49 protein-coding genes, 5 tRNA genes and 3 rRNA genes (2 of these 57 running past the window's edge) are annotated in these 57,671 nt (G+C 54.3%); 22 read left to right on the top strand and 35 right to left on the bottom strand.

The features are described from left to right. From rnr to nnr, 13 genes are all read right to left on the bottom strand, one after another. Positions 1-240 carry the 5' portion of a ribonuclease R gene (gene rnr, locus ACN9MQ_RS01915; protein WP_041162388.1) on the bottom strand. The gene continues 2,202 nt to the left of window position 1, outside the view, so the window shows 240 of its 2,442 coding nt (coding positions 1-240); its start codon is at positions 238-240; its stop codon lies beyond the left edge, outside the window. Positions 241-278: 38 nt separating this feature from the next. After that, positions 279-704: a nitric oxide-sensing transcriptional repressor NsrR gene (gene nsrR / locus ACN9MQ_RS01910; RefSeq protein WP_014168317.1), complete on the bottom strand. Its 426-nt coding sequence runs from the start codon at positions 702-704 to the stop codon at positions 279-281. A 192-nt stretch (positions 705-896) separates the two neighbouring features. Then, the gene (locus ACN9MQ_RS01905; protein WP_025206256.1) at positions 897-2,195 is read right to left on the bottom strand and encodes an adenylosuccinate synthase; all 1,299 of its coding nucleotides are present in this window, start codon (positions 2,193-2,195) and stop codon (positions 897-899) included. Positions 2,196-2,299: 104 nt separating this feature from the next. After that, positions 2,300-2,497 carry a DUF2065 domain-containing protein gene (locus tag ACN9MQ_RS01900; RefSeq protein WP_014168315.1) on the bottom strand — a complete coding sequence of 66 codons (198 nt, stop codon included), beginning with the start codon at positions 2,495-2,497 and terminating at the stop codon, positions 2,300-2,302. Between the two features lie 71 nt (positions 2,498-2,568). Further along, the gene (gene hflC, locus ACN9MQ_RS01895; RefSeq protein ID WP_014168314.1) at positions 2,569-3,573 is read right to left on the bottom strand and encodes a protease modulator HflC; all 1,005 of its coding nucleotides are present in this window, start codon (positions 3,571-3,573) and stop codon (positions 2,569-2,571) included. A gap of 2 nt (positions 3,574-3,575) precedes the next feature. Then, entirely contained in the window at positions 3,576-4,838 is a 1,263-nt protein-coding gene (gene hflK, locus ACN9MQ_RS01890; protein ID WP_014168313.1) for an FtsH protease activity modulator HflK, read from the bottom strand. Positions 4,839-4,894: 56 nt separating this feature from the next. Then, positions 4,895-6,175 (bottom strand): ribosome rescue GTPase HflX, encoded by a 1,281-nt coding sequence (gene hflX, locus ACN9MQ_RS01885; protein WP_426021257.1) that lies wholly within the window; start codon positions 6,173-6,175, stop codon positions 4,895-4,897. 74 nt (positions 6,176-6,249) lie between these two features. After that, a complete protein-coding gene (gene hfq / locus ACN9MQ_RS01880) occupies positions 6,250-6,561 on the bottom strand; it encodes an RNA chaperone Hfq (protein WP_014168311.1) in 312 nt (103 codons plus the stop codon). 85 nt (positions 6,562-6,646) lie between these two features. Beyond that, entirely contained in the window at positions 6,647-7,597 is a 951-nt protein-coding gene (gene miaA, locus ACN9MQ_RS01875) for a tRNA (adenosine(37)-N6)-dimethylallyltransferase MiaA (protein WP_014168310.1), read from the bottom strand. Continuing rightward, positions 7,590-9,434 carry a DNA mismatch repair endonuclease MutL gene (gene mutL, locus ACN9MQ_RS01870; RefSeq protein ID WP_416436122.1) on the bottom strand — a complete coding sequence of 615 codons (1,845 nt, stop codon included), beginning with the start codon at positions 9,432-9,434 and terminating at the stop codon, positions 7,590-7,592. The genes miaA and mutL overlap by 8 nt, the downstream gene beginning before the upstream one ends. A gap of 9 nt (positions 9,435-9,443) precedes the next feature. Continuing rightward, positions 9,444-10,781 (bottom strand): N-acetylmuramoyl-L-alanine amidase AmiB, encoded by a 1,338-nt coding sequence (amiB, locus tag ACN9MQ_RS01865; RefSeq protein WP_014168308.1) that lies wholly within the window; start codon positions 10,779-10,781, stop codon positions 9,444-9,446. Between the two features lie 16 nt (positions 10,782-10,797). Beyond that, entirely contained in the window at positions 10,798-11,259 is a 462-nt protein-coding gene (gene tsaE / locus ACN9MQ_RS01860) for a tRNA (adenosine(37)-N6)-threonylcarbamoyltransferase complex ATPase subunit type 1 TsaE (protein ID WP_020882947.1), read from the bottom strand. Continuing rightward, entirely contained in the window at positions 11,252-12,775 is a 1,524-nt protein-coding gene (gene nnr / locus ACN9MQ_RS01855; protein WP_025206258.1) for a bifunctional ADP-dependent NAD(P)H-hydrate dehydratase/NAD(P)H-hydrate epimerase, read from the bottom strand. Before nnr ends, tsaE begins: the two co-directional genes overlap by 8 nt. On the opposite strand from nnr, the gene queG reads away from it, so the two are divergent. Continuing rightward, positions 12,774-13,913 carry a tRNA epoxyqueuosine(34) reductase QueG gene (gene queG, locus ACN9MQ_RS01850; RefSeq protein ID WP_426021258.1) on the top strand — a complete coding sequence of 380 codons (1,140 nt, stop codon included), beginning with the start codon at positions 12,774-12,776 and terminating at the stop codon, positions 13,911-13,913. The two genes, nnr and queG, sit on opposite strands and share 2 nt — an antisense overlap. 269 nt (positions 13,914-14,182) lie before the next feature. Here the strand turns inward: queG and ACN9MQ_RS01845 are convergent. The 4 genes from ACN9MQ_RS01845 to orn form a co-directional block, all read right to left on the bottom strand. Then, positions 14,183-14,258, bottom strand: a tRNA-Gly gene (locus tag ACN9MQ_RS01845). Positions 14,259-14,294: 36 nt separating this feature from the next. Beyond that, a tRNA-Gly gene (locus ACN9MQ_RS01840) sits at positions 14,295-14,370 on the bottom strand. A gap of 36 nt (positions 14,371-14,406) precedes the next feature. Beyond that, a tRNA-Gly gene (locus tag ACN9MQ_RS01835) sits at positions 14,407-14,482 on the bottom strand. A gap of 215 nt (positions 14,483-14,697) precedes the next feature. Further along, the gene (orn, locus tag ACN9MQ_RS01830) at positions 14,698-15,243 is read right to left on the bottom strand and encodes an oligoribonuclease (RefSeq protein WP_025206260.1); all 546 of its coding nucleotides are present in this window, start codon (positions 15,241-15,243) and stop codon (positions 14,698-14,700) included. A 107-nt stretch (positions 15,244-15,350) separates the two neighbouring features. Between orn and rsgA the strand changes: the two genes are divergently transcribed. From rsgA to mscM, 3 genes are all read left to right on the top strand, one after another. Further along, positions 15,351-16,403, top strand: coding sequence for a small ribosomal subunit biogenesis GTPase RsgA (rsgA, locus tag ACN9MQ_RS01825; protein ID WP_020882951.1), 1,053 nt, complete (start codon positions 15,351-15,353; stop codon positions 16,401-16,403). A 97-nt stretch (positions 16,404-16,500) separates the two neighbouring features. Beyond that, positions 16,501-17,469 (top strand): archaetidylserine decarboxylase, encoded by a 969-nt coding sequence (gene asd / locus ACN9MQ_RS01820; protein WP_426021259.1) that lies wholly within the window; start codon positions 16,501-16,503, stop codon positions 17,467-17,469. A 19-nt stretch (positions 17,470-17,488) separates the two neighbouring features. Next, a complete protein-coding gene (gene mscM, locus ACN9MQ_RS01815; RefSeq protein ID WP_426262675.1) occupies positions 17,489-20,812 on the top strand; it encodes a miniconductance mechanosensitive channel MscM in 3,324 nt (1,107 codons plus the stop codon). A 39-nt stretch (positions 20,813-20,851) separates the two neighbouring features. On the opposite strand, the gene yjeM is transcribed toward mscM, so the two are convergent. After that, on the bottom strand, positions 20,852-22,351 hold the full coding sequence (gene yjeM, locus ACN9MQ_RS01810) for a glutamate/gamma-aminobutyrate family transporter YjeM (protein ID WP_148576602.1): 1,500 nt from the start codon (positions 22,349-22,351) through the stop codon (positions 20,852-20,854). Between the two features lie 200 nt (positions 22,352-22,551). Continuing rightward, positions 22,552-23,529 (bottom strand): elongation factor P--(R)-beta-lysine ligase, encoded by a 978-nt coding sequence (gene epmA, locus ACN9MQ_RS01805; protein WP_020882955.1) that lies wholly within the window; start codon positions 23,527-23,529, stop codon positions 22,552-22,554. A 310-nt stretch (positions 23,530-23,839) separates the two neighbouring features. Here epmA and frdA point away from each other — a divergent pair, with 310 nt between their 5' ends. From frdA to frdD, 4 genes are read left to right on the top strand one after another with little or no spacing between them, the layout of a single operon-like run. Then, positions 23,840-25,630 (top strand): fumarate reductase (quinol) flavoprotein subunit, encoded by a 1,791-nt coding sequence (gene frdA, locus ACN9MQ_RS01800; protein ID WP_148576603.1) that lies wholly within the window; start codon positions 23,840-23,842, stop codon positions 25,628-25,630. After that, the gene (gene frdB / locus ACN9MQ_RS01795; RefSeq protein WP_020882957.1) at positions 25,623-26,357 is read left to right on the top strand and encodes a fumarate reductase iron-sulfur protein; all 735 of its coding nucleotides are present in this window, start codon (positions 25,623-25,625) and stop codon (positions 26,355-26,357) included. Before frdA ends, frdB begins: the two co-directional genes overlap by 8 nt. Before the next feature lie 10 nt (positions 26,358-26,367). After that, on the top strand, positions 26,368-26,763 hold the full coding sequence (gene frdC / locus ACN9MQ_RS01790) for a fumarate reductase subunit FrdC (RefSeq protein WP_014168296.1): 396 nt from the start codon (positions 26,368-26,370) through the stop codon (positions 26,761-26,763). A 10-nt stretch (positions 26,764-26,773) separates the two neighbouring features. Then, positions 26,774-27,133, top strand: coding sequence for a fumarate reductase subunit FrdD (gene frdD, locus ACN9MQ_RS01785; protein ID WP_020882959.1), 360 nt, complete (start codon positions 26,774-26,776; stop codon positions 27,131-27,133). Positions 27,134-27,162: 29 nt separating this feature from the next. Here frdD and ampR read toward each other — a convergent pair whose 3' ends face one another. Further along, positions 27,163-28,038, bottom strand: a complete 876-nt coding sequence (gene ampR / locus ACN9MQ_RS01780) for a LysR family transcriptional regulator AmpR (protein ID WP_040018449.1) — start codon at positions 28,036-28,038, stop codon at positions 27,163-27,165. A 132-nt stretch (positions 28,039-28,170) separates the two neighbouring features. Between ampR and blaACT the strand changes: the two genes are divergently transcribed. Both blaACT and ACN9MQ_RS01770 read left to right on the top strand, forming a co-directional pair. Continuing rightward, positions 28,171-29,316: an ACT family cephalosporin-hydrolyzing class C beta-lactamase gene (gene blaACT, locus ACN9MQ_RS01775; protein WP_410377576.1), complete on the top strand. Its 1,146-nt coding sequence runs from the start codon at positions 28,171-28,173 to the stop codon at positions 29,314-29,316. A gap of 98 nt (positions 29,317-29,414) precedes the next feature. Beyond that, positions 29,415-29,945 carry a lipocalin family protein gene (locus tag ACN9MQ_RS01770; RefSeq protein WP_309164092.1) on the top strand — a complete coding sequence of 177 codons (531 nt, stop codon included), beginning with the start codon at positions 29,415-29,417 and terminating at the stop codon, positions 29,943-29,945. Here ACN9MQ_RS01770 and sugE read toward each other — a convergent pair. Then, positions 29,942-30,259 carry a quaternary ammonium compound efflux SMR transporter SugE gene (sugE, locus tag ACN9MQ_RS01765; RefSeq protein WP_014168291.1) on the bottom strand — a complete coding sequence of 106 codons (318 nt, stop codon included), beginning with the start codon at positions 30,257-30,259 and terminating at the stop codon, positions 29,942-29,944. The two genes, ACN9MQ_RS01770 and sugE, sit on opposite strands and share 4 nt — an antisense overlap. 262 nt (positions 30,260-30,521) lie before the next feature. On the opposite strand from sugE, the gene ACN9MQ_RS01760 reads away from it, so the two are divergent. After that, a complete protein-coding gene (locus ACN9MQ_RS01760) occupies positions 30,522-31,121 on the top strand; it encodes a LuxR C-terminal-related transcriptional regulator (RefSeq protein ID WP_014168290.1) in 600 nt (199 codons plus the stop codon). A gap of 38 nt (positions 31,122-31,159) precedes the next feature. Here ACN9MQ_RS01760 and ecnB read toward each other — a convergent pair whose 3' ends face one another. The 3 genes from ecnB to efp form a co-directional block, all read right to left on the bottom strand. After that, positions 31,160-31,306, bottom strand: a complete 147-nt coding sequence (gene ecnB, locus ACN9MQ_RS01755; RefSeq protein WP_014168289.1) for a lipoprotein toxin entericidin B — start codon at positions 31,304-31,306, stop codon at positions 31,160-31,162. A 108-nt stretch (positions 31,307-31,414) separates the two neighbouring features. Further along, positions 31,415-31,546, bottom strand: coding sequence for an entericidin A/B family lipoprotein (locus ACN9MQ_RS01750; RefSeq protein WP_025206267.1), 132 nt, complete (start codon positions 31,544-31,546; stop codon positions 31,415-31,417). 58 nt (positions 31,547-31,604) lie between these two features. Then, entirely contained in the window at positions 31,605-32,171 is a 567-nt protein-coding gene (efp, locus tag ACN9MQ_RS01745; RefSeq protein WP_014882207.1) for an elongation factor P, read from the bottom strand. Between the two features lie 40 nt (positions 32,172-32,211). Between efp and epmB the strand changes: the two genes are divergently transcribed. Further along, a complete protein-coding gene (gene epmB, locus ACN9MQ_RS01740) occupies positions 32,212-33,240 on the top strand; it encodes an EF-P beta-lysylation protein EpmB (RefSeq protein WP_108647601.1) in 1,029 nt (342 codons plus the stop codon). A 63-nt stretch (positions 33,241-33,303) separates the two neighbouring features. Here epmB and ACN9MQ_RS01735 read toward each other — a convergent pair whose 3' ends face one another. From ACN9MQ_RS01735 to ACN9MQ_RS01725, 3 genes are all read right to left on the bottom strand, one after another. Then, positions 33,304-33,657 (bottom strand): DUF4156 domain-containing protein, encoded by a 354-nt coding sequence (locus tag ACN9MQ_RS01735; protein ID WP_020882965.1) that lies wholly within the window; start codon positions 33,655-33,657, stop codon positions 33,304-33,306. A gap of 137 nt (positions 33,658-33,794) precedes the next feature. Then, positions 33,795-35,438, bottom strand: coding sequence for a chaperonin GroEL (groL, locus tag ACN9MQ_RS01730; protein ID WP_032679409.1), 1,644 nt, complete (start codon positions 35,436-35,438; stop codon positions 33,795-33,797). Positions 35,439-35,470: 32 nt separating this feature from the next. After that, entirely contained in the window at positions 35,471-35,764 is a 294-nt protein-coding gene (locus ACN9MQ_RS01725) for a co-chaperone GroES (protein ID WP_003855929.1), read from the bottom strand. 178 nt (positions 35,765-35,942) lie between these two features. Here ACN9MQ_RS01725 and yjeH point away from each other — a divergent pair, with 178 nt between their 5' ends. Further along, positions 35,943-37,181 carry an L-methionine/branched-chain amino acid transporter gene (yjeH, locus tag ACN9MQ_RS01720; RefSeq protein ID WP_279256580.1) on the top strand — a complete coding sequence of 413 codons (1,239 nt, stop codon included), beginning with the start codon at positions 35,943-35,945 and terminating at the stop codon, positions 37,179-37,181. Between the two features lie 42 nt (positions 37,182-37,223). Here the strand turns inward: yjeH and ACN9MQ_RS01715 are convergent, their stop codons facing one another. Next, positions 37,224-37,688, bottom strand: coding sequence for an FxsA family protein (locus ACN9MQ_RS01715; RefSeq protein WP_047743126.1), 465 nt, complete (start codon positions 37,686-37,688; stop codon positions 37,224-37,226). A gap of 335 nt (positions 37,689-38,023) precedes the next feature. On the opposite strand from ACN9MQ_RS01715, the gene aspA reads away from it, so the two are divergent. The 6 genes from aspA (at position 38,024) to ACN9MQ_RS01685 (ending at position 43,821) form a co-directional block, all read left to right on the top strand. Further along, a complete protein-coding gene (aspA, locus tag ACN9MQ_RS01710) occupies positions 38,024-39,460 on the top strand; it encodes an aspartate ammonia-lyase (RefSeq protein ID WP_020882968.1) in 1,437 nt (478 codons plus the stop codon). Positions 39,461-39,576: 116 nt separating this feature from the next. After that, positions 39,577-40,878 carry an anaerobic C4-dicarboxylate transporter gene (locus ACN9MQ_RS01705; RefSeq protein WP_006178930.1) on the top strand — a complete coding sequence of 434 codons (1,302 nt, stop codon included), beginning with the start codon at positions 39,577-39,579 and terminating at the stop codon, positions 40,876-40,878. A gap of 113 nt (positions 40,879-40,991) precedes the next feature. Continuing rightward, positions 40,992-41,315, top strand: a complete 324-nt coding sequence (gene cutA, locus ACN9MQ_RS01700) for a divalent cation tolerance protein CutA (RefSeq protein WP_014168278.1) — start codon at positions 40,992-40,994, stop codon at positions 41,313-41,315. Continuing rightward, entirely contained in the window at positions 41,291-42,994 is a 1,704-nt protein-coding gene (locus ACN9MQ_RS01695) for a protein-disulfide reductase DsbD (RefSeq protein ID WP_251884441.1), read from the top strand. Before cutA ends, ACN9MQ_RS01695 begins: the two co-directional genes overlap by 25 nt. A 49-nt stretch (positions 42,995-43,043) precedes the next feature. After that, positions 43,044-43,619 carry a transcriptional regulator gene (locus ACN9MQ_RS01690; protein ID WP_020882970.1) on the top strand — a complete coding sequence of 192 codons (576 nt, stop codon included), beginning with the start codon at positions 43,044-43,046 and terminating at the stop codon, positions 43,617-43,619. 126 nt (positions 43,620-43,745) lie between these two features. Next, positions 43,746-43,821 (top strand) — tRNA-Phe (locus ACN9MQ_RS01685). Between the two features lie 315 nt (positions 43,822-44,136). On the opposite strand, the gene rrf is transcribed toward ACN9MQ_RS01685, so the two are convergent. The 4 genes from rrf to ACN9MQ_RS01665 all read right to left on the bottom strand — a co-directional run bounded on the left by rrf (position 44,137) and on the right by ACN9MQ_RS01665 (position 49,115). After that, positions 44,137-44,252 (bottom strand): 5S ribosomal RNA (rrf, locus tag ACN9MQ_RS01680). Positions 44,253-44,315: 63 nt separating this feature from the next. Continuing rightward, a 23S ribosomal RNA gene (locus ACN9MQ_RS01675) occupies positions 44,316-47,222 on the bottom strand. A 192-nt stretch (positions 47,223-47,414) separates the two neighbouring features. Continuing rightward, positions 47,415-47,490, bottom strand: a tRNA-Glu gene (locus ACN9MQ_RS01670). Between the two features lie 85 nt (positions 47,491-47,575). After that, positions 47,576-49,115, bottom strand: a 16S ribosomal RNA gene (locus tag ACN9MQ_RS01665). Together the 16S, 23S and 5S rRNA genes with 1 tRNA gene alongside form the textbook arrangement of a ribosomal RNA operon. Before the next feature lie 494 nt (positions 49,116-49,609). Here ACN9MQ_RS01665 and ACN9MQ_RS01660 point away from each other — a divergent pair. Further along, complete coding sequence (locus ACN9MQ_RS01660) at positions 49,610-50,563, top strand: nickel/cobalt transporter (protein WP_426021612.1); 954 nt, start codon at positions 49,610-49,612, stop codon at positions 50,561-50,563. 32 nt (positions 50,564-50,595) lie between these two features. On the opposite strand, the gene proP is transcribed toward ACN9MQ_RS01660, so the two are convergent. Beyond that, a complete protein-coding gene (proP, locus tag ACN9MQ_RS01655) occupies positions 50,596-52,098 on the bottom strand; it encodes a glycine betaine/L-proline transporter ProP (RefSeq protein ID WP_020882807.1) in 1,503 nt (500 codons plus the stop codon). 649 nt (positions 52,099-52,747) lie between these two features. On the opposite strand from proP, the gene kdgT reads away from it, so the two are divergent. Beyond that, positions 52,748-53,740 (top strand): 2-keto-3-deoxygluconate transporter, encoded by a 993-nt coding sequence (gene kdgT / locus ACN9MQ_RS01650; RefSeq protein WP_426021611.1) that lies wholly within the window; start codon positions 52,748-52,750, stop codon positions 53,738-53,740. Between the two features lie 32 nt (positions 53,741-53,772). Here the strand turns inward: kdgT and ACN9MQ_RS01645 are convergent, their stop codons facing one another. After that, entirely contained in the window at positions 53,773-54,651 is an 879-nt protein-coding gene (locus ACN9MQ_RS01645) for a diguanylate cyclase regulator RdcB family protein (RefSeq protein WP_014168272.1), read from the bottom strand. Next, complete coding sequence (crfC, locus tag ACN9MQ_RS01640; RefSeq protein ID WP_279258786.1) at positions 54,648-57,002, bottom strand: clamp-binding protein CrfC; 2,355 nt, start codon at positions 57,000-57,002, stop codon at positions 54,648-54,650. Before crfC ends, ACN9MQ_RS01645 begins: the two co-directional genes overlap by 4 nt. A 596-nt stretch (positions 57,003-57,598) precedes the next feature. Here crfC and ACN9MQ_RS01635 point away from each other — a divergent pair. Further along, positions 57,599-57,671, top strand: the 5' portion of a protein-coding gene (locus ACN9MQ_RS01635; RefSeq protein ID WP_020882810.1) for a zinc ribbon domain-containing protein YjdM. 263 nt of this gene lie beyond the right edge of the window; the window shows 73 of its 336 coding nt (coding positions 1-73); its start codon is at positions 57,599-57,601; its stop codon lies beyond the right edge, outside the window.

The following is a 57,671-nucleotide window of genomic DNA, read 5'->3' as shown; positions in this document are numbered from 1 at the left end:
TTCGGGAAGCGCATAGCACTGACGGCGGGTAAAGACCAGTTGCCCGTCGCGCTCCATCGCGCGCAGGCGGCGGCGAAGGGCTTCAATTTGCTCTTCACCTTCAATGTTTAATTCAACGGCAAGTTCTTCACGATTGGCGGGTTTTTCGCGTTTTGTTAAGTGTTCAATGATGAACTCGCGGCTGGGGATAGGATTCGCGTATTTTTCGGCTTCGCGTTCCTGGAAAGGATCATGTGACATATCGGTTCCTCCGTTGTCAGCTCCGGTGGAAATTTTCTTCATTCCACCAGCAATAATTTATAAAGTGGTTGATTCTCTTCAACCAAATCGGCCAGCGTGTAGTTATCCAGTTCCTTGAGAAAACTTTGCACGGCCAGAGAAAGTGCCTGTTTAAGGCGACAAGCGGGCGTAATGTGGCAGAACGCGCTGCTGCAGTTCACCAGAGACAACGGCTCCAGTTCACGTACCACATCCCCAACACGAATACTCTGCGCCGGTTTACCGAGACGGATCCCACCATTCTTCCCGCGGACGGCAGCAACGTATCCGGCACGACTAAGTTGATTGATTATTTTGACCATATGATTACGGGACACACCGTATACCTCTGTAACCTCAGAGATACTGGTCATTTTCCCATCGGGTAACGACGCCATGTAAATCAGCGCGCGTAAGCCGTAATCGGTGAAACTTGTTAACTGCACATCAACCTCAGGAAAAAGGGAAAACGCGGATAAACCGCACAGATATTCATTAATGATGATAAACCAGCCAGATAGTAAGCGGCTAATTTATTTGACAGACGGGGCGAAAAAGCGGAGATCGAGGAGCGTTCGCCGGATGGCGCGACGCGTATCCAGCCTGCGGGTTGTCCCGCAGGCCAGCAGTCACGAAGATTATGCGTCGAACGGGTCGCGCAGGATCATCGTTTCAGTACGATCAGGGCCGGTAGAGATAATGTCGATCGGCACTTCGGTCAGTTCTTCAATACGCTTGATGTAATTCAGTGCTGCCTGCGGCAGACCGCTACGCTCTTTCACACCGAACGTCGTTTCAGACCAGCCTGGCATGGTTTCGTAGATTGGCTCGATGCCTTTCCAGTCATCCGCAGCCAGCGGAGTGGTGGTCACTTCGCGACCATCAGGCATACGGTAGCCTACGCAGAGTTTCACCTCTTTCAGACCGTCCAGCACGTCCAGTTTGGTCAGGCAGAAGCCAGACAGGGAGTTAATCTGTACTGCGCGACGCACGGCTACCACGTCCAGCCAGCCGGTACGACGACGACGACCGGTGGTCGCGCCAAACTCGTTACCCTGCTTGCACAGGAACTCGCCGGTTTCATCAAACAGCTCAGTCGGGAATGGACCCGCACCCACGCGAGTGGAGTAAGCTTTGATGATGCCCAGAACGTAATCCACATAACGTGGACCCAGACCAGAACCGGTCGCAACGCCACCTGCGGTGGTGTTAGAGGAGGTAACGTACGGATAGGTACCGTGGTCGATGTCCAGCAGTGTACCCTGCGCACCTTCGAACATGACGAAATCGCCACGCTTGCGCGCCTGGTCCAGCAGATCGGACACATCAACAACCATACCGGTCAGAATGTCAGCAATCGCCATGACGTCATCCAGCACTTTCTGGTAGTCAACAGCGTCAGCTTTATAGAAGTTCACCAGCTGGAAGTTGTGATATTCCATCACTTCTTTCAGTTTTTCAGCGAACGTCTCTTTATCAAACAGATCGCCCACGCGCAGACCGCGACGAGCAACTTTGTCTTCATAAGCCGGGCCGATACCACGACCGGTCGTGCCGATCGCTTTCGCGCCACGCGCTTTTTCACGCGCTACGTCCAGCGCCACGTGATAATCAAGGATCAGCGGGCAGGCTTCGGAGAGCAGCAGACGCTCGCGAACGGGGATACCACGGTCTTCCAGACCTTTCATCTCTTTCATCAGAGCAGCCGGAGACAGCACAACGCCGTTACCGATGATGCTGGTGACGTTTTCGCGAAGAATGCCTGATGGAATAAGATGGAGGACGGTTTTTTCACCGTTGATTACGAGAGTATGGCCTGCGTTGTGACCGCCCTGGTAGCGTACAACATATTTAGCCCGTTCAGTCAGAAGATCAACAATCTTCCCTTTACCTTCGTCACCCCATTGGGTGCCCAGTACGACGACGTTGTTACCCATTTTTTTCAAAATCACCGTTTGCTTAAAAATGGATTCTACCATCGCTTTTTCAGATATACAGCACTTTTTGACCTCAAAATACGCCAAACCAGATTACTTTTTGATCAGCCAATCGTTTTCCTCAACATGTAGTAGATAACGATGCCGGCAACCACAAGTCCGCCCCCAAATCGACGCAAAATATTATCCGGCAACTGGCTCAGAGAGGCTATCATCCGACGCCATGCACGCGGATAAAGCATCGGTCCAAGGCCTTCCAGCACCAGAACCAGAGCCAGCGCAAGCCAAATCGTTGAATTCATTTTTCATCCTTATAAAAGAAAACCACCGCTCCGTTGAGAGCGGTGGTTTGAATACTCAAACTGGCCTGAGTTTATCGCGTTGCGTTAGCCGGCGTCTTCATGTAACGGAAGAAATCGCTGTCCGGGCTGAGCACCATCACATCCTGGTTGCTCTGGAAGCTGTTCTCGTAAGCACGCAGGCTACGGATAAAGGCGTAGAAGTCGGGATCCTGGCTGAAGGCATCGGCAAACAGTTTTGCCGCTTCGGCATCCCCTTCACCGCGCAGAATACGGCCCTGACGCTCAGATTCTGCCAGCGTCTTGGTCACTTCGTAATCCGCTGCCGCACGCAGTTTCTCCGCCTCTTCCTGACCTTGTGAACGATGACGACGGGCTACCGCTTCACGCTCGGCGCGCATACGGTTGTAAATCGCCTCGGACACTTCCGCTGGCAGGTTGATCTGCTTGATACGGACATCGACCACTTCGATACCCAGAGCAGCCATACTGTTCGGGTTGATCACCGGCACTTTGCCGTTGGTTTCAGCCTGAACGCGTTCTGCCGCTTTGGCAATGGCATCATCCGCTGCCGGGGTGGTGACTTCGTCTTCGGTTCCTGCAGAACCAGAGTTCAGCGCATCACGCACTTCCAGCGTCAGACGACCACGGGAGTCGGTGACGATGTCTTTCACATCCAGACGACCAATCTCAGAGCGCAGACGGTCAGAGAACTTACGTTTCAACAGCACTTCCGCCTGAGAAACGTCGCCACCGCCCGTTGCCAGGTAGTAGCGGCTGAAATCACTGATACGCCATTTGATGTAGGAATCAACGATCAGGTCTTTCTTCTCTTTGGTCACGAAACGGTCGGCCTGGTTATCCATGGTCTGGATACGGGCGTCGAGCGTTTTCACCGATTCAATCAGTGGCATTTTAAAGTGCAGGCCCGGCTCAAACACCAGCGGCTTGTTCTCGCTGTCGCGCAGAACTTTACCAAAACGCAGAGTAATTCCACGCTCGCCCTCTTTCACCACAAAGATAGAGGTATAAAGCACGACCAATACGATGATGATGATCGCAATAACTGACTTACGCATCCTTATTCCCCCTGACGCTGGTAGTCGTTACGCTGCGCGTTAGCACGGCGTTGGTCCATAATGTCACCATCGTTCGAAGAAGGCGTGGTTGTGGCGCTTGAGCTACCGGATGCCGCAGGTGGCAGACGCAGCAGGTTGTTGGCACCGCTGGTATCCGCCTTTGCCGCCGGCGCCGAACCGCCTTTCAGCATCTGATCCAACGGCAGCACCATCAGGTTTCCACCTTTGCTGTCGTTAACCAGTACCTTACGCGTATGGCTCAGCACTTTTTCCATGGTCTCAATATAAAGACGTTCACGGGTAATCTCCGGAGCCGCTTTATATTCTGGCAAAATCTTCGCGAAACGCGCCACTTCACCCTGAGCTTCCAGGACGGTCTGAGTTTTATACGCACGCGCTTCTTCAAGAATACGCTGCGCCTGACCGTTAGCACGTGGCTGAACTTCGTTGGTGTACGCTTCCGCTTCACGGATGTACTGTTGTTCGTTTTCACGGGCAGCAATCGCGTCATCAAACGCGGCCTTCACCTCTTCCGGCGGACGAGCAGCCTGGAAGTTGACGTCCAGCAGGGTGATACCCATGTTGTACGGGCGAATGGTCTCCTCCAGCTCACGCTGGGTATCGCTACGAATAACGGTACGACCTTCGGTCAGAATGCGGTCCATGGTGTATTTACCGATCACACCGCGCAGCGCACTGTCTGTGGCCTGGCGCAGACTGTCATCTGCACTGGTCACGCTAAACAGGTAGTGCTGCGGATCGGTGACGCGGTACTGGACGTTCATCTCAACGCGCACAACGTTCTCGTCGGAGGTCAGCATCACGCCGGAGGCCGCCAGTTCACGCACAGACTCCACGTTCACCGCGGTCACGTCGTCAATGAAAGTCGGTTTCCAGTTCAGACCTGGCTCAACCAGATGGCTGAACTTACCGAAACGGGTGACCACACCGCGTTCCGCTTCTTTAATGGTGTAGAACCCGCTGGCAGCCCAGATGATCACCACGGCAGCGGCAACAATGCCCACCACGCGGCCCCCTAACTGCGGGCGCGGCCCCTGAGTGGAACCTCCACCAGAGCCAGAACCTTTACCTCCGCCAAGGCCACCAAGCTTCTTGCTTAGCTTGCGGAAGATATCATCCAGATCCGGCGGCCCCTGCTCGCGACCACCTTTGTTGCCATTTCCCCCAGAGTTGCCGCCTTGATTATTGCTGCTTCCCCACGGGTCGCGGTCTTGTCCGTTATTACCGGGCTGATTCCACGCCATGTATATGCTCCATATTTGTTATGCAAGGGCGAATTATTCAGGCATCCCCTTTCTGATCAGACGATATAGTCGACCAGCGCAGGTTCTTGTTTACAGAGGCGACGCCAGTCAACGATCGGCAAACGCACCTGCATCCCCACGCTGCCGTCATCCTCCATCCACTCTTTTTCTATCGCCTGAAGCTGATAAAACCGGCTGCGCAGCCTGCCTTCCTGTGGCGGCAATCGCAGCGTGTGCTGGGCTACCTCACCGGAAAGACGTTCTGTCAAAGCCTGGAAAAGCAGTGGCACACCAATACCGGTCTGAGCGGAAAGCCAGACCCGAATCGGTTTGTTCTCTTCATCTCGGTCGATACGCGGCTCAAAATCCTCCAGCATATCGATCTTGTTCATCACCAACAGCGTTGGGATGTCGTCGGCGTCGATCTCGTCGAGCACCACGTTTACCGCGTCGATGTTCTCCTGCAAGCGAACGTCTGCAGCATCAATGACGTGCAGCAGCAGGGTCGCCTGACGCGTCTCCTGCAGGGTGGCTTTAAACGCAGCCACCAGGTCATGCGGCAGGTGACGGATAAACCCTACGGTATCCGCCAGCACCGTTTCACCGACGTCGGCGACGTCAATACGACGCAATGTGGGGTCCAGGGTCGCAAACAGCTGGTCTGCGGCATAAACCTGGGCCTCAGTAATCTGGTTAAACAGGGTGGATTTACCGGCGTTGGTATACCCCACCAGCGACACCGTCGGGATGTCAGCTTTTGATCGCGCCCGACGTCCTTGCTCACGCTGTTTTTCAACGCGTTCCAGACGTGAAAGGATCTGGGTAATACGGCCACGCAACAGACGGCGGTCGGTTTCAAGCTGGGTCTCACCCGGACCGCGCAAACCAATCCCGCCCTTTTGTCTTTCAAGGTGGGTCCAGCCACGCACAAGCCGCGTTGCCAGATGGCGCAACTGCGCCAGCTCAACCTGCAGCTTACCTTCGTGAGTACGCGCACGTTGAGCGAAAATATCTAAAATCAAACCCGTGCGATCGATAACACGGCATTCGCAAAGACGTTCCAGGTTACGTTCCTGAGCCGGAGACAGCGCATGATCAAACAACACGACTGACGCGCCGGTTGCTTTTACGGCATCCGCAATTTCAACTGCTTTACCTTCACCAACAAAATACTTTGGGTGCGGCGCTTTACGGCTACCGGTAATCACCTGCATTGCTTCGACACCGGCGGAAGAGACCAGAGATTCAAACTCCTGGAGGTCTTCCATATCTTTGTCTTGCGTAAAATAGAGGTGTACCAGCACCGCCTGCTCACCGGCATCATAACGGTCAAACAAGCGTAAATTCCTCAAAAAAGATCAGCGGGGAACGCAGGATCCCTGGCTCCCCGTGTGGATAACAGCCTGAAACCTTATTCGGTATCTTCGCTGTCCTGCGCAGGAGAAGAAGAACCCTGCGCGCTGCTGCCATGATGGTAGTTACTACCCGTGCCGCCGCCAGTGTTATTGCTGTGATGGGATACCGGACGAGACGGAACAACTGTAGAAATAGCGTGCTTATAGACCATCTGACTGACCGTGTTTTTCAACAGGATCACGAACTGATCGAAAGATTCAATCTGACCTTGCAGCTTAATACCATTCACCAAATAAATAGAAACTGGAACACGTTCCCGACGCAATGCGTTCAGGAACGGATCTTGTAAAGATTGCCCCTTAGCCATTCTATCTTTTCCTTATATGCTTGTTTTGTACTTAGAACCTTGCGATTCTGAAAAATTGCGCACGATACGACTCAATTGTACACATTCAGTGAGCGATATCACCAACAACCTCAATCACTTCGTTTAACGCCTGTTGCGGTTTTTCACTGTCTAACCAGTGAACACCGTCCCAACCGCGCAACCAGGTGATCTGGCGCTTCGCTAACTGTCTCGTGGCGCAAACACCTCGATAAACCATTTCATCATATGAAATCTCGCCTTCAAGATATGACCACATCTGGCGGTATCCCACACAACGAACGGAAGGCATATCCGTATGCAAATCTCCACGGGCAAATAGCGCCCGCACTTCTGCTTCAAAATCTGAAGCTAACATCTGATGAAAACGCTGCTCAATTCGTTGATGGAGCAGTTCACGGCTCGCCGGGGCGATGGCGAACTGATGCACCTGATACGGCAGAGCGTCTCCTGACGTTTGCGTCAGTTCCGTTAAAGTTTTACCCGAAATGAAAAAAACTTCCAGTGCCCGGGAAAGCCTTTGCGGATCATTTGGATGGATCCGTGCTGCGGCAACCGGGTCAATCTCGGCCAGTTGCTTATGCAAAACGTCCCATCCCTGCTCTGCCGCCTGCTGCTCAATTTTTGCTCTTACTTCCGGATCCGCTGATGGCAGAGGTGAAAGCCCCTCCAGCAACGCCTTGAAATAAAGCATGGTTCCGCCAACCAACAGCGGTATACGTCCCGCCGCCGTTATCTCGGCCATCTCGGCTAACGCATCGCGGCGGAAATCCGCTGCGGAGTATGCCTGAGCCGGGTCGAGAATATCCAGCAAACGATGCGGTGCCGCACGCAGTTCGTCTGCGTCAGGCTTCGCCGTGCCGATGTCCATCCCTCGGTAGATAAGGGCAGAATCGACACTAATCAACTCTACAGGCAAAACTTTACGCAACTCAATGGCCAGTGCCGTTTTGCCGGAGGCCGTAGGGCCCATTAAAAAAATCGCCTTTGGCAGGCTCGCCTTGCTTACGTCAATCATGTTTCAGGGCATTCATCGCCGTTTGTAAATCAACAGGTTGTAATAACCCACCTGGCGGTGTCTTCACCAGATGCGGACAAAGGCGTTCAACCTCCGCCAGCACGCTAATGGCCTGCGCCATACTCCACGGCGTATGTTCGCTTGCCAGATGGCGGGCGATCCACTGCGCGGTGTTGGCGGCATCAAACGACGTTTGCTGCGCCAGGTAGCCTATCAGTTCAGGAATCAAGTTTTGTAAATTTTGTTGGCGTAAGGGTAAAGGCACTGCGCGAATGGTCACATGTTGTGGTTCGAGCACCATTTCAATGCCCATCTGCGCCAACAGGGCCTCTGCGCGACGCAGTACCCCTGTTTCTTCAGGGGATATTTTTAGCCGAACGGGGATCAGCAGCGGTTGTGCACAGGCCGCGTTTTCACCCGGAGTAAGTTGCACTTGTTTAAGCCAGCGTTCCGCCACCGGCAATGCCAGAAGCATCACGTGGCCTTCGCGCTCCAGCAGCGCCATATCCGGTGCAATAATCGTCAGAACCCGGCCAAAACTCTGGCTGTGGCCATCCAGCGAAGGCGCTGGCACCCCGACAGGCGCTTTGCGCTCCACCGCGGGAGTTTCCAGCAATTTGCGGTACAACGCTCCCTGCTGTTTTTGATAGCCAGGCTGGGCATTCGGATAGTTCGCTCCCGTTGGGCGCGGTGTGCTACCCGCAGCAGAGAAACGCGGGGCATCCGGCTCACGCGCCACGGCAGGTTCAGCAAAATGGTTCCGGCCCGCTGCAACACGGTTTTCCGGAAACGCGCGCGGGGCGGGTTCTTCTTTTTCCAGCGGCAGCGTCGGTTCAGCCTGCTGTTGCAATACGCTCAACACGCCCTGATAGATAAAATCATGCACCAGACGTGACTGGTGGAACCGTACTTCATGCTTGGCAGGATGGACGTTAACGTCCACCTGGTGAGGATCGATTTCTAGATAGAGCACAAACGCGGGTTGCTGATCTGCGCCCAGTTTATCTTCACAGGCCTGACGAATGGCGTGGTTGATGAGGCGGTCACGCATCATGCGGCCGTTCACGTAGCAATACTGGATCTCAGCGAAGGCGGCGCTGCTCGCGTTGGGGTCAGCCACCCAGCCGCGCATGGCCAGATCGCCATGCTGCCACTCAATGGCCAGCGCGTGCTCTAGGAACGGTACGCCGCAGATAGCGCCCAAGCGGCGCTCTTTTTGCCCACCTTCCGCCACAGCGCGGTACTGGCGCATGACTTTGCCGTTATGGCTAAGGTTAATGGTCACGTCAAACCGCGCCAGGGCAATGCGACGAATGATCTCATCGATATGCCCAAACTCGGTTTTTTCGGTACGCATAAACTTGCGTCGGGCGGGGGTGTTATAAAACAGATCCAGCACTTCCAGCGTCGTACCGACCGGATGCGCCGCTGGTTTAATCGTCACGTCCATATCACGCCCTTCGGCGTACGCCTGCCAGGCTTCCTGCTGTTCAGCGGTACGGGAGGTGAGCGTGAGACGGGAAACGGAGCTGATACTGGCCAGCGCTTCCCCGCGAAAACCGAGGCTGATGATCGCTTCCAGGTCATCAAGAGAGGCAATTTTACTGGTGGCATGACGCGCCAGCGCTAACGCCAGCTCGTCTTTTTTAATTCCACAGCCGTTGTCACGAATGCGAATCAGCTTTGCGCCGCCGCGTTCGATATCAATATCAATGCGGGTGGCCCCCGCATCAAGGCTGTTTTCTACCAGCTCCTTCACCACCGATGCAGGGCGCTCCACCACCTCACCGGCGGCGATTTGGTTCGCGAGCTGCGGCGGTAGAACCTGAATCGGCATGAATTCTCCTTAGTTGGTCGCGGTCATCTCACCTGGCTGCGCTGCGCTGGCCGTCTGGGCGGCACCGCCCTGTGGCGCGGACTGCAGCGGATGCGCATCAAAGTATTTACGCAGACCGTTATAGATCGCTTCGGCAATTTGCTGCTGATAGCTGTCGCTGCCCAGCAGGCGTTCTTCAGCGTTATTACTGATAAAGCCTGTTTCCACCAGAATCGATGGAATATCCGGCGATCGCAGAACGCCCAGGCTCGCATGCTCCGGACGGCGCTTGTGCAATGACCCGATGCCCTGCAGCTGGTTCAATACATTTGTGGCGACATCATACCCGACGCGTTGGGAATGACCGAATTGTAAATCCAGCACCGCCTGGCTGAGATACGGATCGGCCTGGCTGTTTGCCAGCACATCACCCGCGCCACCTAACAGTTCGGACTGTTTCTCATGCTCTTCAAGCCAGTTTGCCATTTCACTGTTCGCCCGACGGTTTGACAGCACCCACACTGAGGCTCCCGTGGCGTTACGGTTTGGCGCGGCATCCGCATGAATGGACACCAGGAAATTGGCATTTTGCTTACGTGCCACATCCGAGCGGCCCATCACCGAGATAAAGTAATCGCCGTCGCGCGTCAGCACGCCTTTAAACATAGGGTCGTCATTTAGCAGCGTCCGCAGCTTACGGGCAACCGCGATGGTGACATTTTTCTCCCGCGTACCGCCCGGGCCAATTGCGCCGGGATCCTGACCGCCGTGCCCCGCATCAATGGCGATAATCACTTTATCACCGCTGACCGCGCGACGTGCGCTGGCCGCCGGCCGCGTCACGGTATTGCTGCTGGTAACGCTGGTAATGCGGTCGCTGTCCGTTTTAAACGGATTACGTGCCGGTTCGGATGGGCGCGGGGTATATACCGGCTCTTCCACGCGTTTCGCCACCACCGGTGGAGGCGGAGGCGGCGGAGGGGCGTCAGCGTTGATGGTAAAGACCACCGTATAATTCGCACCGTTTTGCTGCTTAACCGCTCTGGTTTTACCCTTTTCGGTTAGGTCGACCACCAGACGCAATGACTGGCTATCTTTTGGCGAGCCGGAACGAATGCTTTTAACCAGATTATTGCCGCTGAACTGGAGCGGTAACCCCTGGATAACCCCGGTTTGTTTGATATCCAGCGCCACGCTGTGGCTGTCTGGCTGTGAAAAAGCATATTCCGGATCGCCCATAAAGCTGAACGTGATCCTGGCCTGGCTTTCGCCGTTCGACACCTGAATATCCGAGAGGCTTGCCGCCCCGGCTTGCGCGCACAGCAGCACCGTGGCAGCCAATAACCAACCTTTAACGCGACTAATCATCCCGTCATCCCTACGCTTAACCGGCCAGACGCGCCAGTAAGGAACTACCTGATGAGGAAACAGCACTGATGCGTGCCTCACGCCCTTGTGCCTGGTAATCTAAGTGAATTTCGACATCCGGGTCAGGCAACACACCCGCACCTTGTTGCGGCCACTCCACCAGGCAGATGGCATCATTGGCAAAATAATCACGGATCCCCATAAATTCCAGCTCCTCGGGATCCGCAAGGCGGTATAAATCAAAGTGGTACACCATGAGATTTTCAAGGGTGTACGGTTCTACCAGCGTGTAGGTTGGGCTTTTCACATTGCCTTTATGGCCTAACGCCTGCAGAAAACCCCGGCTGAAGGTGGTTTTACCCGCACCTAAATCACCATACAGATAAATGACGGTTGCCCCCTGACAGGCCTGTGCCACGCGTTTGCCAAGATCTAAAGTGGCTTGTTCATCAGGTAAAGAAATCGCTCGATTAGTCATTTTCTACGTCAATCACATCCGGGTTAACAACACGCCGTAGCGTGCAAAAAAGATCGGTGGCCAGCATTCCGCGTGTACCGTAACGTGCCGCCAGCTTATCCGCCGCGACACCATGGGCCACACAGCCAGCGCAGGCTGCATCATAAAGGGGAAGTTTCTGTCCAAGCAATGCGCCAATGATGCCGGAAAGCACATCGCCCATTCCGCCGCTCGCCATGCCCGCATTTCCGGCATCGACAATGCCCAGTGCCTCGTCGCTGGCGACAACGGTTCCTGCCCCTTTCAGAACGGCAACACCTCCGTAACGTTTTACCAGACGCCGGGCAGAAAGTAAGCGATCGCTTTCAATTTCTGCCACGCTGCAGTTAAGCAGGCGCGCGGCTTCGCCGGGGTGCGGCGTCAGAATGCGATTGTGACGCTTATCAGGATTGATTGCCAGAAGGTTCAGCGCGTCGGCATCCCACAGCATCGGTTTACGAAAATTCTCGACCTTCTGCAGGGCCTGTTTCCCCCAGGCCTGCTGCCCAAGCCCCGGGCCAATGACCACGACATCCGCCCATTCGAGACTCTCTTCAAGCGACTGCGGCGTCAATTCATGCACCATCAGCTCCGGGCGGGCCGTAATAATTGGCGCACTATTTTCGATGCGCGTCAGTACCCGCACTAAGCCGGCACCGCAACGCAATGCCGCTTCCCCCGTCATGCGGATAGCCCCCGCCGTGCCGTGGTCACCTCCAATGATCACCAGCCTGCCGTGATCGCCTTTATGGGACGTCGGGCGGCGCGGCGGTAGCCACTGTGCCAGCAGCGAAGCATCAACGCGCGAAACGTGAGTTTCCTGCCCGGCAAGCCAGCTCTCCAGCCCCAGTGCGTTATGGTGCAACGTTCCCGTGACATCCCGTGCTTTACCGGTAAGCAGCCCCGGTTTCAGGGCGATAAAGGCAACGGTGTGCGCGGCCTGAATCACCGCGCCCGGCGTCGTGCCGGTTTGCGCCATCAGGCCAGAAGGTATATCCAGGGCCACCACCGGCGCGCTGTGGGCATTGGCACGTGCAATCAGGGTGGCAACCGGGTCGCGCGGCGCACTGCGTAGTCCGGTGCCCAGCAGGCCATCAATAATCACATCAATCTCTTCCGGCCAGACGATATCGGTGGCATGTATAACACCGCCCGCGTTCAGCCAGGCTTCCCGCGCCGCACTGGCCTCTTCTGGCAGCGGTTTATCGCTCTCCAGCGCCAGCAACGTCACGTGGATCCCGGCGGCAACCGCCAGCCGGGCAACGACATAACCGTCACCGCCGTTATTGCCGTGTCCGCATAAAATCAGCCAGTGCGACGATTCAGGGTAAGCCGTGCGGGCAACGTTAAACGCCGCTTCGCCCGCGCGTTGCATCAGTTCATACAGGGTAATGCCGAGGCTGTCTGCGGCCTCTTTTTCGGCGTGCCGGAGGTCATCCGCATGCCAGATGGAATGTGGTATACTTTCGGGGTTTTTCTTCACAGTATGGTCCGTCATGTCACAGCCCCTCGATCTCAATGAATTAGCGCAAAAAATTAAACAGTGGGGTGCTGAGCTTGGCTTCCAGAAGGTGGGTATCACCGATACCGACCTCTCCGCCAGCGAGCCGAAACTGCAGGCATGGCTGGATAAACAATACCATGGCGAAATGGAGTGGATGGCGCGTCATGGCATGATGCGTGCCCGCCCACACGAGCTGTTGCCCGGTACATTACGCGTCATCAGCGTACGCATGAACTACCTGCCCGCCAACGCGGCGTTTGCTCGCACGTTAAAAAATCCCGCTCTCGGTTACGTCAGCCGGTACGCCCTGGGCCGTGATTACCATAAGCTTCTGCGTAACCGTTTAAAAAAACTTGGGGAAACTATTCAGCAGCACTGTGTGTCGCTGAATTTTAGACCGTTTGTAGACTCTGCGCCTGTTCTTGAGCGCCCGATAGCAGAAAAAGCCGGGCTTGGCTGGACAGGTAAGCACTCACTTATCCTTAGCCGCGACGCCGGATCGTTCTTTTTCCTCGGTGAACTGCTCATAGATTTGCCGCTGCCGGTAGATGGTCCGGTAGAGGAAGGTTGCGGGCGCTGCGTGGCCTGCATGACCATTTGCCCGACGGGTGCCATCGTTGAGCCTTATACGGTGGATGCGCGCCGCTGCATCTCCTATCTCACCATTGAACTCGAAGGGGCGATACCGGAAGAATTCCGTCCGCTTATCGGGAACCGTATCTACGGCTGCGATGACTGCCAGCTGATCTGCCCCTGGAATCGTTACTCGCAGCTTACGGATGAAGACGATTTCAGTCCTCGTAAAGCGCTTCATGCGCCTCAGCTTATCGAGCTCTTCGCCTGGAGTGAGGCCTGGTTCCTGAAAGTCACCGAAGGATCCGCCATTCGGCGTATTGGGCATCTGCGCTGGTTACGAAATGTCGCCGTTGCGCTGGGTAATGCATCCTGGGATGAAGCCACTATTCAGGCGCTCGAAAGTCGCAGAGGTGAGCACCCACTTCTTGATGAACACATAGAATGGGCGATTGCGCAGCAAATCGAGAAGCGCAATGCCTGCGTTGTCGAGGTGCAGCTGCCGAAGAAACAACGGCTGGTGAGAGTGATTGAAAAAGGGCTTGTACGGGATGCTTGATATATTCACAGCCTGTGAATAAAAATAAAAACTCAAGCGCCATCGGGGCTGGCAATGAGGTCAAGTGATCTAAATAACATTTTGAAATGAAATTTACTTCATTAAATTCAGTATGTTACGAAGATATTATTCACCCTGCTAATTTTCTTCTGGTCTGTAACTGAGTAGGGCTTCTGTGGATAACTCTGTTCACAAGAGTATTTCAGATGCAATAGAAAATGTCCCCAACGAAGCATTCCGCTGTGGATAATCTGGAGATGATAAGAATTTGGAGCGGGAAACGAGACTCGAACTCGCGACCCCGACCTTGGCAAGGTCGTGCTCTACCAACTGAGCTATTCCCGCTTGGGTGGTCCGTGCTGTGGAAGCACTTTCAAATTTTGGAGCGGGAAACGAGACTCGAACTCGCGACCCCGACCTTGGCAAGGTCGTGCTCTACCAACTGAGCTATTCCCGCTTGGGTGGTCTGTGCTTTAGAAGCACCTTCAAATTTTGGAGCGGGAAACGAGACTCGAACTCGCGACCCCGACCTTGGCAAGGTCGTGCTCTACCAACTGAGCTATTCCCGCAAATTTGCACTGCTTTTGTTGCTGTCGTAACGTGTATTTCTCTGTCGTTACGGGAGGCGCATTATACGAGAAATCCGTTTAGCTGCAACCCCCCTAAAAGCGTTTTTTGTGAAATTCAGTTCAAGTGATGGAATATTCATCGCTTTGCACGTTTTTACACCATTCATGCGTTCTGTAGGCCGGGTAACGCGCAACGCCCCCGGCAACCGCCTGAATTACAGCTTAATAAAGTTCTCGCGATAATACGCCAGTTCGGCCACGGACTCACGGATATCGTCCATGGCCTGATGCGTTCCCTGCTTTTTAAAGCCATCCAGGATTTCCGGTTTCCAGCGACGCGCCAGCTCTTTCAGGGTGCTCACATCCAGATAGCGGTAATGGAAGTAAGACTCCAGCTCCGGCATGTACTTAAACAGAAAACGGCGATCCTGACCGATGCTGTTACCGCAGATAGGTGATTTGCCCGCCGGAACCCACTGTTTCAGAAACGCAAGCGTTGCCAGCTCCGCCTCGCGATCGCCCATGGTGCTAGCCTTAACGCGCTCCACCAGCCCGCTCCCCGTGTGGGTGCGCACGTTCCACTCATCCATTAACGCAAGCTGGTCGTCGGACTGATGAACCGCGATAGTCGGCCCTTCCGCCAGAATATTCAGGTTGGCATCGGTCACCAGGGTTGCAATCTCAATAATGCGATCGCGCTCGGGATCCAGCCCGGTCATTTCAAGATCGATCCAAATCAGGTTGTTTTCATCCGCGCTCATGTTATTTTCCACCCTTCTCGCATAACCGGCTGTAGCAGGTTAACTAGTATTAATTAGAGTGTATCATAGAGGTTTTGCCCCTTACGGGCGACCAGGAGTCAGCGCGATTGAGTAAAAATAAACTCTCCAAAGGGCAGCAGCGCCGTGTGAATGCCAATCACCAGCGCCGTCTTAAAACCACTTCGGAGAAGGTCGATTACGACGACAACCTGTTTGGCGAACCGATGGAAGGCATCGTCATCAGCCGTTTCGGTATGCACGCCGACGTGGAATCCGCCAACGGTGAGATTCACCGCTGCAACATCCGCCGGACGATTCGTTCTCTGGTGACCGGCGATCGCGTGGTCTGGCGCCCGGGTAAAGAAGCGGCGGAAGGCGTCACGGTAAAAGGCATCGTTGAGGCGGTCCACGCGCGTACGTCGGTACTGACCCGTCCCGATTTCTACGACGGGGTTAAACCTATCGCAGCTAACATTAACCAGATCGTTATCGTCTCGGCGATTTTGCCCGAACTTTCGCTCAATATTATCGACCGATACCTTGTCGCCTGTGAAACGCTGCAGGTTGAACCGATCATCGTACTTAACAAAATCGATCTGCTCGATGAAGACGGTATGAACTTCGTCAACGAGCAGATGGATATCTACCGTAACATCGGGTATCGCGTTCTGATGGTTTCCAGCTATACCAAAGATGGTCTGAAACCGCTTGAAGAGGCGCTTACCGATCGCATCAGCATCTTTGCGGGACAGTCCGGTGTGGGCAAATCGAGCCTGCTGAACAACCTTCTCGGCCTCCAGCAAGAGATCGTGACCAACGATGTGTCTGATGTTTCTGGCCTGGGCCAGCACACCACAACCGCGTCACGCCTGTATCACTTCCCGCACGGCGGCGATGTCATTGACTCCCCGGGCGTGCGTGAATTCGGTTTGTGGCACCTTGAGCCGGAACAAATCTTCAACGGATTTGTCGAATTCCATGATTATTTAGGTGCTTGCAAATACCGCGACTGTAAACATGACAATGACCCGGGCTGCGCTATCCGTGAAGCGGTCGAGAAAGGCGAAATAGCGGAGACCCGCTTTGAAAACTACCACCGCATTCTCGAGAGCATGGATCAGGTAAAAACGCGTAAAAACTTTTCTGATTCTGATAACTGACAACTAAGCTAAGCATCGCTAAAATCGTCCCCTTTTTTCAGGTTCCGGCGCTTTGCGGCCGGATCAGGAACGACAAAACAATGGCCTGGAGGCTACCTTGTTAAACTCATTTAAACTTTCGCTTCAATACATTCTGCCGAAACTGTGGCTCACTCGCCTGGCGGGCTGGGGCGCGAGCAAACGAGCGGGCTGGCTGACCAAACTGGTCATCGACCTTTTCGTAAAATATTACAAGGTCGACATGAAAGAGGCGCAGAAGCCGGATACCGCCAGCTACCGCACCTTCAACGAGTTTTTCGTCCGCCCACTGCGCGACGACGTGCGCCCGCTGAATACGGACCCTAACGTGCTGGTGATGCCTGCAGATGGCGTGATTAGCCAACTGGGTCACATCGAAGACGACAAAATCCTGCAGGCGAAAGGCCATAACTACAGCCTGGAAGCGTTGCTGGCAGGTAACTACCTGATGGCGGAGCTGTTCCGTAACGGGACCTTCGCGACCACCTATCTCTCACCGCGCGACTATCACCGCGTGCACATGCCGTGCAACGGTATCCTGCGTGAAATGATCTACGTTCCGGGCGATCTGTTCTCCGTGAACCACCTCACGGCGCAGAACGTACCTAACCTGTTCGCCCGTAACGAACGCGTCATCTGCCTGTTTGATACTGAATTCGGCCCTATGGCGCAGATTCTGGTGGGCGCGACCATTGTCGGCAGCATTGAAACCGTCTGGGCTGGCACCATCACCCCACCACGTGAAGGCGTGATCAAGCGCTGGACCTGGCCTGCCGGTGAAGAAGAAGGCTCTGTCGCCCTGCTGAAAGGTCAGGAGATGGGTCGCTTCAAGCTGGGCTCAACCGTTATCAACCTGTTTGCACCGGGTAAAGTTAAGCTGGCCGAACAGCTTGAAAGCCTGTCGGTCACCAAACTGGGTCAGCCGCTGGCCGTCTCTACCGAAACCTTCGTAACGCCGGTGGCAGAACCTGCACCGTTGTCCCAAGAAGAGATCGACGCCGAGCACGACGCCAGCCCGCTGGTTGACGACAAAAAAGACGAAGGCTAATAACAGAAGGATCGCTGACGTGCGCCCGATTATCGTTCTACTGATGGCCTGGTGCCTCAGCATGGGGGCGTACGCAGCGACAGCCCCCGACGCAAAACAGATAACCCAGGAACTGGAGCAGGCAAAAGCGGCAAAACCCGCTCAGCCAGAGACCGTTGAGTCGCTCCAGTCCGCCCTGAACGCGCTTGCGGAGCGAAAAGGCTCCCTTGAGCGTGCGCAGCAATATCAGCAGGTTATCGACAACTTCCCGAAACTCTCGCAAACGCTGCGCTCGCAGCTCAGTAATCTGCGTGATGAACCGCGCGATATACCGGCGGACATGTCTTCTGATGCACTGAATCAGGAGATCCTCCAGGTCAGCAGCCAGCTTCTGGAAAAGAGCCGTCTGGCTCAGCAGGAGCAGGAGCGGGCGCGTGAAATTGCCGACTCGCTCAGCCAGCTTCCCCAGCAGCAAACCGATGCCCGCCGCCAGCTTAATGAAGTTGAGCGTCGCGTTGGCACGCAAAGCGGCAACACGCCGCAAGCGCAGGCGCAAAATCTGGGGCTGCAGGCCGAATCTGCTCGCCTCAAAGCCCTTGTTGATGAACTGGAGCTGGCGCAGCTGTCCGCCAATAACCGCCAGGAGCTGTCGCGGATGCGCTCTGAACTGGCGCAGAAGCAGAGCGAACAGCTGGATGCATATCTGCAGGCCCTGCGTAATCAGCTTAACAGCCAGCGGCAGCGCGAAGCCGAGCGTGCGCTTGAAAGCACCGAACTGCTGGCGGAAAACAGCGCGAACCTGCCCAGCGGCATCGTTGAGCAGTTTAAGGTCAACCGCGAGCTCTCTGCGGCGCTGAATCAACAGGCGCAGCGTATGGACCTGGTGGCCTCGCAACAGCGTCAGGCTACCAATCAAACCCTGCAGGTCCGCCAGGCGCTTAACACGTTGCGTGAGCAGTCCCAGTGGCTAGGGTCATCAAACCTGCTGGGTGAGGCGTTACGCGCGCAGGTCTCACGCCTGCCGGAAATGCCCAAACCGCAACAGCTGGATACCGAAATGGCTCAGCTGCGCGTGCAGCGACTGCACTTTGAGGATCTGCTCAACAAACAGCCGCAAATCCGCCAGATCCGTCAGGCTGACGGACAGCCGCTGACCAGCGAGCAGAACCGCATTCTGGAAGCCCAGTTGCGTACCCAGCGTGAACTGCTGAACTCCCTGCTCCAGGGCGGGGATACGCTGATTCTGGAACTGACCAAGCTCAAGGTCTCTAATAGCCAACTGGAAGATGCGCTGAAAGAGGTGAATGAGGCAACGCACCGTTATCTCTTCTGGACCTCCGACGTGCGGCCGATGACCTTCTCGTGGCCGATTGAGATTGTTCAGGATCTGCGCCGCCTTATTTCGCTGGATACCTTCAGCCAGCTGGGCCAGGCCAGCGTGATGATGCTCACCAGTAAAGAGACCATTTTCCCGCTGCTGGCCGCGCTGATTCTGGTGGGCTTCAGCATTTACTCGCGCCGGTATTTCACCCGATTCCTGGAGCGCTCCAGCGCCCGGGTGGGGAAAGTTACGCAGGATCACTTCTGGCAGACGTTACGCACCGTCTTCTGGTCGATTCTCGTCGCCTCACCGCTACCGGTCCTGTGGATGACGCTTGGATATGGCCTGCGGGAAGCCTGGCCCTACCCGCTCGCGGTGGCCATTGGCGATGGCGTCACTGCCACGGTGCCACTGCTGTGGGTGGTAATGATTTGCGCCACGTTCGCGCGGCCCAACGGTTTGTTCATCGCTCACTTCGGCTGGCCGCGTAATCGCGTTGCACGCGCCATGCGTTACTACCTGATGAGCATCGGACTGATTGTGCCGCTGATTATGGCGCTGATCATGTTCGATAAACTTAATGACCGGGAATTCTCAGGGTCGCTGGGCCGCCTCTGCTTTATGCTGATATGCGGGGCGCTGGCAATTGTCACGCTCAGCCTGAAACGCGCCGGTATCCCGCTCTATCTGGATAAATCCGGTAACGGCGACAACATGTTCAACCGGCTGCTCTGGAACCTGCTGCTGAGCGCACCGCTGATTGCCATGCTGGCAGCGACGGTGGGTTACCTGGCGACCGCCAAGGCGCTGCTGGCGAGGCTTGAAACCTCGGTGGCGATCTGGTTCCTGCTTCTGGTGGTGTATCACGTGATACGCCGCTGGATGCTGATCCAGCGCCGCCGTCTGGCGTTCGACCGTGCCAAGCACCGACGGGCAGAGATCCTCGCCCAGCGTGCGCGTGGCGAGGAAGAGCCAAACCATGTCAACAGCACAGAAGGCACGACGGAAGCTGACGAAGTCGAGCTGGATCTGGATGCCATCAGTACCCAATCCCTGCGACTGGTACGCTCCATCCTGATGCTGATTGCACTGCTGTCGGTGATCTTCCTGTGGTCGGAAATTCACTCCGCGTTTGGCTTCCTGGAAAACATCTCCCTGTGGGACGTAACGTCCACGGTACAAGGTGTGGAGAGCCTGGAGCCGATTACCTTAGGCGCGGTGTTGATTGCCATTCTGGTGTTGATCATCACCACCCAGCTGGTGCGTAACTTCCCGGCGCTGCTGGAGCTGGCCCTGCTGCAGCATCTCGATTTAACCCCGGGGACGGGATATGCAATTACCACCATCACCAAATATCTGATCATGCTGTTTGGCGGGCTGGTCGGCTTCTCAATGATTGGTATTGAATGGTCGAAACTGCAGTGGCTGGTGGCGGCACTTGGTGTGGGGTTAGGGTTTGGCTTACAGGAGATCTTCGCCAACTTTATCTCTGGCCTGATTATTCTGTTCGAAAAACCGATTCGTATTGGCGATACGGTAACGATCCGCGATTTGACCGGCAGCATCACCAGGATCAACACGCGCGCCACCACCATCAGCGACTGGGACCGTAAAGAGATCATCGTGCCGAACAAGGCGTTTATTACCGAGCAGTTTATCAACTGGTCGCTGTCAGACTCCGTCACGCGTGTGGTGCTGACGGTACCTGCGCCGGCGGATGCCAACAGCGAAGAGGTCACTCAGATCCTCTACACCGCCGCAGAGCGCTGTTCATTCGTGATCGATAACCCGGCGCCAGAAGTGTTCCTGGTGGATTTACAACAGGGGATCCAGATTTTCGAACTGCGTATTTACGCCGCCGAAATGGGACACCGTATGCCACTGCGTCATGAGATCCACCAGCTGATTCTGGCAGGGTTCCGTGAGCACGGCATTGATATGCCGTTCCCACCGTTCCAGATGCGTCTGGAAAGCCTGGACGGGCGTAAAACGGGAAGAACGTTAACGTCAGCGGCGCGCACACGCCCGGCAGGAAGTCTGTAACCCTTCTCCCCTCCCTTCCGGGAGGGGAATGTTTAACCGCTACGCCACTTCCGTCAGCAACGCCACAGAACGTCGGCGGTAATTCTCATAAATCCCCATCGCCAGCAGCGAGAAGAAGACTGGGCCGCCCACCATCCACAGTGCGCTACTCCAGTCATTCGCCTCAATCACCGGCTGAATAACGGTAAAGATGTTGGCGAATGCCACTACCAGCACCACCACCGTGGTTGCCAGCAGCGTGGCGGCGCGCGTTTTGAAAATCACAAACGGACGCTCAAGATCCTCCTTCGCCTTAAAGAACGGGAAGGCCAGGCTCAGAAAGAGATAAGGCAGCGTCATCGACACGTTCGCCATCAGGGTCAGCTTGTTATAAAACGCTGACGCGGTATCCCCACCAAACGACACCAGCAAAATGAACACGCAGACCAGCAGGCACTGCATCCACATGGCGTTGGCGGGCATACCTGCGGTATTCAGTTGCGTCATGCGTGCAGGCCACAGCGCTTTTGGCGTGCCCTGAATTATCGCTTTCAACGGAGAGTAAATCAGCGTGAAAAACGCGCCGGTATAGGCAAGAAACATGGACAAGCCGGTGATGCGTGCAAACCAGACGCCCATCGTTGCCGCCGCTTCCGGTGTCAGATTCATCGCTTGTCCCAGCGTCATCCCCAGGCTTTTCATCAGCACATAGGTAATGTTGCCCAGGTTAGTGGTGTTGTTGCTGAGTACCTGCTGCCAGTTGCTGCTGACGCCCCAGAGGAAAATTGCCAGCGAATAGCCAATGGAGATAACTATTGCGGCAAAAATAATGCCTTTCGCAAAGTTCTTTTCCGGGTTCTCGGTCTTGTCGACCAGGCCGCCCACCGCCTCAATACCGCCGTACGCAAAAATGGCAAACACCACAAAGGAGAGCATAGCGAGCCCGGACTGATAGCTCGGGTTGGGTGAGGAAACGAAGTTCACCTCCTGAGCGAAATGTCCGCCGTTCAGGCACAGAATGGCAATGCTGACCACCAGCAGCACCAGGTTCAGGCACATCACCGAGATCCCGCCCACGGCGGTAATACGGGCAATTTTGTTGATGCCCTTAGACGCCACCAGCGTTACAACCACCATCCAGCAGACGGCCAGAATCCCGACCACCTGCGTGGAGCTCAGACCGGCCAAAGACCAGACCTGAGTGTGATCGCTGCCGAAAACAAACGTTGAGAACGGTACCCAGACCTTGGCCGCCGTACTGACCATCCAGACCACATACGAGGAGAACCACATAAACGTGCCGATAAACGCGTAGCGCGGGCCGATGCTGTTGTTCATCCAGGAATAGATCCCGCCCTCTTCTTTGCGGTAGGCCGCCCCCATTTCCGCCATCATCAGCGCAAACGGTATGAAGAAAAACAGAGCCGAGAGGATGTAGAACGGCGTTGCGCTGTAGCCCATCAGATAGAAAGCCGACGGGCTGTTGGCAAAGCCAAAGACGGAGGTGAAAATCATCAGGATGAGCCCGGTGAGGGTCATCTTTTTAAGTGACTGGGACATAGCGCCATCCAAAGGAAGTTAAACTGCGCGGATGGTAGCAGAAGACCAGATTAATATTGTGGCTATTAGGGGCGAATTAAGAAAAAGACCTGCGTACAGAGAATGTGGCAGTTTTTAATGTTGTCGTGCGGAAATGGAAAGGTTAATTGACATCAGAGGTGAGCCGGGTAAGCGACAGCGCTACCCGGCAATACGGTGCGTTATGCGCGATCGACCGTAAACGCGATCACTTCGCCCAGCTGTTCTGCACCCAGCGCCAGCATCACCAGACGATCAACGCCCAGCGCCACGCCGGAGCAGTCCGGCAGACCCGCTTTCAATGCTTCCAGCAGATGGGTATCAATCGGCTGCTGCGGCAGACCACGTGCCGCGCGCTTGCGGTTATCCTGCTCAAAACGCTGCTGCTGTTCGCGTGCGTCGGTCAGTTCGTGGAAGCCGTTCGCCAGCTCGATACCTTTGTAATAGACCTCAAAACGCTCCGCCACACGGTGATCTTCGGTGCTGATCTGCGCCAGCGAAGCCTGGCTTGCCGGGAAGTGATATACAAACGTCGGCCGGTCTTTGCCAATTTGCGGTTCAACGCCAAAGGTGAAGAGCAGTTGCAGCAGCGTGTCGCGGTCTTCTTCGGTATCTGCCACGTTGCTCAGATCCAGTTTTGCCGCCACTTCGCGCAGCTGCGCTTTATCCGCAGAGAGCGGATCAATTTCCAGGTAACGCTGGAAAACCTGCTGATAAGAGAGCGTTTCCGCTTCTGAGCACTCCAGCACCTGCTGCAGCAGATCGTCCACCTCGTTCATCAGGCGGTACATATCATAATGCGGACGGTACCACTCCAGCATGGTGAATTCGGGATTGTGGTGACGCCCCATCTCTTCATTACGGAAACTGCGGCACAGCTGATAGACCGGGCCACACCCTGCCGCCAGCAGGCGTTTCATGTGGTATTCCGGACTGGTCATCAGATACAAATTCATGCCCTGTGAGTGGCCAGGACCAACAAAACGGGTTTCAAACGGGACCAGATGAATATCCGTAACCGTTGCCTGACTCATGCACGGGGTTTCCACCTCAAGGACGCCGCGGTCGGCAAAGAAGCGGCGGATCTCCGCCATAATTGCAGCGCGTTTTAGCAGGTTGGGGATGGATGCGCTCGGCTGCCAGGTGGCCGTTTCGCTCATGAGTTTTTCTCCGATTTCAGACAAGGGCACGAAGTCTACTCGTTACCAGGGACGGAGACAAATTTTGCGCAGTAAAAAAGCGCATTTCATTTAGGTGAACAATTGCGCAACGAAATTCATTACTCACCGCGATAAATCGCCGCACAGAACAGCAAAAAAATCGAACACGTCAAATTTCCCTGACATCCACGCGGTTATACTACTTTACCCATAAAGGAGCAGTGGAAACGCTTTCGCAATCGTCCTTTTGGACGGGTGAACTACCTTTAGTTTATCGCGTTGCGAAATAACAAAAATCTGGAGGAATGTCGTGCAAACTTTTCAAGCCGATCTTGCCGTTATAGGCGCTGGCGGGGCTGGATTACGTGCTGCGATTGCTGCAGCACAAGCTAATCCCAACGCTAAAATCGCATTGATTTCAAAAGTCTATCCGATGCGCAGCCATACGGTTGCCGCAGAAGGAGGATCCGCCGCCGTTGCGCAGGATCATGACAGCTTCGAATACCATTTCCACGACACGGTTGCAGGGGGCGACTGGCTTTGCGAGCAGGATGTCGTTGACTACTTTGTACACCATTGTCCTACGGAGATGACCCAGCTTGAACAGTGGGGATGTCCGTGGAGCCGTCGTCCGGACGGCAGCGTCAACGTTCGCCGCTTCGGCGGGATGAAGATCGAACGCACCTGGTTCGCCGCCGATAAAACCGGCTTCCACATGTTGCACACCCTGTTCCAGACCTCCCTTCAGTTCCCACAGATTCAGCGCTTTGACGAACATTTCGTCCTCGACATTCTGGTTGATGACGGTCATGCGCGCGGTCTGGTGGCGATGAACATGATGGAAGGCACCCTCGTCCAGATCCGCGCCAACGCGGTGGTCATGGCTACCGGCGGTGCGGGGCGTGTTTACCGCTACAACACCAACGGCGGTATCGTCACCGGTGACGGCATGGGCATGGCGCTTAGCCACGGCGTGCCGCTGCGGGATATGGAGTTCGTGCAGTATCACCCTACTGGTCTGCCAGGCTCCGGCATTCTGATGACGGAAGGTTGTCGTGGTGAAGGCGGTATCCTGGTCAATAAAAATGGCTACCGCTATCTGCAGGATTACGGCATGGGCCCGGAAACCCCGCTCGGCGAGCCGAAAAACAAATACATGGAACTGGGCCCGCGCGACAAAGTATCTCAGGCCTTCTGGCACGAGTGGCGCAAAGGCAACACCATCGCCACGCCACGCGGCGATGTGGTCTACCTCGACCTGCGTCATCTTGGCGAGAAGAAACTGCTGGAACGTCTGCCGTTCATTTGCGAACTGGCAAAAGCCTACGTTGGCGTCGATCCGGTGAAAGAGCCGATCCCGGTACGTCCAACGGCCCACTACACCATGGGCGGTATCGAAACCGATCAGCAGTGCGAAACCCGCATTAAAGGGCTGTTTGCCGTGGGCGAGTGCTCCTCTGTCGGCCTGCACGGTGCTAACCGTCTGGGGTCAAACTCACTGGCGGAGCTGGTGGTCTTTGGCCGCATGGCGGGCGAGCGTGCGATGGAGCGTGCTGCCACCGCGGGCGAGGCGAACAGCGCGGCGCTGGATGCCCAGGTCGTTGACGTCGAAAAACGGCTGAAAAACCTGGTGAACCAGGAAGGAAATGAAAACTGGTCGAAAATCCGCGACGAGATGGGCCTGTCGATGGAAGAAGGCTGCGGTATCTATCGTACCCCTGAGCTGATGCAAAAAACCGTGGATAAGCTGGCAGAGCTGCAGGAACGCTTCAAGCGCGTGCGCATTACCGATACCTCCAGCGTGTTCAACACAGACCTGCTCTATACCATTGAGCTGGGTCACGGCCTGAACGTGGCGGAATGTATGGCACACTCTGCGCTGGCACGTAAAGAGTCACGCGGCGCGCATCAGCGTCTTGATGAAGGCTGCACCGAACGTGATGACGTCAATTTCCTGAAACACACTCTCGCCTGGCGCGATGCGGATGGCACCACCCGTCTGGACTACAGCGACGTGAAAATCACGACGTTGCCACCGGCTAAACGCGTGTATGGCGCAGAAGCAGAAGCCGCCGAGAAGAAGGAGAAGGCGAATGGCTGAGATGCAGAAACTGAAAATCGAAGTGGTGCGCTACAATCCGGAAGTGGACACCGCACCGCACAGCGCATTCTATGAAGTCCCTTATGACGAGCAAACCTCTCTGCTGGATGCGCTCGGCTATATCAAAGATAACCTTGCGCCGGACCTGAGCTACCGCTGGTCGTGCCGTATGGCAATCTGCGGCTCCTGCGGCATGATGGTCAACAAGGTGCCAAAACTGGCCTGTAAAACTTTCCTGCGTGAATACACCAAAGGCATCAAAGTAGAAGCGCTGGGTAACTTCCCGATTGAACGCGATCTGGTGGTCGATATGACTCACTTTATCGAAAGTCTGGAAGCGATTAAGCCGTACATCATCGGCAATCCACGTACGCCGGATCAGGGGACGAACACCCAGACGCCAGCTCAGATGGCGAAATACCATCAGTTCTCCGGCTGCATCAACTGTGGTCTGTGCTACGCCGCGTGTCCACAGTTTGGCCTGAATCCAGAGTTTATTGGCCCGGCGGCCATTACCCTGGCGCACCGCTATAACGAGGACAGCCGCGACCACGGTAAAAAAGAACGTATGGCGCAGCTTAACAGCCAGAACGGCGTCTGGAGCTGTACTTTTGTGGGCTACTGCTCCGAAGTCTGTCCGAAGCACGTCGACCCGGCCGCCGCTATTCAGCAGGGTAAAGTGGAAAGCTCGAAAGACTTTCTTATCGCCACCCTGAAACCACGCTAAGGAGTGCATAATGACGACTAAACGCAAAGCCTACGTGCGGCCAATGCCGTCCACCTGGTGGAAGAAACTGCCGTTTTATCGCTTCTATATGCTGCGTGAAGGCACCGCGGTGCCGGCGGTCTGGTTCAGCCTGGAGCTGATGTATGGCGTTTATGCCCTCAAACATGGCCCTGAAACCTGGGCCAGCTTTGTCGGCTTCCTGCAAAACCCCATCATCGTGATCCTGAACCTGATTGTGCTCGCGGCAGCGCTGCTTCATACCAAAACCTGGTTTGAACTGGCGCCAAAAGCGGCGAACATCATCATTAAAGACGAGAAAATGGGGCCAGAGCCGGTCATTAAAGGGCTATGGGGCGTGACGATCCTCGTCACTGTGGTCATTCTGTTTGTCGCACTGTTCTGGTAAGGAGACTACTGTGATTAATCCAAATCCAAAACGTTCTGACGAGCCGGTCTTCTGGGGACTGTTTGGCGCAGGGGGGATGTGGAGCGCCATCATCGCGCCGGTCATCATCCTGCTGGTCGGTATTATGCTGCCACTGGGGCTGTTTCCGGGCGATGCGCTGGGTTACGAGCGAGTACTGGCCTTTGCCAGCAGCTTTATTGGCCGTGTGTTCATCTTCCTGATGATCGTCCTGCCGCTGTGGTGTGGCCTGCACCGTATTCACCACGCGATGCATGACCTGAAAATCCATGTCCCGAGCGGGAAATGGGTGTTCTACGGTCTGGCAACCATCCTGACGGTGGTTACGCTGATTGCCGTGGTTACTATCTGATACATCAGGCCCGCATCCCGGCGGGCCTGTCATTTCTGCATTTTCCCCACCAGCCACTGTGCAAACTCACGCATTGCAGGGGTTTCTGTCCGTGACTGCAATCGGGTTAACCAGTAACTGCCCAGCTCAATCTGTGTCGCAAACGGCTGAATGATACGTTCGCTGTTCAGCAGATGAGTGAACATACTCACAGGCGCGATAGCAATTCCCACGCCGGCCTGCGCGGCTTCCAGCATGGTAACGGATGAATCAAACACCATCACCCGATGCGTTGGTGACGGCGGGAGTTCGCCCGCGGCCTGCATCCACGCCGACCATTCGTCGCGTCGGTAGGAGCGCAGCAGCGTAAATTTTAGTATGTCCGCCGGTGCTTGTAGCCCGACGGCAATTTCAGGCGTGCACAGCGGAGCCAGCGGCGCAGAACACAGAAACGTCGCTTCAGTGCCATGCCACGCCCCTCCACCGTAGCGGATCGTGTAATCAAGCCCTTCGGCGGCCGGATCGACTCGGTTATTATGGGTCGAAAGATGCAGATCGATATGCGGATAGCGGCGACGGAAATCATCCAGCTGCGCGAACAACACCCCGGTCGCAAAAGTCCCCACCACGCCAATTTTAAGCTTCTCCAGCGCGCGATGACTGGCAAAGCGATCCAGCATGCCGGCGATACGATCAAACGAATCGTTCAGCACCGGCAGCAGATTCTCGCCCTCTGTCGTCAGCATCAATCCGCGCGAAACCCGGACAAACAGCTGACAGTTAAGATGTTGTTCCAGCGTCTTAACGTGCTGACTGATGGCTGAATGGGTGACATTCAGCTCAATGGCAGCATTAGTAAAACTGAGGTGCCTTGCAGCGGCTTCGAAGGCACGAAGCGAATTAAGCGGTAAATAGCTGCGTGTCATCGACCCATCCGTTAGAAAAATTAACAGCTAATGCTAAATTTAACCGTTTGTCAGCCACAGTCAAATCCAACAGACTGGGTATGTCTGACGGGCCCGGACACTCCCTTGACTCGCTATTACGGAAGATAACTGATGATGAAAAAATCCCTGTGCTGCGCCCTGCTGCTCAGCACCTCCTGCGCTGCATTAGCCGCACCTATGTCAGAAACACAACTGGCGAAGGTCGTGGAACGTACCGTTACGCCCCTGATGAAAGCGCAGTCTATTCCGGGTATGGCGGTCGCCGTGATCTATCAGGGCCAGCCGCACTACTTCACCTTCGGCAAGGCCGATGTCGCCGCGAACACACCCGTCACTGCACAAACGCTGTTTGAGCTGGGCTCAATCAGCAAAACTTTCACCGGCGTTCTGGGTGGCGATGCTATTGCTCGCGGTGAAATTTCGCTGGGCGATCCGGTGACCAAATACTGGCCTGAGCTGACCGGCAAACAGTGGCAGGGCGTTCGCATGCTGGACCTGGCAACCTATACTGCCGGTGGCCTGCCGTTACAGGTGCCCGATGAGGTTACCGATAATGCCTCGCTGCTACGTTTTTACCAGTCCTGGCAACCACAGTGGGCGCCAGGCACCACGCGTCTTTATGCAAATGCCAGCATCGGTCTGTTTGGGGCTCTGGCGGTGAAACCTTCTGGCATGCGCTTTGAGCAGGCGATGACAGAGCGGGTCCTGAAGCCGCTTAACCTGAACCATACGTGGATTAACGTTCCGAAGGCAGAAGAACAGCATTACGCCTGGGGTTATCGTGACGGTAAAGCGGTTCACGTTTCGCCGGGCATGCTCGATGCCGAAGCGTATGGCGTGAAAACCAACGTGAAGGATATGGCGAGCTGGGTAGTGGCTAACATGGCCCCCGATGGCGTACAAGATGCCTCACTGAAGCAGGGCATGGCGCTTGCACAGTCTCGCTACTGGCGCACAGGCTCGATGTACCAGGGCCTGGGCTGGGAGATGCTCAACTGGCCGGTAGAAGCCAAAACCGTGGTGGAGGGCAGCGACAACAAGGTAGCGCTTGCACCGTTGCCCGTGGCAGAAGTGAACCCTCCGGCTCCACCGGTAAAAGCGTCATGGGTACATAAAACAGGCTCGACGGGCGGATTTGGCAGCTACGTGGCATTTATTCCTGAGAAGGAACTCGGCATCGTTATGCTGGCGAACAAGAGCTACCCGAACCCGGCACGCGTGGAAGCGGCATACCGTATTCTGAGCGCTCTGCAGTAAAATCTTGCCGGGTGATGCTGATGCCCACCCGGCCTGCAAAATTCCCGCATTTTCCTTGCTGTCATCTACACTTAACAAAAAACAGTAAGGAAACTCCTATGCGCATTTTGCCTGTTATCGCCGCTGTGACAGCCGCGTTTTTAGTGGTTGCCTGCAGCTCCCCTACTCCCCCTCCCGGCGTCACCGTTGTCAGCAATTTCGACGCACAACGTTTTCTTGGAACATGGTATGAAATCGCGCGCCTTGACCACCGTTTTGAACGGGGTTTAGAGAAGGTCACGGCAAATTACAGCCCGATGGATGACGGCGGTATTCAGGTTATCAACCGTGGCTATAATACGGATCGGGAGATGTGGCAGCAGTCGATTGGACAAGCGTACTTTACCGGCGACCCGCGACGGGCCGCGCTCAAAGTCTCCTTCTTCGGCCCGTTCTATGGCGGATATAACGTGATCGCGCTCGACAGAGAGTACCGTCACGCGCTGGTCTGCGGGCCGGATCGTAACTATCTGTGGATCCTCTCTCGCACCCCAACCCTTTCACCTGAGATGAAACAGCAGATGCTGGACGTCGCGACCCGGCAAGGGTTTGATGTGTCGAAACTCATCTGGGTAGAACAACCCCATTAATGGGTGCTGAGCTTCAACCCAATAATACCGGCCACAATCAGGGCGAGGCTGGCGATACGCGCCAGACTCGCTGACTCCCCCAACAGCAGGATCCCCGTGATGGCTGCCCCCACGGCGCCAATTCCCGTCCAGACGGCATACGCTGTCCCCACCGGTAAAGAACGCATCGCCCACGAGAGCAAAACGATACTCACAATCATCGCGGTGATGGTAATAACGCTGGGTGTCAGGCGGGTAAAACCGTGGGTGTACTTCAGACCTATCGCCCATACCACTTCGAGCAGGCCAGCAATAACAAGAATGATCCAGGACATTTCAGGCTCCTTAACTTAAATGCAAGTTGGGGCCGTCCCCGATGAAGGAAGCGCTTACGGGTCGTCCCGCAAGGCAAAGATTACGCCTCATATTTTGGTTAGCGTGCGATTTTTTTTCAATCCTTTTGTGCTGAACATGTTAAGGCAAGAAATAGCCGCAGTATGCCGCGCAGTTCAGGCATTTATCACTCATCCGACTTCTCTATGATGATGTGCTTTCTGATGGCAGGAAGCCAAACCACTAGCCGACTGCGAATATAATATGTTCAAAATTCTTTTGATTGACCGTTGTCACTTCACCCGCACCGGGTTTGAAGCATGGCTCAATCATTCCGGTTTATTTCCGGAAAACGTCGTTGTGACCGGCCTGAATAATCTTTTCCTCGCCAGAGAGCACATTCTGCAATGGAAACCGACGCTGGTCATTGCTGACCTGCATGGGTTCAGACAGGATGTCCATCCCTTTCAGTCCCTCTCATCTTTGCTGAACGCCAGCGAAAGAGTGCCCTTTATTTTGCTGCAATCGGGTGAGGATAGTGAAATGACCGCCTGGCTGAAACAATTCCCGGTCTGGTCATCGCTGTTGAAAAATGCCCGTCTTGAACAACTGGGGACAGTTATCCACGACGCACTCATTTCGCACGCGAACAGTGAAAAGCCAAAGGTAACCGCGCCTTTGCTGACGCGCCAGGAGGAGAAAGTGCTGACGTTGTGGATGGAGGGTGCCAGCAATCAGAAAATTGCGGCTCACCTGAGTATTAACGGTAAAACGGTCTATACCTATAAACGGAATATCCGCATGAAATTGCATATGGATACGCGTTATTCACCGTTTTTATCCCTGCAGGAATCAGAAAGCTGACGGTACGAAACCCGTCTGGTTCCGTACCGTTTATTCAATTACTGCTGTGCTTTACTTGCCGCACCAGAGATTGCGCTACCACCTTCAGAAATATCCTGACCAACGCCACGCGTGGTATTACAGGCTGTTAATACTGAAGAAAGTACCAGGACTGAAAAGATCGCTGCAATTGTCTTCTTAACCATAATATCGTCCTTTTATAGCCAAAGTTGTTTTGTGTATAGCAATTTAAGAATAGACAATATCCCGTCGTTTGACGGAAAAGGACGCATTTTTAGGAAAATTAGACGGGGTTAGCTGGCCGCGTGAGAAATGATATGGCCGAGATCCTGGATATCTTCCCCCATTCCACGCGTGGTGTTACAGCCGGAAAGCAACGCGCTGGACAGCGCTAACAGAAGCAGAATTTTAACGGTACGGTTCATCATCCCTGCCTGCAAAAAACAGGCGCAGCGGGCGCTGCGCCTTCAGTCTTGACGTAAATTACTTCACGCGAGATACGTATTCGCCGGAGCGGGTATCTACTTTGATCACTTCACCAGTCTGTACGAACAGTGGAACTTTAACCACTGCACCGGTGGACAGGGTAGCTGGCTTGCCGCCAGTACCTGCGGTATCACCTTTCAGACCTGGGTCGGTTTCAACGATTTCCAGCTCTACGAAGTTTGGTGGGGTAACAGCGATAGGCTGGCCGTTCCACAGGGTCACGATGCACTCAGCCTGGTCCAGCAGCCATTTTTCGCTATCGCCAATCGCTTTAGCATCCGCAGACAGCTGCTCGAACGTTTCGTTGTTCATGAAGTGCCAGAACTCACCGTCGTTGTACAGGTAAGTCAGGTTCATATCGACAACATCAGCGCCTTCAGCGGAGTCAGTAGACTTGAAGGTTTTCTCAACACGGGTACCGGTCAGCAGGCGACGCAGCTTAACGCGCGCGAATGCCTGGCCTTTACCTGGTTTAACGAATTCGCTGGCTTCAACCGCGTACGGTTCGCCGTCCATCATGATTTTAAGACCAGCACGAAAATCGTTGCTATAGTACGTTGCCATAAGGCCCTCTAAATTTGTTAACTGGTAGCTAAGCCACAAAATGGCGCATATTGTAACCCTAAACACCCCGTCCAGAGAAGATTGGTTATCGCAACTTGCCGATGTAATCACCAGTCCTGATGAATTGCTGCGTCTGTTAGACCTCGATCAGCACCCAGAGTTGCTTGCAGGCCGCGAGGCTAAGCGACTTTTTGCCCTGCGGGTTCCCCGCGCGTTTGTTGCCCGTATGGAGAAAGGAAACCCTGACGATCCATTATTAAAACAAACGCTTACTGCGCAGGAAGAGTTTATATCGGCGCCAGGATACAGCACCGATCCTCTGGAAGAGCAGAACAGTGTGGTACCGGGTTTACTGCACAAATATCTCAACCGTGCCCTGCTGCTGGTGAAAGGCGGTTGCGCGGTAAACTGCCGTTATTGTTTCCGTCGCCACTTCCCGTATGCCGAAAATCAGGGTAATAAACGCAACTGGCAGGTCGCCCTGGACTATATCGCCGCCCATCCGGAACTGGATGAGATCATTTTTTCAGGTGGCGATCCGCTGATGGCAAAAGATCATGAGCTGGACTGGCTGTTGACCCAGCTTGAAGCCATTCCACACATCAAGCGTTTGCGCATCCACAGCCGTTTACCGATTGTTATTCCGGCACGTATTACGGACGGTCTGGTATCTCGCCTTGAGCAGTCTCGTTTACAGGTTCTGCTGGTGAACCATATCAACCATGCGAATGAAATCGATGAGGCATTCCGGGCGGCGATGGCGCGTCTGCGCAAAGCGGGGGTGACGCTGTTGAACCAGAGCGTGTTGCTGCGCGGTGTGAATGATAATGCCCGGGTTCTGGCGGAGCTCAGTAATGCGTTATTCGATGCGGGCGTGATGCCCTACTACCTGCACGTACTGGATCGTGTGCAAGGCGCGGCGCATTTCATGGTCACGGATAATGAGGCCCGGCAGATTATGCGCGAACTGTTAACGCTGGTTTCAGGCTATATGGTGCCGAAGCTGGCGCGAGAGATTGGCGGTGAGCCGAGTAAGACACCGCTGGATTTGCAACTGAGGCAACAATAACGGCAGGTGGCGCTACGCTTATCCGCCCGGTGGGGTTGGGCGCAGCGCCATCAGCAATGTAGATCAGTTAGGGCACTTATAGACCTGGCCATTCATCTGGCTGGCCGTTGGCACGAAGCTGGACAACATCCCTTGCGACGGGCTGCTCACACCGTAAATCACGTTGCCACCCATCTCTGCAGCCTGGTTACGCAGCGCGTTAGCGGCACCGCGCATAGATCCACCTTCTTCACCGTGCTGACCCGACATCCAGTTGCTTTGCTCACCGGTTGCCGTGCCTAAAAACTGGCACTCGTTACCCGGCTTATCTTCAACAAAGCGAACGCCCTGACCTGCAGCAGACAGCTCATTGCTGGAGCTACAACCCGCCAGCAGCAATGCTGCTCCTACGATCCCTGCACAGACTTTTACGCGCATGTTATTCCTCGTTTTCAATAAGCTGGACAGCAGATGTTGTCCGTGTGTAAACCTTATACTAAAAAGATGACCAAAAGAAAAACCCCCGAGCATTTCTGCCCGGGGGTTTTTCTCATTCTAAGCGGTAAAGCGCACGATTACATCATGCCGCCCATACCACCCATGCCGCCCATACCCGCAGCACCTAAGTCAGGTGCGTCGCCTTTAGGCATGTCAGTCACCATGCACTCGGTAGTGATCATCAGACCCGCTACAGAGGCCGCGTACTGCAGTGCAGAACGGGTCACTTTGGTTGGATCCAGGATACCGAAGTCGATCATGTTGCCGTATTCTTCAGTTGCAGCGTTGTAACCGTAGTTACCTTCGCCCGCTTTCACCATGTTCGCAACCACGGATGGCTCTTCACCGGCGTTGGAAACGATCTGACGCAGTGGTGCTTCCATTGCGCGCAGCGCAACTTTGATACCCACGTTCTGATCTTCGTTCTGAGCAGTCAGGCCAGCCAGTTTAGCGGCAACACGCACCAGCGCGACACCACCACCAGCTACCACGCCTTCTTCTACTGCTGCACGGGTCGCGTGCAGAGCATCGTCAACGCGTGCTTTCTTCTCTTTCATTTCAACTTCAGTTGCCGCGCCCACTTTGATTACTGCCACGCCGCCTGCCAGTTTCGCTACGCGCTCCTGCAGTTTTTCACGGTCGTAATCAGAGGTTGCTTCTTCAATCTGCTTACGGATCTGAGCAACACGGCCCTGAATAGCCGCTTCTTCACCCACGCCATCAATGATGGTGGTGGTGTCTTTGTTGATCACAACGCGTTTTGCCTGGCCCAGGTCTTCCAGGGTCGCTTTTTCCAGCTCCATACCGATCTCTTCAGAGATTACGGTACCGCCAGTCAGGGTAGCGATATCCTGCAGCATCGCTTTACGGCGGTCGCCGAAGCCAGGTGCTTTAACCGCAGCCACTTTCACGATGCCACGCATGGTGTTAACCACCAGGGTCGCCAGTGCTTCACCTTCAACGTCTTCAGCAATGATAACCAGCGGCTTGCCTGCTTTCGCAACGGCTTCCAGCACTGGCAGCATTTCACGGATGTTGGAGATTTTCTTGTCAGCCAGCAGGATGAATGGGCTTTCCAGCTCAACAGCGCCCGTTTCTGGCTTGTTGATGAAGTATGGGGACAGGTAACCGCGGTCGAACTGCATACCTTCAACCACGTCCAGTTCATCTTCCAGACCGGTACCGTCTTCAACGGTGATCACGCCTTCTTTACCGACTTTGTCCATCGCTTCCGCAATCAGTTTACCTACGGTTTCGTCGGAGTTAGCGGAGATAGTACCAACCTGAGCAATCGCTTTAGAGTCGGAGCATGGAACGGACAGTGTTTTCAGCTCTTCAACCGCCGCAGTAACCGCTTTGTCGATACCGCGCTTCAGATCCATTGGGTTCATACCCGCAGCAACGGCTTTCAGACCTTCGGTGATGATAGCCTGTGCCAGTACGGTTGCGGTGGTGGTACCGTCGCCTGCAGCGTCGTTCGCTTTAGAGGCAACTTCTTTCACCATCTGCGCGCCCATGTTTTCGAACTTGTCTTCCAGCTCGATTTCACGTGCTACAGAAACACCGTCTTTCGTGATGGTTGGCGCGCCGAAGGATTTATCCAGCACTACGTTACGGCCTTTCGGGCCCAGGGTCACTTTAACTGCATCTGCCAGTACGTTTACGCCGCGGAGCATTTTTACACGAGCGTCGTTACCGAATTTTACGTCTTTAGCTGCCATGTTCTTATTTCCTCAAATTCTCGTGCGTAAAATTACGCTTCAACAATTGCCAGAATGTCGCTTTCGGACATGATCAACACTTCTTCATTGTCGATCTTCTCGGATTTCACGCCGTAGCCATCGTTGAAAATTACGATGTCACCAACTTTAACGTCCAGTGGCTGCACAGTTCCGTTTTCCAGAATGCGGCCCTTACCGACAGCGATGATTTCGCCACGCGTTGATTTTGCTGCTGCAGAACCAGTCAGAACGATGCCGCCAGCAGACTTGGTTTCAACTTCTTTACGTTTGACGATCACACGATCATGTAACGGACGAATACTCATTGATAGCTCTCCTTTGAGAAAGTCATTATCAGTTATGGATGACGCCGGTCCGCACGCGGTTTTCCGACTAGTGCCCTGAGAGATGGGGATAGCTTTTTCCCCCTTCAAGGGGCAGACGAAAAAAAATTTGCGAAAGTGTTACCATCGCCTCTCTTTTGATCGTGGCAGGGCGATGTCAATGAGTGGACTAAAACAGGAGTTGGGACTGGCGCAGGGCGTGGGTCTGCTGTCGACCTCCTTGTTAGGTACAGGTGTGTTTGCGGTACCCGCGCTGGCAGCACTGGTGGCCGGCAATAATAGCCTGTGGGCGTGGCCAGTGCTGATTGTGCTGGTGTTTCCGGTCGCGGTCGTGTTTGCCATCCTCGGACGGCATTTCCCCAGCGCGGGCGGCGTAGCGCACTTTGTCGGTATGGCGTTTGGTCCGCGACTGGAGCGGGTCACCGGCTGGCTGTTTCTTTCTGTTATTCCGGTCGGTCTACCGGCAGCGTTGCATATCGCGACCGGTTTTGGCCAGGCGCTGTTTGGCTGGCATAACGAGCAACTGCTGCTGGCCGAGCTGGGTACGCTGGCCATCGTCTGGTGGGTCGGCTCACGGGGTGCCAGCTCGAGTGCCAACCTGCAAACCGTCGTTGCAATACTGATTGTGGCCCTCATTGTCGCCATCTGGTGGAAAGGGGATATTACGCTGAAGGAGATCCCCTTCCCCGCGGTAAGTGACGTCAACCATTCGCAGCTGTTCGCTGCGCTGTCGGTAATGTTCTGGTGTTTTGTCGGGCTGGAGGCGTTCGCCCATCTGGCCTCTGAGTTTAAACAACCGGAACGGGATTTCCCGCGCGCCCTGATGATTGGCCTGCTGTTAGCAGGTACCGTTTACTGGGCCTGTACCGTGCTGGTACTGCATTTCAACGCGTTCGCCGCGGATAAAGCGGCCGCTGCCTCGCTGCCGGGCATTGTGGTGCAACTGTTTGGTCTGAAAGCGCTGTGGGTCGCCTGTGTTATTGGCTATCTGGCCTGTTTTGCCAGCCTCAATATCTACATCCAGAGCTTTGCGCGTCTGGTGTGGTCGCAGGCGCTTGATAAACCAGAGAGCCGCCTTGCGCACCTGTCTAAACGTCAGCTGCCGTTGAATGCGCTTAATACCGTGCTGGGCTGCTGCGTCTTGAGTTCGCTATGTATTTACGGGCTGAATATCAATCTTGATGCCCTGATCGTGTACGCCAACGGGATTTTCATCATGATCTACCTGCTGTGCATGCTGGCGGGTTGTCGTCTGCTGAAAGGTCGCTATAAAGCGCTGGCAGTGGTTGGTGGCGTGCTTTGCCTGCTGTTGCTGGCGATGGTGGGGTGGAAAAGCCTGTATGCGATTAGCATGCTGGCGGGGCTGTGGCTGTTTTTACCGAAACGCAGCACCCTGTAAAACAAAGCCCGGTAGCGATTCGCTTACCGGGCCTGGCCTCTTTTACCGATCGTCTTTATGGTCTAAACGGTCGCGCTGATCATCTTTACGCTGATACTCCCCTTCGAAAGTATCCCCCGGCCCTGTACTGAAGCCACCGCCCGGCATACGGCTAAAACGCAGATGCGGCAGTAGCTTCATGGTCAGGTGTTTTTGCACCGGTGGCAGAAGCAGCAGCAGGCCGAGGAAGTCAGTGAAGAACCCCGGCAGGATCAGCAGCAGGCCAGCAATAATCAGCGAGACGCTTTTGATCATCTCTGCGGCCGGGCTTTCGCCTGCGGCCATCTTCTGCTGCATTATCAGGAAATTTTTGAAACCCTGATTACGCACCAGCGACATGCCGATCACCGAAGTGAAAATCACCAGAATCAGCGTTAACAGGACACCCAGTACATGGGCGACCTGGATAAAAATTGAAATCTCGATGTAAACATAGAGAAAGAAAGCAATAAATGGTACCCAGCGCACTGGCATCTCCTGTGTGGCAGGTGCCCTCAGGCCCCTGTCTGAATGTGTTCGCGAAACGCGTCTGTAAGAAATGGTGACGGTTAGCCAAAATTCAATCGGTTTGCACGGATATTTTTTCTGGAAATTTTAAAGCGGTGACTCATTTCACAGATTAATAATTATCATGGAATCGGGTCGATAATAAGTGATCCAGATTACGGCAATTCGCTATCATCAGCATATGATCTCGAACATCTGGCTGATTGAGGGAATAATCGTCGGTCAGAAAATATTCAAAACCACATAAATACTGTGTGTTTAGTACAATCCATCGGCAGCTTGAAAAGAAGGTTCACATGTTAAACAACATTCGTATCGAAGAAGACTTGTTGGGTACCAGGGAAGTTCCAGCGGATGCCTACTATGGTGTTCACACTCTGAGAGCGATTGAAAACTTCTACATCAGCAACAACAAAATCAGCGACATCCCTGAATTTGTACGTGGCATGGTGATGGTGAAAAAAGCCGCAGCACTGGCCAATAAAGAGCTGCAAACCATTCCGAAAAGCGCGGCAAATGCGATTATCGCTGCCTGCGATGAAGTGCTGAACAACGGCAAATGCATGGATCAGTTCCCGGTCGATGTCTATCAGGGCGGCGCGGGCACCTCCGTCAACATGAACACCAACGAAGTACTGGCAAACATCGGCCTGGAGCTGATGGGTCATCAGAAAGGTGAATACCAGTATCTGAATCCGAACGACCACGTTAATAAATGTCAGTCCACTAACGACGCCTACCCAACCGGCTTCCGTATCGCGGTGTATGCCTCCGTGGTGAAACTGGTGGACGCCATTAATCAGCTGGGTGATGGCTTCCAGCGCAAAGCCGTTGAGTTCCAGGACATCCTGAAAATGGGTCGTACCCAGTTGCAGGACGCGGTTCCGATGACCCTCGGTCAGGAATTCCACGCGTTTAACGTGCTGCTTAACGAAGAAACTAAAAACCTGCTGCGCACCTCCGAGCTGCTGCTGGAAGTGAACCTGGGCGCAACCGCCATCGGCACGCGTCTGAATACGCCGGACGGTTACCAGCAGCTGGCGGTACAGAAGCTGGCTGAAGTCTCTAACCTGCCGGTTGTGCCTGCAGAAGATCTGATTGAAGCCACCTCCGACTGCGGCGCGTACGTTATGGTTCACAGCGCCCTGAAACGTCTGGCGGTGAAACTCTCCAAAATCTGTAATGACCTGCGCCTGCTCTCTTCCGGTCCGCGCGCTGGCCTGAATGAAATCAACCTGCCAGAGCTGCAGGCCGGTTCGTCCATCATGCCGGCGAAAGTGAACCCGGTAGTGCCAGAAGTGGTGAACCAGGTCTGCTTTAAAGTCATCGGTAACGATACAACCGTGACCATGGCCTCTGAAGCTGGCCAGCTGCAGCTGAACGTCATGGAGCCGGTCATCGGCCAGGCAATGTTTGAATCCATCCACATTCTGACCAACGCCTGCTACAACCTGCTGGAGAAATGCGTTAACGGCATCACCGCAAACAAAGAAGTTTGTGAAGGGTATGTCTACAACTCCATCGGCATCGTCACCTACCTCAACCCGTTCATCGGCCACCATAACGGCGACATCGTCGGTAAGATTTGCGCCGAAACAGGTAAGAGCGTGCGTGAAGTCGTTCTGGAGCGTGGACTGTTGACCGAAGCCGAGCTGGACGATATCTTCTCGGCCCAGAACCTGATGCACCCGGCATACAAAGCGAAACGATATACCGATGAAAGCGAACAGTAGCGGTTCAGGCTAGGCTTCCTTAAGGCACGTCACTTGTGACGTGCCTTTTTTCTTTATAGGCGTTACCAAAATACAACAATTCAATATCAACTTGTTAATAAGCAAGGCAGGTCCTTATGTTTGGAGCAGAACTCGTCATCGTCCTGTTGGCGATTTATTTGGGAGCAAGACTCGGGGGTATCGGCATTGGTTTTGCCGGCGGTCTCGGGGTGCTCGTACTTACCCTTATCTTTCAGATTAAACCCGGCGCAATCCCTTTTGACGTTATCGAAATCATCATGGCGGTTATTGCCGCTATCGCAGCCATGCAGGTGGCAGGCGGTATGGACTACCTGGTGAGCCTGGCGGAGCGTATGTTACGCCGCCATCCAAAATACATTACCTTCCTTGCCCCGCTGGTGACGTGGTTTATGACCATTCTCGCCGGTACTGGCCACACCGCCTTCTCCACGCTGCCGGTCATTACCGAAGTGGCGAAAGAGCAGGGCATCCGTCCGTCTCGTCCACTCTCGATTGCCGTGGTCGCGTCCCAGATTGCGATTACCGCATCACCTATCTCCGCTGCGGTGGTCTTCTTCGCCGGTATCCTTGAGCCTATGGGCGTGAGTTACCTGACGCTGCTGGCCATCTGTATTCCGGTGACGCTGATTGCAGTGATGATCACCGCCGTGCTGTGTAACTTCCTCGGCGCCGAACTGAAAGACGATCCGGTTTATCAGGAGCGTCTGGCAAAAGGTGAAGTGAAACTGCGTGGTAGCCAGGTCTTCGAACTGAAACCGCATGCAAAACGCTCCGTCTTGCTGTTCCTGATCGGTATCGTTGCGGTCATGTTCTACGCAACCGCCATCAGTGACACCGTGGGTCTGATCCAGAACCCGGTCCTGCCGCGTAACGAAGCGATTGTGGTATTCATGCTGACTATCGCCACGCTGATCAGCATCACCTGTAAAATCGACACCAGCGAAGTGCTCAACGCCAGCACCTTTAAATCCGGTATGAGCGCCTGCGTGTGTGTACTGGGTGTGGCCTGGCTTGGTGATACCTTCGTGAAAGCTCACATCAGCGATATTCAGACCGTTGCGGGCGACCTGCTGCACAACTATCCGTGGCTCCTGGCTGTGGTGCTGTTCTTTGCCGCAACCCTGCTTTACTCTCAGGCGGCCACCACCAAAGCCCTGATGCCTGCGGCGCTGATGCTGGGTGTTACCCCGCTGACGGCTATTGCCTCGTTTGCTGCCGTTTCTGCACTGTTCGTTTTACCCACCTACCCAACCCTGCTGGCGGCGGTTGAGATGGATGACACTGGCTCGACTCGCATCGGTAAGTACGTATTTAACCATGCGTTCCTGATCCCGGGCGTGGTGGCTATCTCGCTGTGCGTGATCCTCGGCTTTATCATTGGCGGCATCGTGCTGTAAACAATGATGGGTTGTAAAAATAGTTAAAAACGGGCCGCTCTGCGGCCCGTTTCATTAATGACCAATAGCCTTGCGTGATATAGTGAAGACTTTCGTGATGAGGAGGTCGACTTGTGAACACGCCTGATGCTGTTGTTGTCCTTTGTACCGCCCCTGATGAAGCCTCTGCCCAGGATCTCGCCGCCAAAGTGCTGGCCGAAAAACTGGCAGCCTGCGTGACGCTCCTTCCTGGCGCCACCTCCCTTTACTACTGGGAAGGTAAACTGGAGCAGGAGTACGAAGTCCAGATGTTGCTCAAAACCAATCTGGCGAACCAGCAGGCACTCCTGGACTGCCTCAAATCTCATCATCCTTATCAAACCCCCGAACTGCTGGTATTGCCAGTGGTCCACGGCGACAACGATTATCTCTCATGGCTCAACGCTTCCTTACGCTGATCCTGCTGCTGTGCAGCACATCAGTTTTTGCCGGGTTATTTGACGCTCCCGGCCGTTCGAACGTTATTTCTGCCGACCAGGCATTTGTTTTCGATTTTCAGCAAGACCAGCATGACCTGAATCTTACCTGGCAGATAAAAGAGGGGTATTACCTCTATCGCAAGCAGGTCAGCATCACGCCTGCTCAGGCAAAGGTAGGCCCACTTCAGATGCCTGCGGGCGAGTGGCATGAAGACGAGTTTTTCGGTAAAAGTGAAATCTATCGCCAGCGGTTAAACGTGCCCGTGGCGGTCAATCAGGCCGATAAAGGCGCCACCGTGACCGTCACGTATCAGGGCTGTGCCGACGCGGGCTTCTGCTATCCGCCGGAAACCAAAGTCATTCCGCTGAGCGAAGTTAAAGCGGCCGCCAGTATGCCTGCTCTTCCCGCAGGGGAGAGCACCGGGGTGAAGGACGACGGTCACACAGCGCTGCCCTTCTCCGCCTTGTGGGCTTTACTGATTGGTATCGGCATCGCCTTCACGCCGTGCGTGCTGCCCATGTATCCGCTTATCTCCGGAATTGTCCTTGGCGGTAAGCAACGCCTTTCAACCGCACGCGCCCTGCTGCTGGCCTTTATCTACGTGCAGGGTATGGCGTTGACCTACACCGCACTGGGCCTCGTGGTTGCTGCTGCCGGACTGCAGTTCCAGGCTGCACTTCAGCACCCTTATGTGCTGGCTGGCCTGTCGATCGTATTTATTGTGCTGGCGCTGTCGATGTTTGGTTTGTTCAGCTTACAGCTGCCGTCCGCGTTGCAGACTCGCTTAACGCTGATGAGTAACCGTCAGCAGGGTGGTTCCCCGGGCGGCGTGTTCGTGATGGGTGCCATCGCCGGGTTGATTTGCTCACCGTGCACTACCGCGCCACTGAGCGCGATCCTGCTGTATATTGCCCAGAGCGGTAACATGTGGCTCGGCGGTGGTACGTTGTATCTCTACGCGCTGGGAATGGGTCTGCCATTGATTCTGGTAACGGTATTTGGCAACCGTCTGCTGCCCAAGAGCGGCCCGTGGATGGAGACGGTGAAAACCGCGTTTGGTTTTGTCATTCTGGCGCTGCCGGTGTTCTTGCTCGAGCGTATTATCGGCGACGTCTGGGGGATGCGCCTGTGGGCAATGCTCGGTGTTGCCTTCTTCTGTTGGGCGTTTATCACAAGCCTGGCAGCGAAAAAGCCGTGGATGCGTCTGGTGCAAATCCTCCTGCTCGCCGCCGCGCTGGTGAGCGTACGGCCACTGCAGGACTGGGCATTTGGCACACCCGCGGGACAAACGCAGGCGCATTTGAACTTCATCCAGATAAAGAACGTGGATGAACTCAACAGCGCGCTGGCGCAGGCGAAAGGCAAACCGGTCATGCTGGATCTGTATGCGGACTGGTGTGTCGCCTGTAAAGAATTCGAAAAGTACACGTTTAGCGATCCGCAGGTGCAAAGTGCACTGAAAGAGACGGTTCTGCTCCAGGCGAACGTCACCGCCAACAGTACAGCGGATAAGGCACTGCTGAAGCAACTTAACGTGCTGGGTCTGCCAACCATTCTGTTCTTCAACGAACAGGGCCAGGAGCAGCCCGCACAGCGTGTAACCGGGTTTATGGACGCGACGGCATTCAGCGCGCATTTGCGCAATCGCCAACCGTAAACAACACTTGAAACGGGACAAACCGTTGGGAATAACGGAGGAGATAACCGTGCAACGCGAAGACGTACTGGGACAAGCCCTGCAATTACTTGAGATTCAAGGGATCGCCAGCACCACGCTTGAGATGGTAGCCGACCGTATTGATTATCCTCTGGATGAACTCATGCGCTTCTGGCCGGATAAAGAGGCGCTGCTTTACGATGCCCTGCGTTATCTCAGCCAGCAGGTTGATGTCTGGCGCAGGCAGCTAATGTTAAATGAAGAACTGACTGCGGAGCAAAAGCTGCTGGCGCGTTATACCGCCCTGAGCGAATGCGTAAGCAACAACCGTTATCCGGGTTGCCTGTTTATTGCCGCCTGCACCTTCTACCCTGACCCCGGCCATCCTATCCATCAACTGGCGGATCAGCAAAAGCGGGCGGCGCATGATTTCACGCACGAACTGCTGACCACGCTCGAAGTGGATGACCCGGCGATGGTCGCTAAGCAGATGGAGCTGGTACTGGAAGGTTGCCTGAGCCGCATGCTGGTAAACCGTAGCCAGGCCGATGTGGATACAGCACACCGTCTGGCCGAAGATATCCTGCGTTTTGCGCAGTGTCGTATGGGTGGTGCGCTGACGTAATCTGTCTGAAGAATTTGACCTGTTCGGCGCGTAAACCGTCAGATTGCCGCAAAGTTAAGCAGTTGAACGGCTTTTCCCGAAATAGTGTTGACGATCAGGCGCGATTGCGGTTTAATGCGCTCCGTTGCCCGGATAGCTCAGTCGGTAGAGCAGGGGATTGAAAATCCCCGTGTCCTTGGTTCGATTCCGAGTCCGGGCACCACTATTTAAAGAACCCAGCCTATGGCTGGGTTTTTGCTTTTCTGTGTCAGATAAACTCTCCTGTAACCACTCTCTGGTCACATCCTCGTAAACCTGTTCCTGCAGTATTTCATGGCGCTTAAAGTGGTCCTGTGCACGCTAAATTCCGTACTGACCTGAAGTGTTTGGGGGATCCTGAAGGGAGATGATGGGGGTTGGGGTTACCGTATCGTGGCTTCGCCTTGTCTGGCGGCACTCTTTGGGGCATTCAGATGTGTATTTCGCGTCCCAAAGCAAAAAACCCCGCACCATACGGTACGGGGTTCTTTTAATTGATGCCTGGCAGTTCCCTACTCTCGCATGGGGAGACCCCACACTACCATCGGCGCTACGGCGTTTCACTTCTGAGTTCGGCATGGGGTCAGGTGGGACCACCGCGCTAAAGCCGCCAGGCAAATTCTGTAATCTGTATCAGCTGAAAATCGTCTCTCATCGCCAAAACATCTTCGGCGTTGTAAGGTTAAGCCTCACGGTTCATTAGTATCGGTTAGCTCAACGCATCGCTGCGCTTACACACCCGACCTATCAACGTCGTAGTCTTCAACGTTCCTTCAGGAGACTTAAAGTCTCAGGGAGAACTCATCTCGGGGCAAGTTTCGTGCTTAGATGCTTTCAGCACTTATCTCTTCCGCATTTAGCTACCGGGCAGTGCCATTGGCATGACAACCCGAACACCAGTGATGCGTCCACTCCGGTCCTCTCGTACTAGGAGCAGCCCCCCTCAATTCTCCAGCGCCCACGGCAGATAGGGACCGAACTGTCTCACGACGTTCTAAACCCAGCTCGCGTACCACTTTAAATGGCGAACAGCCATACCCTTGGGACCTACTTCAGCCCCAGGATGTGATGAGCCGACATCGAGGTGCCAAACACCGCCGTCGATATGAACTCTTGGGCGGTATCAGCCTGTTATCCCCGGAGTACCTTTTATCCGTTGAGCGATGGCCCTTCCATTCAGAACCACCGGATCACTATGACCTGCTTTCGCACCTGCTCGAGCCGTCACTCTCGCAGTCAAGCTAGCTTATGCCATTGCACTAACCTCCTGATGTCCGACCAGGATTAGCTAACCTTCGTGCTCCTCCGTTACTCTTTGGGAGGAGACCGCCCCAGTCAAACTACCCACCAGACACTGTCCGCAACCCGGATTACGGGTCTACGTTAGAACACCAGCCATTAAAGGGTGGTATTTCAAGGTTGGCTCCACGCAGACTGGCGTCCACGCTTCAAAGCCTCCCACCTATCCTACACATCAAGGACCAGTGTTCAGTGTCAAGCTATAGTAAAGGTTCACGGGGTCTTTCCGTCTTGCCGCGGGTACACTGCATCTTCACAGCGAGTTCAATTTCACTGAGTCTCGGGTGGAGACAGCCTGGCCATCATTACGCCATTCGTGCAGGTCGGAACTTACCCGACAAGGAATTTCGCTACCTTAGGACCGTTATAGTTACGGCCGCCGTTTACCGGGGCTTCGATCAAGAGCTTCGCGTTGCCGCTAACCCCATCAATTAACCTTCCGGCACCGGGCAGGCGTCACACCGTATACGTCCACTTTCGTGTTTGCACAGTGCTGTGTTTTTAATAAACAGTTGCAGCCAGCTGGTATCTTCGACTGATTTCAGCTCCACCCGCAGGGGCTTCACCTACATATCAGCGTGCCTTCTCCCGAAGTTACGGCACCATTTTGCCTAGTTCCTTCACCCGAGTTCTCTCAAGCGCCTTGGTATTCTCTACCTGACCACCTGTGTCGGTTTGGGGTACGATTTGATGTTACCTGATGCTTAGAGGCTTTTCCTGGAAGCAGGGCATTTGTTACTTCAGCACCGTAGTGCCTCGTCATCACACCTCAGCGTTAACAAGGAACCGGATTTACCTGGAACCTCCGCCTACATGCTTAAACCGGGACAACCGTCGCCCGGCTAACATAGCCTTCTCCGTCCCCCCTTCGCAGTAACACCAAGTACAGGAATATTAACCTGTTTCCCATCGACTACGCCTTTCGGCCTCGCCTTAGGGGTCGACTCACCCTGCCCCGATTAACGTTGGACAGGAACCCTTGGTCTTCCGGCGAGCGGGCTTTTCACCCGCTTTATCGTTACTTATGTCAGCATTCGCACTTCTGATACCTCCAGCACCCCTCACAGGACACCTTCAACGGCTTACAGAACGCTCCCCTACCCAACAACGCATAAGCGTCGCTGCCGCAGCTTCGGTGCATGGTTTAGCCCCGTTACATCTTCCGCGCAGGCCGACTCGACCAGTGAGCTATTACGCTTTCTTTAAATGATGGCTGCTTCTAAGCCAACATCCTGGCTGTCTGTGCCTTCCCACATCGTTTCCCACTTAACCATGACTTTGGGACCTTAGCTGGCGGTCTGGGTTGTTTCCCTCTTCACGACGGACGTTAGCACCCGCCGTGTGTCTCCCGTGATAACATTCTTCGGTATTCGTAGTTTGCATCGGGTTGGTAAGCCGGGATGGCCCCCTAGCCGAAACAGTGCTCTACCCCCGAAGATGAATTCACGAGGCGCTACCTAAATAGCTTTCGGGGAGAACCAGCTATCTCCCGGTTTGATTGGCCTTTCACCCCCAGCCACAAGTCATCCGCTAATTTTTCAACATTAGTCGGTTCGGTCCTCCAGTTAGTGTTACCCAACCTTCAACCTGCCCATGGCTAGATCACCGGGTTTCGGGTCTATACCCTGCAACTTAACGCCCAGTTAAGACTCGGTTTCCCTTCGGCTCCCCTATACGGTTAACCTTGCTACAGAATATAAGTCGCTGACCCATTATACAAAAGGTACGCAGTCACCCCATAAAAGAGGCTCCCACTGCTTGTACGTACACGGTTTCAGGTTCTTTTTCACTCCCCTCGCCGGGGTTCTTTTCGCCTTTCCCTCACGGTACTGGTTCACTATCGGTCAGTCAGGAGTATTTAGCCTTGGAGGATGGTCCCCCCATATTCAGACAGGATACCACGTGTCCCGCCCTACTCTTCGAGTTCACAGCCTGTGTGCTTTCGTGTACGGGACTTTCACCCTGTACCGTGCGACTTTCCAGACGCTTCCACTAACACACAAGCTGATTCAGACTCTGGGCTGCTCCCCGTTCGCTCGCCGCTACTGGGGGAATCTCGGTTGATTTCTTTTCCTCGGGGTACTTAGATGTTTCAGTTCCCCCGGTTCGCCTCGTTAACCTATGTATTCAGTTAACGATAGTGTGTCGGAACACACTGGGTTTCCCCATTCGGACATCGCCGGGTCAAAGGTTCATATCACCTCGCCGGCGCTTTTCGCAGATTAGCACGTCCTTCATCGCCTCTGACTGCCAGGGCATCCACCGTGTACGCTTAGTCGCTTAACCTCACAACCCGAAGATGTTTCTTTCGATTCACCACCGGTTTGCGAAAATTTGAGAGACTCGAACACACATAACATGTGTGTCGTTTCAATTTTCAGCTTGATCCAGATTTTTAAAGAGCAAATATCTCAAACGTCACCCGAAGATGAGTTTTGAGATATGTCGGCAGGTGACTTTCACTCACGAACCAGCAAGTGGCGTCCCCTAGGGGATTCGAACCCCTGTTACCGCCGTGAAAGGGCGGTGTCCTGGGCCTCTAGACGAAGGGGACACTGAAGTCTCAATCGCAAGACGCCTTGCTATTTACTTTTCATCAGACAATCTGTGTGAGCACTACAAAGGCAGGTTCTTTAAGGTAAGGAGGTGATCCAACCGCAGGTTCCCCTACGGTTACCTTGTTACGACTTCACCCCAGTCATGAATCACAAAGTGGTAAGCGCCCTCCCGAAGGTTAAGCTACCTACTTCTTTTGCAACCCACTCCCATGGTGTGACGGGCGGTGTGTACAAGGCCCGGGAACGTATTCACCGTAGCATTCTGATCTACGATTACTAGCGATTCCGACTTCATGGAGTCGAGTTGCAGACTCCAATCCGGACTACGACGCACTTTATGAGGTCCGCTTGCTCTCGCGAGTTCGCTTCTCTTTGTATGCGCCATTGTAGCACGTGTGTAGCCCTACTCGTAAGGGCCATGATGACTTGACGTCATCCCCACCTTCCTCCAGTTTATCACTGGCAGTCTCCTTTGAGTTCCCGGCCGGACCGCTGGCAACAAAGGATAAGGGTTGCGCTCGTTGCGGGACTTAACCCAACATTTCACAACACGAGCTGACGACAGCCATGCAGCACCTGTCTCAGAGTTCCCGAAGGCACCAATCCATCTCTGGAAAGTTCTCTGGATGTCAAGAGTAGGTAAGGTTCTTCGCGTTGCATCGAATTAAACCACATGCTCCACCGCTTGTGCGGGCCCCCGTCAATTCATTTGAGTTTTAACCTTGCGGCCGTACTCCCCAGGCGGTCGACTTAACGCGTTAGCTCCGGAAGCCACGCCTCAAGGGCACAACCTCCAAGTCGACATCGTTTACGGCGTGGACTACCAGGGTATCTAATCCTGTTTGCTCCCCACGCTTTCGCACCTGAGCGTCAGTCTTTGTCCAGGGGGCCGCCTTCGCCACCGGTATTCCTCCAGATCTCTACGCATTTCACCGCTACACCTGGAATTCTACCCCCCTCTACAAGACTCTAGCCTGCCAGTTTCGAATGCAGTTCCCAGGTTGAGCCCGGGGATTTCACATCCGACTTGACAGACCGCCTGCGTGCGCTTTACGCCCAGTAATTCCGATTAACGCTTGCACCCTCCGTATTACCGCGGCTGCTGGCACGGAGTTAGCCGGTGCTTCTTCTGCGGGTAACGTCAATTGCTGCGGTTATTAACCACAACACCTTCCTCCCCGCTGAAAGTACTTTACAACCCGAAGGCCTTCTTCATACACGCGGCATGGCTGCATCAGGCTTGCGCCCATTGTGCAATATTCCCCACTGCTGCCTCCCGTAGGAGTCTGGACCGTGTCTCAGTTCCAGTGTGGCTGGTCATCCTCTCAGACCAGCTAGGGATCGTCGCCTAGGTGAGCCGTTACCCCACCTACTAGCTAATCCCATCTGGGCACATCTGATGGCAAGAGGCCCGAAGGTCCCCCTCTTTGGTCTTGCGACGTTATGCGGTATTAGCTACCGTTTCCAGTAGTTATCCCCCTCCATCAGGCAGTTTCCCAGACATTACTCACCCGTCCGCCACTCGTCACCCGAGAGCAAGCTCTCTGTGCTACCGTTCGACTTGCATGTGTTAGGCCTGCCGCCAGCGTTCAATCTGAGCCATGATCAAACTCTTCAATTTAAGTTTGATGCTCGTGAATTAAACTTCGTAATGAATTACGTATGTTCACTCAGAGACTTTGGTATTCATTTAGTGTCCGAAGACATTAAGAATCCATGTCACTTTGAGTGCCCACACAGATTGTCTGATAAATTGTTAAAGAGCAGTTGCGACGCGGCTTACAGCTCACCGTCGCGAGGTGGCGTATATTACGCTTTCCTCTTTCAGAGTCAACCCTGAAATTCAGGATTTTTTCTCTTCAACCGACCGGGTTAACTGTGAAGTGATTCACATCTGCCGTGTCGATGGAGGCGCATTATAGGGAGTTCTCAGCAGGCCGCAACCTAAAAGTTGCAAAAAGATGACTGACTGCTGTATTCCCCAGCAAAACCCCGCTTTATACCCTTTTACGCACAGACTTATCCACAATTGAGGCGGGATCTCTGTGCGATCCTACGGATTAACAGGCAAGATCAACTATACTAGCGACAAATATTCCCCCACCAGGCCACCCCATGACCACACAACAACTGACGCGTGACTGGCGCCTTCCTACAGCAGGCATCATGTTGCTGGCGATCCTCTTAGCCGGGTTTGCCCTGCATACGCACTGGAACACCTTTCTTCAGTGGTGCCTTGCCACGCAAATTACCCTGCACCGTTATCTGGTGATGTACCTGCTCCAGCTTAACAACCACCAGTACAGCGGCGGGTTATGGCTGTTAACCGGCGCCTTCTTCTATGGCGTATTGCACGCCATCGGGCCGGGGCATGGGAAATTCATTGTGACGACCTACCTCACGACAAATAAAGAAAGCGAACGGGCCGCCCGGGTCGTTCCTTTTCTTGGCAGTCTGATGCAGGGCGTCAGCGCCATTCTCTTTGTCTTTATTCTGGCGGTAGGGTTTAACCTCGCATCGGGGGATATCAGTACCAGCCGCTGGTACGTCGAGAAGATAAGCGCGGTACTCATTGGTGCATTTGGTGTATTTGTCATTTACCAGGCGCTGAAAAGCCTGCGACCTCGCCGGATGGTTATCTCAGCCATCACGCCCCTTCATCAACATAATGAACACTGTGGTTGTGGTCATCACGGTGTAGGTGCAGATCTGGCGCAAGGCGACTGGAAAACCCGGTTGGGCGTCATACTGGCGATTGGTGCGCGTCCGTGCAGCGGGGCGATCATGATCCTGATGTTTTCAAATGCGCTGGGTATTGTTACCTGGGGGATGGCCGCGGTCATGACCATGTCGCTGGGAACGACGTTGTCGATTATGGCCCTGTCACTGGCGGTACGTTATGCCCGAGAGCGGACGGTGGCCTGGTTTGGCGGCGGGGCTTCACTCAGCTGGCTGGTTCCGGTCTTTAAAATAGCCGGAGGGATAGTCCTGATCCTGTTCGCGACCGTGCTGTTCCTGACGGTACTCCCCATCAGCGCCAATGGCGATTACATCGCCGCAGGCTGCTAATAAAAGAAAACCCGCCAGCGGCGGGTTTTTTATTACTCGTTGATTCGTGGATGCTGGTCCACCAGGCGGGAGCGTTTTTGCTGCAGCTCTTCAATCTCTGCATCAATGTCTTCAATCTTCTGCTCTACATTATCGTAGTGTTCGCGCAGGATCTCTTTCGCTTCCTGGATATCAGATGCCGCAGGCGTGGCCCCTTTAAGAGGACGATTCGCCGTCTCCTTCATGGTAATACCGGTAATCAAACCAATCACCGCGATAACCATCAGGTAATAAGCCGGCATCATCAGGTTCTGCGTACTTTCCACCAGCGAGGCGGCAAGCGTCGGGGTCAGACCGGCAATCAGCACCGAGATGTTAAAGGCAGCCGCCAGCGCACTGTACCGAATGTGTGTCGGGAACATCGCAGGCAGCGTCGAGGCCATCACCCCGATAAAGCAGTTGAGGATCACCGCCAGCATCAGCAGACCGGCAAAAATCAGACCCAGCACATTACTGTTAATCAGAATAAAGGCCGGGATTGCCAGGGCAAACAGCGCGACACTCCCCAGAATAATGAACGGTCGACGGCCAAAGCGGTCGCTCAACAGCCCCATAATCGGCTGCACAAACAGCATACCCACCATGATGGCGATAATAATCAGCACACCGTGGTCTTCTGAATAGTGCAGGTTATGCGACAGATAGCTCGGCATGTAGGTCAACAGCATGTAGTAGGTCACGTTCGTGGAGATGACCAGACCAATACAGGTCAGCAGGCTGCGCCAGTGCTTCGTCGCAATCTCTTTAAAGGAGACTTTCGGGCCATCCTGCAGTCCTTCGCGGTCGCCCTGCTCCAGCTTCTCAACGTGCTGCTGGAACGCCGGCGTTTCTTCAAGAGCATGACGCAGGTAAAGACCGATAATCCCTAACGGCAGCGCCAGGAAGAACGGAATACGCCAGCCCCAGGAGAGGAAGTTCTCTTCACCGACGACGGTAGAAATCAGCACCACCACGCCCGCACCCAGGACAAACCCGGCAATCGAGCCGAAGTCCAGCCAGCTTCCCATAAAGCCGCGCTTACGGTCCGGGGAATACTCTGCGACAAAGATAGAGGCACCCGTATACTCACCGCCTACGGAGAAGCCCTGGGCCATCTTACAAAGCAGCAGCAGAATCGGAGCCCAAATGCCGATGCTGGCATAGGACGGTATCAGGCCGATACAGAACGTACTGATCGACATAATGACAATGGTGATAGCAAGGATCTTCTGGCGACCATATTTATCGCCAAGCATACCGAAGAACAGACCACCCAGCGGGCGAATCAGGAAGGGGACGGAGAACGTACCCAGCGCGGCAATCATCTGCAGACTGGGGTCGGCGCCGGGGAAGAACACTTTACCTAACGCATAGGCCACAAAGCCGTAAACACCAAAATCGAACCATTCCATCGCATTACCCAGCGAGGCGGCGGTGATCGCTTTGCGCAGTTTGGCGTCATCAATAATGGTGACGTCGCGAAGCGTGATGGGTTTGATTTTTTTCCTTCTGAGCATAGCTATCCTCGTAGACTCGGCCCTGTCCGTTTCACAGTCCCGTATGCGATCTGTGAACCATGGGATCCGCTCCATGCGAATCGCCTTATTCAAGCGTAGCAGGTTTACTTACATTGACGTTTTACGTCGATACAACCGAACCTGTTGACGCCTGCCTGGGCAGTTAATGACCTTTTTACCCTACCAGCGTTTATATTTGTGATCAACTTCACACATATATTTATGTTACGTCAGCTGGCTGCAGTTTTTGTCAATTAGCGCAAATCTGCACGTTCTCAATCGCCATAAAAACACATCCTCACACACGTCATTATTTCCCGGACAACGGAAAATGAAACCCCATTACTTCACATCAGATTTACATAAATTCTAACCCTCCGACGCGCGTTTAAAACGTTTACGTCAATATGTGATGCAGATAACTAAAACACTGTTTTATTTTCATTGAATCATCATTCCAATGATCGCATGATAATTCCGAATACCACGTTCCCGGTGCTGTGGCACCGCGTTTACCAGGATCGCTTTTTTAGTTTTATTGCATGGGTAATGACACCATCGAACCCAAATACATTCAATTCATTGAATTTATTGATTTATTTTTTAGTTTTTGCCGCCCGCCATGCGGGATACGATTTGAGGGTTATCTATGAAGATTAAAGCCACGATTGAACGCATACCGGGCGGTATGATGCTGGTTCCGCTTGTACTGGGCGCTATCCTGAATACCCTGGCTCCTGAAACCGGCGCTTATTTTGGCGGGTTCACAAAAGGGATGATTACGGGCACCGTTCCCATTCTGGCCGTCTGGTTCTTTTGTATCGGCGCCTCAATTAATTTACGGGCAACAGGCACCGTATTACGGAAATCCGGCACGCTGGTGATTACGAAAATTGCCGTGGCCTGGGTAGTGGCAATGATCTGTGCGATGTTCATTCCGGAGAAAGGAATTCAGACCGGATTCTTCGCCGGATTATCGGTTCTGGCAATTGTCTCTGCGATGGATATGACCAACGGCGGTTTGTATGCCAGCCTGATGAACCAGTACGGCACCAAAGAAGAGTCAGGTGCATTTGTCCTGATGTCTCTGGAGTCCGGTCCGCTGATGACCATGCTGATTCTGGGCTCTGCTGGCCTGGCGTCCTTTGAACCCCACCACTTTATCGGCGCGATCCTGCCCTTCCTGATCGGTTTTGCTCTGGGTAACCTGGATCACGATCTGCGTGATTTCTTCAGCAAAGCCACGCCGGTGCTGATCCCGTTCTTCGGTTTTGCGCTGGGTAACACCATCAACCTGAATGTCATCCTCAATACGGGTCTGCTGGGTATCGTGCTGGGCGTGGCGGTGATCATCATCACCGGTATTCCGCTGATTATTGCCGACCGGGTCATTGGGGGAGGAAACGGAACGGCGGGGATAGCCGCCTCTTCAGCCGCAGGTGCAGCCGTGGCCAACCCGGTGATCATTGCGCAGATTAACCCGGCTTTTGAACCGGTGGCCGCGTCCGCGACGGCACTGGTTGCAGCCAGCGTGATTGTGACCGCGATTCTGGTTCCCATCATCACCGCACTGTACGCAAAACGCGTCGGACATGTTGCTGAGGTTCAGACAGAGCCTAAGCCTGTTGAAACACACCACTAACCGGTGCTCCCCCTCCCGGTGAGAGGGGGATTTCAGCCACCAAAAATCTCTTCCACCATCCCATCCACAAGCCGTTTTGCCGAGCACAGCCTCGGCATACCCAGCGCGACAGTGTGCCAGCTTTGCGTCACCGACCAGCTCACCGGATGGTTATCCGCCTGACACCAGTCGCCCAGCCAGCCGAGCATGTCTTTATGATCTATCAGTCCCGGCGACGCGGGCGTTGTCAGCCACTGATGGTAGAAATGGCGGGTGGAAGGAGAAGCGTTGATGCCCTGCGCAAGATAGTTTGCCGCCATACTGCGTAAGTTATCCTTGAGCATCGCCGCCACGTCTTCATTCGCCAGGCGACAGGCATCACCAAATGCGCCCCAGCGCAGCTCTTCCAGGACGACATAGCAACGCCCGGCCAGCGACCAGCCATCGTAGTGGCCGGCTCGCCAGCGGGTAAAAATTTGTTCACTGTGCTCACCCGCCTGCACCGTCAGCCCTCGCTGGGAGAGCGCCTTCTCTTTATAGGCGGCTCGTTGCGTAAAATGAGCGGAAAGCTCAGCGTACTGCTGAATCAGGCCGGGCGACTGCTGGGCCCGCGGGTTAGTCTGCTGACGCAGCGCAATCAATTTGTCTGCCATCAGCGTCAGCGCAAGGTGCCCGGGGTCAAGCATACCGGCCAGCTTTTCCGCCAGCCCCAGGCGCAGCGCCGCATTTTCATTAAGCATACCCGCCATCGCCCAGGGCCGTAGCCGGGTATGCGTCATGATCTCCTGGGTCAAACGCTCACGAAACTGCAGCTGTTGTGGTCCCGGGTGGGGATGACGCGCCGCGTCTACCCCCTGAACCAGATCGACCATAAATTTTGGATGAATACACTCCAGCGTTCGCCCGGGGCCGTCCAGTAGTTGTGTTGTCATGGTTGTTCTGCCGCGAATAGGGTTTGAATATCATCGCGTAACAGTCGGGTATCTTCCTGTATCCACGTCGCAGTCGTGATACTTTGCTTTAACAGCTGGCTGAGCGCTCGGGTCGAATGCTCATTTTGCTGACGTACTGCGAGGCTATCACGCAAACTTTCCTGTAACCCGGTCAGGCATAACGAAAATTCCGCAAAGAACGTTGCCATCCCCGCCGTAACAGAGACATCGACCTGGGCGGTCAAAGCTTTACGGATTTGTTCACAGAACTGGTCGATATGCTGCTTGAATTTTTCATGCAGCTGTTCAATATCAATGACATAGCGTGTTCGTGCGACAACATAATCTTCCCAGCCCCAGCCCGGGTTATTCAGCCAGCGAGAGACGGTTTCACGCATGCTCGCCGCGCCCGCTGGCTGGCCTGCCGGGCGGTGGTCCTGCGCAATGGCATCGTTAAACAGCACCCGGGTGTTGAAGTTAAGTTGATGCGCCTGAAACGCCGGGAAGCTTATCCGCGCGCGAAAACCCGCATGGCTGAGTTGTTCTTTAATACGCGTTTCGATTGGCCGCATGGCTTCATTCAGCGAGCGCGCCAGCGTCGACTCCAGTTGATCGAAGCGTAATGCCAGCTCCCGGCCGATCTTCGTCTGCGCATCCAGCATGATCAGCTCGCAGGAGGAGCGGATTTTACTCAGCGCAATTTGCGCCTGCCCTTCATCATCCAGTACCAGCTGTTTCAGCGCCTGCGGCTCGTCACGGCGAAGATCCCGCGGTTCGATGCCCGCCAGGTCGAGAACAGAGCGGGCGCTAAACACATGGCTAATTGCCTGCTGGAGTGAAGTATTCTGCGACATCATAAAGTCAGCGGTGGCGTTAAGCGCCTGCTCCACTTCATGCTTCACTTCGTCGCTCACCACGCGCTGACGCGTATGCAGCAGGGCCATGTCCTCTTCCAGGCGCGCGATATTCAATTCCAGCGCCTCAAAAGCGACCGTCAGCCCCTGGTAGCGGAAGTCGAGGTACTCCCGGGCATTTTGGGCGTAGTTAAGCAGCTTATGCGACGCCGAACGCAGAGCGAAGAGCGATGCATTGGCATAGGCGGCATAAATAAGCTTGCGGATCGGCTGTTCAAATAACGAATCTTCCCACAGCAAATCGGCAGCATGACGAATATGGTCGATGTCGTCCAAATCCTCCGTACGCCAGCGGCGTCCCAGCGCGGCTTCGGCAAAATCCTGAACCCAGCGCTGCTCCTTGTGATCCGGTAGCTGACCGTGGGTAGTCATCTCATAACGGGCGCGGTTCGCCAGATACGCCCACATCGACGAAACGGGATAAATTTGCCCCGGCGAAATATTCCCTTTCATTAAGGTGCCGGAGATCATCGCTTTAACCTGTTCTTCATCGTCGCTGTTACGATCTTTCTGATCGAATTTATTGACCAGCGCATACAGCGGCACCGATTTACCGGCGACTGAAATGGCCTGCCGGACCTCGTGATCGGAAATCGATTTGAGCTGGGTGTAATCCATCACCGCCAGCACCGCCGACGCGCGGGATAACTGCTCGCTCAGCATTTTTTGCAGATGCGGTTGCCCGGCCTCATTCGGCCCGGGGGTATCAAGCAGCGTCAGTTGCCCAAGGTGGGCATCCAGACCCGCGAGATGCACGAACTCCACTTCAATCACCGGAATGTGTTCGATGGCCGCATATTCAGAGAACGGAAACTCGACGCCCAACGCCTGTGAGAGCCTCACCAGGTCGTTAAGGCTTTTCAGACAATGAAATATCGGCTGCGCACCAAGGTGATGCTTCTCGAAAGCCTCACCTTTTTCAATTCTTTCCAGCAGCGTAATCATGTCCTTATCAATTTCCAGACGCTGCGCCAGCTTCCCGCGATCGTAATCGCAGAGCTTTTTCTGTAACAGGAGGATTAATTCATCGATAGGAGAGACGTGAGCAAAATGGAGCACCGGCTCTTTCTGACCCGGCGTATGACGGATCAATGTCGGAAGCGCCGTCATCGGGCGGTTGCGATTCGGCAACACTTCGGTTCCGACAATGGCATTAATGGTGGTCGATTTCCCCGCTTTCATGGTGCCCACAATTGCCAGCACCATTTCCAGACGGGTTATTTTTCGTAATTCATTATTCAGCATAGCCTGCTGGGCTTCGACACCCCGCGCACTAAAATGCAAAGGTAAGACGTTGTTCTTTTCACCCGTAATGGCTGCGGCGGTGCTTTCCAGCTTCGCCGTCGGCATTGATTTCAACGTATCAAGATTTTGCAGGGCGAGCTGTAACAAACGCTCTGCTTCCTGGCTTAATTCAAAAATGGTCTGTGTGTGCATGATAAAAGCCTTTCCTTAACGCAAATTTATTACTTTTATTAAGCCACTGGTTTTAATTATGTTGTTCAGGCTTATATGATCACGTGTGGAAAACATGTTCACCGAAATATAACTGATTGAAGATAATCAGAAATAAATCGCTATCCTTGCATGGCGTGTAAAGCTTCCCCTCTGGCATGACAGCCAAAAGATAAAAGCCTGGCCCATTTTTAAGAAACTTCAGGATATATCATCATTATTTACCCACCTAAAAAGAGAGGTAATGCGTCACCGCCATAAGATATGGATGACGGGGAAGTCAGGAGATAAATAACAATGTGTCGCTTCACCTTATCCGAAATGGAGGTGCGTAGCAATTTGCTGCAATAAAATATTCGATATATTTACTGCCATTTCTTTCCACCGTGTTAATGCCGTAAGCATCGCTTAACTGACTGACAGGAAATGTCACTGGCGACACGCTTTTTGCTTTTTTTTTAAATAGAATATCACCGACAACGGTGTGGATTTGCGTTATACTTGCCCCCTTTTTCGGCACCCAGCCGTCATTTTGCTGGCACTTTCCAGCGTGTTACGCACTTTTTGAGGATACCCTTATGCAACTCCCACACTGCCCGAAATGCAATTCTGAATACACCTATGAAGATAATGGCATGTTCATCTGCCCGG

The organism is Enterobacter sp. R-25 (assembly GCF_049913205.1).
Taxonomy (GTDB): Bacteria; Pseudomonadota; Gammaproteobacteria; order Enterobacterales; family Enterobacteriaceae; genus Enterobacter; species Enterobacter ludwigii.
This window is presented reverse-complemented; position numbering and strand designations above follow the sequence as displayed.

What these genes read in the sequence shown, in the direction of transcription:
- ACN9MQ_RS01905 (WP_025206256.1), bottom strand. Translation starts at nt 2,195, where the DNA reads ATGGGTAACAACGTCGTCGTACTGGGCACCCAATGGGGTGACGAAGGT.
- ACN9MQ_RS01900 (WP_014168315.1), bottom strand. Translation starts at nt 2,497, where the DNA reads ATGAATTCAACGATTTGGCTTGCGCTGGCTCTGGTTCTGGTGCTGGAA.
- hflC (WP_014168314.1), bottom strand. Translation starts at nt 3,573, where the DNA reads ATGCGTAAGTCAGTTATTGCGATCATCATCATCGTATTGGTCGTGCTT.
- hflK (WP_014168313.1), bottom strand. Translation starts at nt 4,838, where the DNA reads ATGGCGTGGAATCAGCCCGGTAATAACGGACAAGACCGCGACCCGTGG.
- hfq (WP_014168311.1), bottom strand. Translation starts at nt 6,561, where the DNA reads ATGGCTAAGGGGCAATCTTTACAAGATCCGTTCCTGAACGCATTGCGT.
- miaA (WP_014168310.1), bottom strand. Translation starts at nt 7,597, where the DNA reads ATGATTGACGTAAGCAAGGCGAGCCTGCCAAAGGCGATTTTTTTAATG.
- mutL (WP_416436122.1), bottom strand. Translation starts at nt 9,434, where the DNA reads ATGCCGATTCAGGTTCTACCGCCGCAGCTCGCGAACCAAATCGCCGCC.
- amiB (WP_014168308.1), bottom strand. Translation starts at nt 10,781, where the DNA reads ATGATTAGTCGCGTTAAAGGTTGGTTATTGGCTGCCACGGTGCTGCTG.
- tsaE (WP_020882947.1), bottom strand. Translation starts at nt 11,259, where the DNA reads ATGACTAATCGAGCGATTTCTTTACCTGATGAACAAGCCACTTTAGAT.
- queG (WP_426021258.1), top strand. Translation starts at nt 12,774, where the DNA reads ATGTCACAGCCCCTCGATCTCAATGAATTAGCGCAAAAAATTAAACAG.
- nnr (WP_025206258.1), bottom strand. Translation starts at nt 12,775, where the DNA reads ATGACGGACCATACTGTGAAGAAAAACCCCGAAAGTATACCACATTCC.
- orn (WP_025206260.1), bottom strand. Translation starts at nt 15,243, where the DNA reads ATGAGCGCGGATGAAAACAACCTGATTTGGATCGATCTTGAAATGACC.
- yjeM (WP_148576602.1), bottom strand. Translation starts at nt 22,351, where the DNA reads ATGTCCCAGTCACTTAAAAAGATGACCCTCACCGGGCTCATCCTGATG.
- epmA (WP_020882955.1), bottom strand. Translation starts at nt 23,529, where the DNA reads ATGAGCGAAACGGCCACCTGGCAGCCGAGCGCATCCATCCCCAACCTG.
- frdB (WP_020882957.1), top strand. Translation starts at nt 25,623, where the DNA reads ATGGCTGAGATGCAGAAACTGAAAATCGAAGTGGTGCGCTACAATCCG.
- frdC (WP_014168296.1), top strand. Translation starts at nt 26,368, where the DNA reads ATGACGACTAAACGCAAAGCCTACGTGCGGCCAATGCCGTCCACCTGG.
- ampR (WP_040018449.1), bottom strand. Translation starts at nt 28,038, where the DNA reads ATGACACGCAGCTATTTACCGCTTAATTCGCTTCGTGCCTTCGAAGCC.
- blaACT (WP_410377576.1), top strand. Translation starts at nt 28,171, where the DNA reads ATGATGAAAAAATCCCTGTGCTGCGCCCTGCTGCTCAGCACCTCCTGC.
- ACN9MQ_RS01770 (WP_309164092.1), top strand. Translation starts at nt 29,415, where the DNA reads ATGCGCATTTTGCCTGTTATCGCCGCTGTGACAGCCGCGTTTTTAGTG.
- sugE (WP_014168291.1), bottom strand. Translation starts at nt 30,259, where the DNA reads ATGTCCTGGATCATTCTTGTTATTGCTGGCCTGCTCGAAGTGGTATGG.
- ACN9MQ_RS01760 (WP_014168290.1), top strand. Translation starts at nt 30,522, where the DNA reads ATGTTCAAAATTCTTTTGATTGACCGTTGTCACTTCACCCGCACCGGG.
- ecnB (WP_014168289.1), bottom strand. Translation starts at nt 31,306, where the DNA reads ATGGTTAAGAAGACAATTGCAGCGATCTTTTCAGTCCTGGTACTTTCT.
- ACN9MQ_RS01750 (WP_025206267.1), bottom strand. Translation starts at nt 31,546, where the DNA reads ATGAACCGTACCGTTAAAATTCTGCTTCTGTTAGCGCTGTCCAGCGCG.
- efp (WP_014882207.1), bottom strand. Translation starts at nt 32,171, where the DNA reads ATGGCAACGTACTATAGCAACGATTTTCGTGCTGGTCTTAAAATCATG.
- epmB (WP_108647601.1), top strand. Translation starts at nt 32,212, where the DNA reads ATGGCGCATATTGTAACCCTAAACACCCCGTCCAGAGAAGATTGGTTA.
- ACN9MQ_RS01735 (WP_020882965.1), bottom strand. Translation starts at nt 33,657, where the DNA reads ATGCGCGTAAAAGTCTGTGCAGGGATCGTAGGAGCAGCATTGCTGCTG.
- groL (WP_032679409.1), bottom strand. Translation starts at nt 35,438, where the DNA reads ATGGCAGCTAAAGACGTAAAATTCGGTAACGACGCTCGTGTAAAAATG.
- ACN9MQ_RS01725 (WP_003855929.1), bottom strand. Translation starts at nt 35,764, where the DNA reads ATGAGTATTCGTCCGTTACATGATCGTGTGATCGTCAAACGTAAAGAA.
- yjeH (WP_279256580.1), top strand. Translation starts at nt 35,943, where the DNA reads ATGAGTGGACTAAAACAGGAGTTGGGACTGGCGCAGGGCGTGGGTCTG.
- aspA (WP_020882968.1), top strand. Translation starts at nt 38,024, where the DNA reads ATGTTAAACAACATTCGTATCGAAGAAGACTTGTTGGGTACCAGGGAA.
- ACN9MQ_RS01705 (WP_006178930.1), top strand. Translation starts at nt 39,577, where the DNA reads ATGTTTGGAGCAGAACTCGTCATCGTCCTGTTGGCGATTTATTTGGGA.
- ACN9MQ_RS01695 (WP_251884441.1), top strand. Translation starts at nt 41,291, where the DNA reads ATGGCTCAACGCTTCCTTACGCTGATCCTGCTGCTGTGCAGCACATCA.
- ACN9MQ_RS01660 (WP_426021612.1), top strand. Translation starts at nt 49,610, where the DNA reads ATGACCACACAACAACTGACGCGTGACTGGCGCCTTCCTACAGCAGGC.
- proP (WP_020882807.1), bottom strand. Translation starts at nt 52,098, where the DNA reads ATGCTCAGAAGGAAAAAAATCAAACCCATCACGCTTCGCGACGTCACC.
- kdgT (WP_426021611.1), top strand. Translation starts at nt 52,748, where the DNA reads ATGAAGATTAAAGCCACGATTGAACGCATACCGGGCGGTATGATGCTG.
- ACN9MQ_RS01645 (WP_014168272.1), bottom strand. Translation starts at nt 54,651, where the DNA reads ATGACAACACAACTACTGGACGGCCCCGGGCGAACGCTGGAGTGTATT.
- crfC (WP_279258786.1), bottom strand. Translation starts at nt 57,002, where the DNA reads ATGCACACACAGACCATTTTTGAATTAAGCCAGGAAGCAGAGCGTTTG.